Below are 57,671 nucleotides of genomic sequence, written 5' to 3' on the forward strand. Positions count from 1 at the left end.
TTATATAACCAATAATATATAAAAAATATTTTTTCATTTACACCATCCTTATCTTAACTACAATCATCCAAGAGGGGACTCCCTATCAAGTACACATGAGAAAACCTTTCTTCAAATATATTATAAATTTTATAGAATTTTTTTAAAATTAGCTTTTGATGTACTAAGCAATAACAGCTTTGTTAACCTTTTTAAGCTAACTTGAAAGCTTTCTCGAGACAATATATACACATTTTTAGCATTTATCACTGGTTCAACTAGATCTTTAAAAGTATTAATGAAATTGAAAAAGTCTATATAAAATTCATCCTGACAATCACAATTTTCATGATATTTAAGTATCAAAATATACTCACAAAGAGGGACAACTAGTTCATTTTCATGATTGACATTCCACAAAATACATGTATAAATTTGTTTTGTCTGTATATTTTGTATCTTAAAAGGTTCATGAAGACTGTTCATACTAATTATTAATAGTTAAGAAAAAATCAATATACTTCAAAATATTCTTCTAATAATTTTTCAAATTTCGGTCTATCTGCAACTTCAGCTATGTGTTTTACAAAATTACCCCTATCATCAAACTCGGCTACAAAACTATAACCTCTTTCTTTTGTAAGTGTACAAGATATTATTACAAAATTTCCGTTTTTATAATTTAATTTTATTCCTTTTCCAATTGGTGCTTCTGCACTTTTATTAGATTCATGAAAAGTGATTTCCGAAATTCTACGAATGAAACTGTCAATACTTTGACTAGGTAATTCCTCTAAAACCTCCAATTTTTGAAAATCAATATTTGATATACTAGTTTCATTCACATTTATAATTCTTGGATTGCTGTTTTCATAATTAATAAGTTCTATTGAAATAACATTAGATGATAGTTCCTCATAATTAAAGAAATAAGTGTTTGGATCACTAACACAGCCACTTATAAAAATAATAATTAGTAATGATAAAATCAATGAGAATCTTTTCTTCATATATTCACCTTTCCTAAAACCAATATAAAGCAGTTGCTGGAAAAAATACGGTACTAATTGCATAATAGTGCCAAGCATTTGCCATTTCACGTCTACTATGAGTTCGATTTTTTACTCCACCAAGTATATCCGCCATAGTCTCCCACGGTGCACCATAATAATTTCCATTCTTATCCCACGAACCTAATTTTAATGGAGACGGAATTCCAACAGTAAATCCATATGTTCCAATACCCATCATCATTAGTTGTGAGTTATGACCTCTCTCGTGCCTTAATGTATCAGCATCACTTCCTCGTGACAAGAATATAGCACCAAATGATCCTGACCTTCCTCCATTAGTACTAAAAACTGGTGCTCCCTTGTAAAATGATACATTAGATGAGTTTAGTACTTTATCCTCACTTTTATTAAAAGGATTCCAGCCAATCGCATTCACATCAACCCTAACTTCATCATCCCAAATTGATGTAATTGCCATCCAAACATAACTTCCTACAGATGTGGCAACATGTGCAACTGTGCCTCCCACTGGTGTAAATAATAGTATTGCTGCAAGTACAAGCCATGGAAACTCACCATCTGGATCCACCACCATTACTGGATTATTCTTTGCATAAGCATACATATTATGGCCAAGAATATCACCTTGTTCACCCAAAAACCCGTCAGCATTTACAAATCTACCAAGCTCAGGATTATAATATCTACTGTTTAAGTAATAGTAGCCTGTCTCCTCATCATAGCGATAGCCACGATAACGATATGGATTTATTTTTGCTATATCAAGTTCAGTTTTCTCTGTTCCATCAGCATTATATTCTTTAGTACTTATAATATTACCCCAAGCGTCATAACTATATTCTACAACAATATCACCATTTTCATCAACTATTATTGATATATTTCCTTGTAAATCTTTTATGTAGAAATATTCATTTCCATCTTTTTTCACTGTAATGTCATTGTCATAATAAAAACTAATCGATGTCCCGTCAACATCATAAGTGTATATTATTTCATATTCACCATTAGTTTCATATATAACCTTATCACCCGATTTTAATACAGAAGTATTCAGCATCATTTTGATTAAACAGTAGTTTAAGATATCAAAAAAAACGATTAAACTTTCATCTAATCGCTTTTAAATTATTTATCAATCAAAGAACATCGATTTAAACGTTCTTCCTAATACATCAAAATAGGATGCTTTCTTAACATCTTGTTCTACGGTTAATGGAACTGTATAGATTACTTTTCCATCTTTTAAGATTTTAAGTTCTCCAATTTGTTCTCCTGCTTTTACACCATTTTTATCTATTGTAAAGTTGAATTGTTCTTCTAAACCTGTTGGCTTTTCACCTTTTTTTGTCACAATCTTAATCTTTTGTGGTGTAAGTAAGATGTTTTTATATTCATCTACTTTGTAGTTTATACTTTGATATTCCACTGCTTCATATTGACTGAAACCATATTTTAATAGTTTTACTGTATCATAATTTCTTTGCGTTGGAGATGCTTCTCCCATAATAACACTAATTAAACGCATATTGTCTTTTTTCATTGTTGCGGTTAAGTTATAACCAGATTGTGATGTCCACCCTGTTTTTAGGCCATCAATACCAGGAACATGTTTGACAAGTTTATTGGTATATACAAAAGACGCCAAAAATATTATTTAATGTTCTTATTATATAATCTATTAATTAATTATGTATACATATATTATTTTAAAATATAATTAACTATCATTTTTTGAAAATTTCTATTTCAATATTTCTATCTATAAGATTATTATTTATTTTAATAATTTTCAGATTTTTTTAATATTCAATTATTAACCAAGATAACCAAAATACTGGTTCTCCTAGTTCATTTTCATTAGTATAATTCGCTAACATTTCGGATTCTTCTAAAGAACTTATAAATCCATTACTATTTAATTTTAAATTAAATTCTTTATAGTAATCATCTTCTAAACCATTACAAATATAAGAATGAAAGTCACCTAATATTTCATAACCTAATATCTTACCAGTTGAATCAGCAGGTCTTTTTGGTTTTATTACTTCGGCAACCCCATATGAGTGGTTATTTTCTTCTTCAATTATTATATCAAAATACTTTTTATGAATATTCAGTCCTATAATTTTTATTTGATTTAAATTAGTAAAGAACAAATTATAAAATTCTTTAATATCTGATAGATCAATAAATAAACTATTACAAAATATTTTTCCCTCATTAATTTTAACTTGAACCCATTTTTTCATAACTTTAAAAGTCTTATTATCTATATGTAAACTTTCTCGCGCCTTCTTGACCTCAAATGGAAATTGATCGCAAATACAAGCACTTACTGATAATATTTTTTGCGGTAAAACATTATCATTCATACATGATGCTCTATCTGTGATTTTTACTAACATATATCCAGCATTATAATAATCACTTAAATCAATATCTACCAACATAATCCCTCCACATATTTATTTAATTCATTATAACATTAAGATAAATTAATTTAAATATAAATTAAAAAAGTCAATCATATATACAGATTAACTTTTATGTACATTTGTATGAGATCTTATATGTGATTTTTGGATTTTTTACGGTGTTTCGTCCAATAAACTAAACGATTTTTTTAATATTTTATCAGGGGTATACAACATAAAAAACGATTAAACTTTCATCTAATCGCTTTTTATATAATCTATCAATCAAAGAACATCGATTTAAACGTTCTTCCTAATACATCAAAATAGGATGCTTTCTTAACCTCTTGTTCTACGGTTAATGGAACTGTATAGATAACTTTTCCATCTTTTAAGATTTCTAGTTCTCCAATTTGTTCTCCTGCTTTTACACCATTTTTATCTATTGTAAATTTAAATTGTTCTTCTAAACCGGTTGGTTTCTCACCTTTTTTGGTCACAAAATAAATTGGATCGTTTGTTACTATCTTAATCTTTTGTGGTGTAAGTAAGATGTTTTTATACTCATCTACTTTGTAGTTTTTACTTCTATATTCCACTGCTTCATATTGACTGAAACCATATTTTAATAGTTTTACTGTATCATAATTTCTTTGTGTAGGAGATGCTTCTCCCATAATTACACTAATTAAACGCATATTATCTTTTTTCATTGTAGCCGTTAAATTATATCCTGATTGTGATGTCCAACCTGTTTTTAAGCCATCAATACCAGGTACATGCTTAACTAATTTATTGGTATTTACGAGCCAGAAACGCTCATTTGTATCTTCTCTGATATAATCCTCATACATACTGGTGTATTTTACTGTAACCTCTTCATACTTTAGTAATAGATCACGTGCCATTTGTGCCATATCATAAGCAGTAGAAAAGTGACCTTCATCAAAATCTGATAATCCAGTTGGATCAGCAAATTTTGTGTTTTTTAAGCCCAATTCTTTTACTCTTTCATTCATACGTTGTACAAATAACTCTTCACTACCCGCTACTTGTTCAGCAAGAGCAACTGTAGCGTCATTCGCGCTAGAAATTACCATACATTTAAATAAATCTTCAACAGACATTTGTTCCCCTGGTTCTAAGTAAACTTGAGAACCACCATAACTCGCAGCATGTTCAGAAACTGTGACGATTTCATCCCATTTAATCTGTCCCTTATCTAGTGCTTCTAATACTAAATAAATAGCCATTATTTTCGTCATTGAAGCAGGAGATCTTTTTTCATTTTCATTTTTCTGAAACAAAATATCTCCAGTATTTATTTCAATTAATATAGCTGATTTTGCTTCCTTCACAAAAGTATCACTTGTATCTACTGCTTTTACATTAGCTTTCGTATAACCAACTAAAAACGCCATAAAAATTAATGAAATTATTAATAAACTCTTATTTTTCATAAACCACACCTCATAAAATAATATGTGATTTTTCATTTTATATAACTAATAATTGACATATTTTGTGTTTTTAATATAAAAAAATATAGAATTTGACGTTTTTATAGATTAAACTTCATATAATTGTTCAAGATTTTTTTATTTAATTAATAGAAAAACTACACACAAGGTGTAGTTTATTTAATCACATCTAATATTAATTTTCTTTTTTCTATCTTATCATCTGTAAAAGTAAACAAGTTTCTAAACTCATTAAAACTATCATCATTTAATTCTGAATTACTATATATAACACCAATGATTGAATCATTGTCAACTAAATCACCAATTTTTTTCTTGATTTTTAATCCTACTGCTAAATCAATTTCTGATACCTTCGTTTCTCTACCTGCTCCTAATTTCATTGCGAAATTACCTACTGCTAAAGCATTAATTGCTTTTACATATCCTTTATTTTCTGCTTTTACTTCATAAATATATTTCGCTTGTGGCAAACGAGAATAATCATCTACAACTAATTCATCTCCACCTTGTGCTTTAATAAACTGTTTAAACTTGTTTAATGCATGGTGATTGTCAATTTGTGTTTTTAAAATTCCCATTGCTTCATTTATGGACTCTGCTTCACCAGCATTAACCAATATATGAGCACCTAAATTTAAAACCAGTTCTTCGAAATCTTTAGGACCATTTCCTTTTAGTGTCTCAATTGCTTCAATTACTTCTAAACTATTTCCTACTGCTTCGCCTAATGGTTCATCCATATTCGTAATTAACGCAGAAACATTTCGTTCAAATTTTTTACCAATTTGAACCATGGCTTTTGATAATGTTCTTGCATGTTCAATATCTTTCATAAATGCACCAGAACCTACTTTAACATCTAAAACAATGGTTTCAGCACCAGCAGCTATCTTTTTACCCATAATAGATGATGCGATTAAAGGTATCGATTCTATAGTTCCCGTCACATCACGTAAAGCATATAATTTCTTATCTGCAGGGCACATTTCCTTGGTTTGCCCGATAATTGATATACCAATTTCATTTACTTGATTAATGAAATCTTCTTCACTTAATTCTATATTAAAACCTGCAATTGATTCTAATTTATCCAACGTTCCACCCGTATGACCCAAGCCACGACCACTCATCTTTGCTAGTTTTACATTGCAACTAGCAATTAATGGTCCTAAAGCCAATGATGTCTTATCGCCTACGCCTCCTGTTGAATGTTTATCTACTGTTTTACCATTGACATTAGACAAATCTAATACTTCTCCACTATCAACCACAGCTTTTGTTAGAAAATAACGTTCTTCATCGTTCATATCTTGAAAACATATCGCCATTAATAAACTTGACATCTGATAATCTGGTATATCACCTTTTGTATACCCCTCAATTATCCAATTGATTTCCTCTTCAGTTAATGGTTTTTGTTCCCTTTTTTTAATAATCAAGTCAGTCATTCTCATATAAATAACATCTCCTTTAAAATGAATGCGTTATTATTATATCATGTTTTTCACAAAACATAAAAGACTATGTTATAATAATGACAGAAATTCTAAAAGAGGTGAAAAAATTGACAAAAATCACATTAGTAAGACACGGTCAAACCGATTATAATAAAAATCGTATTATCCAAGGACAAATTGATATCCCTTTAAATTCATTAGGGAAAGAACAAGCAGTTAAAACTTCGAATCACTTTAAAAATGAATCAATCGATTTAATCATTTCTTCGCCACTCATAAGAGCATATGAAACCGCACAAATCATCGCAAATGAAATAAATTATACAAATGATATCCTTATAGATAAAGCATTTATTGAAAGAAATTTTGGACAAGCAGATGGTAAAGAAATTTCTTTATGTATAGAGAAGGTCCATCAAGAAGAAATAACTGGTTTAGAACTAAGTAGTCAACTTAAGAAACGAATGATCGATGGCATTTTAAAAGTTGTTAAAGAAAATGAAAATAAAAATATTGTAATTGTTTGTCATTCACATTCAATAAAAGCTGTTCTTTCTGCATTAAATCCCGATCAATATAATTTTAAAACCCCTTTAACTAATTGTGGAATTACCTTATTAGAACATAGGGATAATCAATTAACTATATTAAAAGCAAGTTATAACGATTATATTTAACTCATTGGCAATGTGTAAAAACATTGCTTTTTTTATGTCTTTCTCTAATTATTATCATCATTTAATATTAATAAGTATTAAATATAGGTTCAGTCAAAAAATAAAATTAAAGGTGATTATCATGAAAAAATATTTTTATATTATCTTTCTATGGGGCTTTTTTATCTTCTACTCTATTTCTGTAAGCGCAACTTCTGATTTTCATCATGTTTATTTTCCCGATAACAATTTTAATACTGCGATAAGAGAGTTGATAAAAAAACCACATGGTGAGATTAAAATAGAAGATTTAGACCACATAAGAGAATTAAAGATAAATCAGAATCAAATTAAAAATATCGATGGAATACAGTATCTGACAAATCTAAAAAAATTAGATTTAAGTTTTAATAAAATTGAGGACATCTCTTATCTCAGTGAACTACATCATTTAACCCATTTAAAATTAAATTACAACAAAATTTCAAATATCAAACCTTTAAGTAAACTTAGTCATTTACAATTATTAAGTTTAGATAAAAATAACCTAACTAACATTTCGCCTTTAGAAAATTTAAATAAACTCAAATCATTAAGTTTATCTTCTAATCATATTAAAGAATTATCACCACTTCGCAATTTAACGAATTTAATCAATCTTGATTTACATGGGAATGATATTAATAAAATTACTTCACTAGAAAATTTAACTCATCTTGTTAAATTATCAGTAGGCAGAAATAAAATAAAAAATATAGCTGCGTTAAATCAATTAAGGAATCTATCAACACTTGAACTATCAGAAAATAAAATTAGTGATGTAACCCCTATACAAAGCCTAATAAAATTGAAACATCTTTATTTACACAATAATGAGGTCAGAAATTTTGATTTTACATCTCTAAAGAAATTAATCTACTTAAATTTATCAAATAATAAAATTGAAAGTTTACATGGTTTATCAAAACTAAAGTCTTTAAAACACTTAACTTTGAGTCATAATAAAATACAAGTTATTACACCTCTTCAAAAGTTAAATCAGTTAGTAATTTTGAGTATAAGTAATAATGACATAAAAGAGATTACACCACTTAAAGATTTAATGAAATTAGAAAAACTATGGTTAAACCATAATAAAATACAAGATGTATCGGCACTAAAAACACTTAGAAGATTACGCTATATCGATATATCCTATAATGATATTAAAGATTTAGGTTCTTTAAGATATATAAAAAATTTAACTTTAACTTCTATAATGATTCATAATAATCCACTACCAGATTATATTTTTACCGATTATAATACACATTTATATGTCTTAAAACAATTACGAGTTGCAATTCTAAAAGCAATCCGTGATTATTATGGGGAAAGTAGACTATATACGAATGAAGGAATATTAAGCCTTAAAAAGATAAAATCTGGGTATCAAATTGTGGTTAAAATAGAAACATTTAATGGACCACATAATCCACCTTATGGTATAGACACAATTACTTTCATTCAAAAAGATAAAGATATTAGGTTAAAAAATTATAATCATCAAGATATCAAACCTATTATTAATTAACAAGGAGGAAGAAAATGCATCATTCATTATGGTTAGATCAATCTAAATTAAAAAGGTTCCCTACATTAAAAAATGATTTGGAAACAGATGTGTTAGTTATTGGTGGAGGTATTACTGGAATTACAACAGCCCTATTATTAGTTGAAGAGGGTTATAATGTATCGGTTGTCGATAAAAATAAACTACTGTATGGGACTACTGGCCATACAACGGCTAAAGTAACCATTCAACATGGGCTTATTTATCATAATTTAATAAAAAAATTAGGAATTGATAAATCACAACTTTATGTTGATTCAAATCAAAAAGCACTTGAACTTATTAAATACAACATTAAATCATTAGATATATTTTGTGATTTTGAAGATGTCCCAAGTTATGTGTATACTCAACGAGAAGATAAGATTAAATTAATTGAAAAAGAATTTGAAGCTGTACAGCGATTAAAAATAGATAGTTTCATAACAGATGAATTAACATTACCATTTGAAATTAAAGGCGCAATAGGCTTTAAAAACCAAGGGCATTTTAATATCACTAAATATTTACAGGATTTAGTAGAAGCATTTACTCAAAACGATGATAGTTACATATTTGAACAGTCAAAAGTCATTAAGGTTAAAGAAGACAATAATATGTGTCACACCTATTTAGATAGTGGCATTAAAATAAAATCAAGACATGTCGTATTAGCCTCTCATTATCCTTGTAATGATACTTATAATCTATATTTTACTAAACTAGAACCCACAACCTCTTATGTGATTGCGGCTAAATATCATGCCAAGTTTGATAATGCAGATTATATTAATATTGAAAAACCAATACGATCTATAAGAACGCAACAAGTAGATAATGACAATTTAATATTAATTGGTGGTGAGAGTCATCAAACAGGTAATTTAGAAAATAAAAGATCACATTTTGATAATTTAGAAACATTTGGTAAAGAATACTTTAATATTGAAGAACCGCTTTACAAATGGTCAAATCAAGACTATAAGACTTTTGATAACCTACCATATATTGGTCGATTAAATAAAAAATCTCCTCATATTATTGTCGCTACTGGTTTTAAAAAATGGGGGATGACAACAAGTCATGTAGCAGCAATGTTAGCTAGAGATTTAATTACCAATAAAAAAACTGATTATGAAGACTTATATGATCCAAGACGTTTCAGTGATAAATTAAATTGTCAGTACTTCAGATACAACCTAAAAAGCGCTAAAAACTTTATTAAAGATAGACTAAAGAAAACTCCAAAAGACTTCAATGTTGAGGTAGGAAAAGGTAAAATCGTCTCTTATAAAGGTAAAAAATATGGTGTCTATAAAAATGAAAATGAAGAATTATTTATTGTTGATGCAACTTGTCCACATTTAAAATGCATTCTAACATTTAACAATGATCAAAAAACTTACGATTGCCCTTGTCATGGTTCACGTTTTACTTTTAAAGGAAAATATATTGATGGACCCTCTATTAAAGACTTAAAGAGAATTAATTTTAAAGACATTAAGTAAACTTTTATTTTGATTTATTTAATCTTTCTTCCCTTTATAAAACACGCTATACAAAACGTATAGCGTGTTTTTTATTAATATTTAATTTCTTTTATGACAGCAGGAATTCCTACAGCTGTTGCGTGAGGGGGAACATCACGTAATACAACAGCATTAGCACCTACTTTACTATTTTCTCCTATAACGATTGGTCCTAATATTTTGGAACCTGCCCCTAATGTTACCATATCTTTTATCGTTGGATGTCTCTTCCCTTGATGTTTACCTGTTCCACCTAATGTAACACCATGATAAATAAGAACATCATTCCCTATTTCTACTGTTTCACCAATCACTACCCCTGTACCATGATCAATAAATAAACGTTTACCAATTTTAGCTGCTGGATGTATTTCAATATTTAAAATATTTCTTACACAATACATTAAGAAAAAGGAAATATACTTTAGTTTATGATTATATAAAAAATGGGCAATTCGATACCAAAAGACAGCTTGAACACCAGGATAAAAAAGAATAATTTGTAAGAAATATCTAGCAGCAGGATCACGTTCTTTTATCGATTTAATGAATGACTTCTCCTTTTTAGACATCTTTATCTTACTCTCCTACTTCATACAAAGTTGTACTTAAATATCTTTCACCATTATCAGGTGCTATGACAACGACTTTTTTTCCATTACCTAGTTTTTTAGCAATTTCTAAAGCAGCATATATACTAGCACCAGATGAAACACCGATTAAAATACCATAATCTTTAGCTAACTGTCTAGCAGTTTGAAAGGCATTTTCTGATGAAACTTGGATAACTTCATCATAAATCGATACATTTAATATTTTAGGAATAAACCCTGCCCCAATCCCTTGAATTTTATGTGGCCCTGGTTTACCACCTGATAAAACAGGTGAATTTAATGGTTCTACTGCAACCAAATGGACATTTGGTATTTGATTTTTAATAATATTACCAATCCCTGTAATCGTACCGCCTGTCCCAACTCCAGCAACGAGTGCATCAAATCCTTCTTTAAAATCTTTTAATAATTCCTTTGCGGTTGTTTCTTCATGGGCTTTAATGTTATTTTCGTTTTCAAATTGTTTTAACATATAATAACCTTTTTCTTTAACCAATTGTTCTGCTTTTTCAATTGCCCCATTCATTCCTTTAGCACCTTCAGTTAAAACAATGGTTGCTCCATAAGCTCCCATAATTTTACGACGCTCTATACTCATTGTTTCTGGCATCACAACAACAATTTTATAACCTCTAGCTGCAGCAACCATTGAAGCCCCAATCCCTGTATTTCCACTGGTTGGTTCAATAATTGTATCCCCTGGCTTTAATTCACCATTTTTTTCAGCAGCATCAATCATTTTGTAGGCGATTCTATCTTTTATAGAACCCCCTGGGTTAAAGAATTCGAGTTTTATATATACATCAGCATAATTTTCTGGTAATTTATTCAATTTTACAATGGGAGTATTCCCAATTAATTCATCAATTCTATTAACAATCATTTTAATCATCACTCCTTTTATTATTATATAGAAATCTTAATTTTTTTCAAATAAAACGACTCGTCGTTTTTAAAATGATGTATTTTATTATATGTCAATTTTTAAAGCTTGATTAGAGCATTTATTTATTAATATCACATTTATACCTTTGAATAGAATTTGTCCAACTCTTCTAGCAACAATTGTCAAAGGGTAAAATTATTGTGTTATATCTATAAAAAATTATATTGGATAATCTTAACTGTATTATGAATGAATAGAATATGTTATGCTTTTTATGTATAAATAAGTATTTATGGATTAGGGAGGAATTCATATGGGAAAAAAGTACCAATTTACATTTACCATTTTATTTATTATATTAACAATTTTAACAATTCAAATAACTCTAAAAACAAATTCAACACTTGTTGAAAAAGCCAGTTCATCAAATATTTCTCAAGAAACTACTGAAAATACAATCACAGAAGCTGTTTGGATTGATAATATAACCTTTGATGCTGGTATTAAGATTAATGAAATTATGCCCTATAAAAGTGACTATATCGCGATTGGACAAGAGGATAACACGCCTTTTATGCAGTTAATTCATGTTGAGAATGATGAAGTTATTAATAAAGGTTTCCCTTATTTATTCACTGAAGGGACTGGAGAAGTAGTTGATATTACGATTCATGATTATTTTATTACAACTACAATTGATAATAATGATTCCATAATTACGCAAGACTTTATCGAATATAATGATCATTTTATTCCTTTTTATAAAAAACAAATTCAATATAATTATGATAAAGATTTAACTATTAATCCTAAATATCTTGTGATTCATGAAACTGCGAATACAGGTATTGGTGCTGATGCTGATGCACATTATCGCTATTGGAATAGTAATCCAACGGCGAATGCATCAACTCACTTTGTTGTTGATAGCACGCAAATTTATCAGATGCTAGAACTAAATCAAGCTGCTTGGCATGTTGGTGATAATCACAATCATTCTGATATAACCAATTTAAATTCAATTGGTATTGAAGTAGCAGTAAATGAGGATGGAGATTTTTCAGAAGCACGTCAAAATGCGATAGAATTAACGATTCACTTAATGAAAACACTCAATATGGATATATCTCAATTGAAACGGCATTATGATGCCAGTGGAAAAAATTGTCCAACTAATATGCTTCAACAACCAGAATTATGGAATGATTTTGTTCAACAAGTAGAACAAGCTCTAAATTAATATAATAAAGAAGACTTACTAGTTTAAGGTAAGTCTTCTTTTTATTATATAAACACTAATAAGAATGCATATAAATTTATATTTTTTCTTCAATTATTTCCAATTTAATGAAGAAAAAGCAATACCCTATACGGTATCTAAATTATGTGATATAATGAAAATGTTGGTGTTATACTATAATACAAAACATTCATCCTAACATGTGAATATATTATTTTTCACAAGTGTATTTGGTAAATCATCATTTTGATAAAAATAGGTTAACTGTAAAAAATAAAATATATATAAATGCTAAGGAGGATATCATGAAAAAAATTCTCATTGTTGGTGGTGTTGCTGGTGGAGCGACTGCTGCCGCAAGATTACGTCGCTTATCTGAAGAGGATCAAATTATTTTATTCGAAAGGGATGAGTACATTTCTTTCGCCAATTGTGGTTTACCTTATTATATCGGTAACGTTATAAAAGAACGAGGTAAATTGCTTGTTCAAACGATTCCAGGAATGAAAAAAAGGTTTAACTTAGATATTAGAAATTTTTCTGAAGTAATTAAAATAGATAAAGAAAATAAATCAGTTATGGTTAAAAATGTAAAAACAAATGAAACCTATGAAGAAAGCTATGATCGATTAATCTTATCTCCTGGAGCTAATGCGATTAATCTACCAATACCTGGAATTGAAGAAGCAGAAAATGTTTTTACACTACGTAATATTCCTGATACTGATAAAATTAAATCATTCGTTGATGATTTAGCACCAAAACATACTGTTGTTGTTGGTGGCGGTTTTATCGGTATTGAAATGGCAGAAAACTTAGTTGAAAGAGGTGTTTCTGTTACCCTTATTGATTTAGCGAATCAAGTTATGGCACCACTTGATTTTGAAATGGCGCAAATTGTTCATGAAAGATTAGTAAACCATGGCGTAAATCTAATATTAGAAGATGCTATTGATGAAATCAAAGATAAAGGTAGAACCCTTATCTTAAAAAGTGGTAAAACATTACATACCGATTTAGTGGTGATGGGAATTGGTGTTAAGCCTGAAAATGAGCTCGCTAAAAGTTCTGGTTTAAAAATAGGAAAAAGAGGACATATTGTTACAACTAAACAACTTCAAGTAATGGTTGAAAAAACAGATGAAGTCATTTCTGATATCTATGCTATAGGTGATGCAATTGAGGTATATGATTATATAGACCAAAGTAAAACAGCGATTGCTCTTGCGTGGCCTGCTAATAGACAAGGTCGATTAGTAGCAGACCACATCAATGGATTTGATATAGAATATACAGGTTCATTAGGAACTGCAGTTGCTAAAATATTTGATTTAACTGTAGCAACAACAGGAAATAATGAAAAACAATTAAAAAGAAAACAATTAGATTATAAAACAGTTATTGTTCATCGTGGTAATCATGCAGGATATTACCCTGGAGCTGAAAATATAGCGATTAAACTACTCTTTGATCCAAAAAATGGTAAAATACTTGGTGCTCAAGCCGTAGGTGGCGAAGGAACTGAAAAAAGAATCGATGTTATCGCAACAGCGATTAAAGGTAAGTTATCAGTAAATGATTTACCTGATTTAGAATTAAGTTATGCACCACCTTTCTCTTCAGCGAAAGACCCTGTCAATATTGCTGGTTATGTTGCTAGTAATGTATATAGTCATGTTTATGATATGGTTACTTACGATGAAATAGATGAAATTGTTAAAAATGGTGGTTATTTACTTGATGTTAGAACTGAAGTTGAATTTAACTTAGGCCATATTGAAGGAGCAGTCAATATCCCAGTCGATGACCTTAGAAATCAATTAGATAAAATTACTGTTTCAAAAGAAACACCAATTTATGTAAATTGTCAAGTAGGATTAAGAGCCTATATTGGTGTCCGTATTTTACAGGAAAATGGCTTTAAAAATGTTTATAATTTATCTGGTGGTTATAAAACATATTCTACCGCAACACGTGTACATAAACTAAACAATCAAAAACCACATGTTGATAAAGATATCGACACACAAAATTTAGAAAATCAAAAAAATAATCAAATTGATGTAAATACTATCAATCCAAAACTATCAATAGATGCTTGTGGTTTACAATGTCCTGGTCCGATTATGCAGACTTATAAGGCAATGGAACAGGTTAATGCAGGCGATGTTATCCGTATTCAATCAACTGATAGCGGCTATGCTAGAGATATTGAAAAGTGGTGTGAAAAGACAGGTAATACATTAATAAAAGTTGATAAAGAAAACAAAACTTATCAAGCATATATTCAAAAAGGATGTTCTACTTGTGCAACCCCACAATCACAAACATCAAATGAAAACACGACAATCGTTTTATTCAGTGGTGAAATGGATAAAGCAATGGCATCTATGATTATTGCTCAGGGTTCAGCAGCAATGGGAAAAAATGTTACCGTATTCTGTACTTTCTGGGGATTAAATTTACTTAGAAAAGATCAAAAAATAAAACTTAAGAAACCATTTATTGAAAAAATGTTTTCTAAAATGATGCCACGAGGACCAAAAGCCATGGGAATTTCTAAAATGAACTTCGGTGGTCTTGGTGCTAAAATGATGAAACGTGTTATGCGTAAGAAAAATGTTGATAGTTTAGAAGATCTTATTAAAAGTGCTCAAGAAGCAGGTGTTAATTTCATTGCTTGTAACATGAGTATGGATGTTATGGGAATAAGAAAAGAAGAATTAATCGATGGTATTGATTATGCAGGTGTTGCTACTTATTTAGCTGAAAGTGATACAGCTGGTGTAACTTTATTTATCTAAAACAAAAAGCCTTAATCTTAATTAGATTAGGGCTTTTTTTCATGTTTTTAATTTCATTTATTATTTGTTTTTTTTAATAACTTTCTTTCTTGATAAACTTTATATTGATTAAATAATAAAATAGCTAAGAAACTACAAATGAATCCCATTAAACAACCAACAATTACATCACTTGGAAAATGGACATAAAGGTAAAGTCTTGAAAAAGCAATAAGTGATGCTAATATATAAGTGATAATTGAATAAGGTTTTTTAAAATATTTTCCAAAAACAAATGCTGCCGCAAATGATGAACAGGTATGTCCTGATGGAAATGAATATGAACTAGGTGCTTTTATTAATAACTGAATATCTTCAAGACCAACAAATGGACGATCTCTTTGAATAATATTTTTTAAAATTTGATCATTAAAAATCAAACTAAAGAGTAATGCTACTAATGCGACTAAACTAATATATCTGGTCTTAGGACTTATTAATAAGATTGCACAAATAATCACCCAAACCATCCCATGATCCCCAAGGATTGTAAAAAATTCCATCACTTTATCCATAAATGGTGATGCTAATATTTTTTGAATAAAATCTAATATTGAATAATCTAAGTTTGTTATCAAAATTATCCCTCCAATTATTACTATTGCTATTATAATATAAAATGAAATCATTTTCTAGATAAATCAGTGAAGATACTGATATTATTAGGATTTTTAGATTGTTTTGAATACTTACAATATTTTAGAAGTACACTAAAAGAGGTGATAAAATGAAAAAAAGAGAGCTCTATGAAAAGCCAATACATATCAATGATTCTTATTGGATACAAATTTCAAAAGAAAACGAAGAAATTGTTAATATTTATAAAGATAACTGTTTACTAGAATCATTCAAATTAAATCGAAAGATTTACACTTTATTTAAAGTTTTACAAGATTATATTCAAGATGATGATTATATCACCATAGAAGATAATCAAGTGAACATTTATGGAAAAGAAATAAAATTATACGAAGATATTTATATGAAAATCAATGCTGATAGAGCTTGTTTGACACTAGATATATATCAAAAAATTAGTCAAACAGAGATAAAATTGATATATCTAACAAAATTAATCTATACTTGTCAAAAATTATTTCATATGTTACTTATTCCAAAAAAACTAGAAAATAAACCCAATTATTATGTTACGAATATTTTTAAATTTCTAGACATGATCGAAATATTAGGTTATGAAAATAGTTAATCTAACATTGAATAATAATTTAAAAGCGAAAAACAATAAGAATGGTGATTAAAATGAAAAAAAGAGAATTATTTTTAGATAGAATTCAAATTGATGACACCTATTCTATACAAGTAGATTCAGATACAGAAGAATTCGTTAATATTTATAAAAATGATGTAATCGTCGAACAATTTTCTTTAAAAAGAAGAATCTACACCTTTTTTAAAGTTTTACAGACCTACACAAATAGTGATGAAGCAATCATTGATCCTAATAAGAATATTAAACTCTATGGTAAAGAAATTCACATAAAAGATCAAATTTATATGCAAGCGATTGATGAGCATAAAGATTTAGTAATTGAATTTTATAAAAAGGAAGAAGATACTGAAGATAATTTATTGTATTTAACTAAAATGAATTACATGACACAAAAATTATTTAATATGATGTTTATTCCTAAAAAAGTTATAGATATTCCTAACTATCAAATTATGAATCCAAAAGAATTTAAAGATTTAATGGACATCCTTAGCGTCATTAAATTTTAAATAAAAAAAGCACATTCTAACAAGATTGTGCTTTTAATTATTAATTATTGGATGCTTCAGTTAAGATTTCATAAGCTTTTTTTGAATGCATATAATATTTAGCTGTAAACGATAAATCTTCTTTATCTAAATCCACCTGTAAATTGTCAATATTTATTTTACGAACCCTTAATAACTCTAGACATGTATCTTGTTCTGTTTGGTAATTATTTAATATCCAATAAAATCGTTTGTGTAAATAATAACCATATAAAAACTCTGATAAAAATAAGAGAATCATCAAAACATTAAATATTATTAAACCAAAATAATTCTTCTGTACTTCAAAAAGTAAAAATATAACAAATAATAGGATAAAGAAAATAGTTAAATATAGTCCATAACGATATAATTTTTTAGTTAATTTTAGTAATTCTTTAATATGTGATTCAAAAATTTCGTTCATTCTTGTCCTCCTAAGCATTTTCCTTTAAGTAGATATCTAAATCAGAAATTAATTGATTAACTATGTAAAAGTCTTTGACTATAATCCCACTTGCGTTTTTATGACCACCACCACCATATTTTTCGGCAAATTGATTGATTGGTAGTGATTTTGAACGTAAACTAATGCGAATATAATTCGTTTTTGCATCAAATATAGCGACAAACCAAATTTTTACAAGGGCTGTATTTGCTAGTGTATTAACTAAAACATTGGAGATATTAGCATCTACTAAATATTGATTACAGATTTTCTTATCAATATTAATATACCCCAATCCATTTCTTGTACAAATAAAGTTTGAGGCTACAAATCCTCTTAATCTAGTTATATTTAGTGCTTCATCATAAATCCATTGATAAATTTCACTAATATTTAAGTTATATTCAAGTAATCCTGAAGCTAGGCGCATTGTTCGACTATTTACTGCTGGTGTTGAAAACCGGTTTGTATCTGTAATAATCCCAAAATACAAAGCTTTGGCTCCATCGATTGATAATTTTAATTCTGACTTGTTTTGTTCATAGAAATCAACAATCATCTCACAACAAGAGGCGTAACTAGGATCAATCCATTCTAATTCACAAATGGTCTCCCTTTTAGGATGATGATCAATTTTTATACACTCTTTTCCTTTTCGATAACGATTGTCTGATATTCTTTCAATATTCGCTACATCAAGTATAAATACTAATGCATTTTGATATAGTTCATCACGAATATGATCCATTTTACCTAAATGGATAAATCCTAAAGATTCTTCACCTACTGCGTATACTTTTTTTTCAGGAAAAGTTTGTTCAATTATATTCTTTAAGCCCAATTGACTACCAATACAATCACCATCGGGTCGAATATGTCGATGAATAATGATTGTATCATATGACTTTATCTTATCAAAAATGAAATCCATCTGATCCTCCAATAATCTTATTATTTTATATTAGATGTATTATCATATAACTAACTTATTTTTAGAGTTATAATTATAATTATGAAAAAAGCACTTATCAAAAAGTGCTTTTTAATTATTTAAATCGACGTCTAAAGAATGCTGGCACTTCAATATCATCGTCATTATCATCTTGCGAGTCATCCTCTTCTTTATCAAGATTAATTTCAATTGGTTTTGTATCTTTAAGGCTTGTATTTGCTTTTAAAGATTTTAAATCAGTAGTTTTTGTGCTACTGTAATCAAAACCTGTTGCAATTACTGTCACGATAATTTCATCATCTAAATCAGTATTTATCGCTGCTCCATGAATAACGTTAATATCCGAATTAGCCGCATTTTGTATAGCGTTAACAGCATCATTTATTTCATATAGGGTTAGAGACGTTCCACCAGTAATATTAATAATTGCATCAGATGCCCCATCAATATCTGTTTCTAATAATGGACTATTAATCGCTCTCATTGCAGCTTCAACAGCTCGGTTTTCACCACTAGCAATACCAATTCCCATTAACGCTGTTCCTTTGTTAGCCATTACAGTTTTAATATCAGCGAAGTCAAGATTGATTAATCCTGGTATTGCCACAATTTCAGCAATTCCTTGTACCCCTTGACGTAACACATTATCTGCTTCTCTAAAAGCTTCTAACATAGGGGTATTTCTTTCAACAATTTGTAGTAACCGATCATTCGGTATAACAATCATTGTATCAACATTTTTTCGTAATTCTTCTAATCCTGTATTGGCGTGAGATAAACGCTTTTTCCCTTCAAATGTGAATGGTTTAGTGACAATTCCGACAGTCAATGCCCCAGAATCTTTCGCAATTTTAGCTATGATTGGTCCTGCACCTGTACCTGTCCCACCGCCTAATCCAGCGGTAATAAAAACCATATCTGCTCCTTTTATCATTTCTTGAAGTTCTTCATAACTTTCCTCAGCAGCCTTTTTTCCAATTTCAGGATTAGCCCCTGCTCCAAGTCCTCTTGTTAATTCTTTCCCCAATTGAATTCTCAATTCTGCTTTTGATAAGCGTAAAACTTGTGCATCTGTATTACAAACAATAAATTCTACACCTTGAACTTCATTTTCTATCATACGATCAACAGCGTTTGAACCACCGCCACCAACACCGATTACTTTTATTTTAGGCATTTGATCAAATTCATTATCAAAACCAAACATCGTACCTTCCTCCTTCAACAACAGTACTAAATATAATTATAAAATAAAAACAAATTTTTTTCATCTATTATTTATAAATAGTTGTTAAATTTTACTATTATCAAAAACAAACATGTTGTATTGTTCTTCAAAAAGTTGTTCTAAATGTAATATGTTGTATTGTCCACTAATGATAGAAGAATACTTAGGATGTCTTGTACCGACTAAATTTGGTGATCTAACGGTAACCTTCTCTCCAAAGTTATTTTTAAAGAGCTTTTCAAAATTCTCTATTGCTACTCCTCCACCAATTAGGATGAATTGATTAATTTTATTTTTTAATCCCATTTCTAGTAAATATCTTCTTATCACACGGATTATTTCTAAATATTTCTCTTCAACTATTTTTGCGATAAACTCATTGGTTACATAAGTAATTGATCCATCTGAAAACCGTTTCTCAAAAATGATTTCTTCGGTCGATTCTTTTACTAAACAATTTCCATGGGTGATTTTAAAATCTTCTGCATCTTCAATAGATAATCCAAGTTCATCTTTTATCGCTTCTGTAACAATATGTGAGCCAATCTTAAACGTTTCACTGCGGTTAATTAATTGATTGGCAAATATTGTAATCGTTGTTGTATGAGCTCCTATATCAATCACACAAGTGAAATTTTGTGACTCTTCTTTTGTTAATAAGGATTTTTTATATCCAACAACATTTGGCATTATTTCAATAACTTCAATTCCTAACTGTTCAACAATTGAAATATAATCAATAATCATTTGTTGATTTTCATATACAATTTCTAAACTCGCAAAAAGTTCTCTTGTAATTTCTCCCACTGGATTATCAATCGTTCGTTTCATTTTTAATGAGGTAAAACTATTAGGATAAATATAAGCAATTTCTCCCTTCTTCTCTGGTGATTTCATTTCTTCTGTATATACTTTATTGAATAAATTTTTAATATGTTTTCCTTTTACTTTATTATCTGGAATAGTTATATCATAACTGACTTCTTTGGTAAATAAATTAACGCTTGGAAACATTAAAACAACGGATTTAATTTTAGCAGAAAGAAAGTCTTCACATTTTGAAATTAATTTCTTCACATCATTATAAACCGTTGATTTATCGATAATATTACCAATTTTAATTCCAGATGTCAGTTGTTCATCAATAAATAATATATTTTGCTTTTCTTCATAAAATTCTGAAACTAATAATTTAATCGAATGTGTTCCAAATTCAATTGATGCATAAATATTTCGTTTCATTTTTTCACCATCTTTCAATAAGCACATTTTAAATTAATTTTACACTATTTTTGATTATAAAAAAAGTGGTTTTTAGATAATATTGTAAATTATATATTTATTATATCATAGATTATTTATACATAAAAATAATTCTCATATTTTTTAGAATAAATTCTTTATAATTTATTCTTTAATCATATGAGAATTATTAAAGAAACTTATTTTACCAATTGAAAAATTCAATTTCTGGTTTTAACCTTTTTCCGGTTGTTTGATAGACATTATTAATGACATAGTCAACTAAATCTTTCACATCTTTGCTTTTAGCTTTATCATAATTAATAATAAAGTTACAATGTTTTTCACTGACCTTAGCTCCACCAATTACATAACCTCGTAGACCTGCACGATCTATTAATAAATAGGCATTGATTCCATTTGGATTTCTAAATGTCGATCCACCACTTGGATATTCGAGTGGTTGAGTCTGTTGTCTCCTTACTTTTCGTTGTTTCAATATATCTGTAATATTGTCTTTGTTCCCTTTTTTTAGTTTTAGTTTTGCTTCTATTATTAACAATGGTTGTTCCTTTTGTAAAATTGATTTTCGGTAAGAATATTTCAAATCCTTATTAGTATAAATGACTAACTCTCCTTGATTATTGATTAATAATACCTCTAAAACAACATCCTTTGTTTCTTTATTATAAGCACCTGCATTCATATAAATGGCACCACCCATTGTCCCAGGAATACCGCCAAAAAATTCTAATCCTTCTAATTCATATTCAATGATATCATGAGCTAATTTTACCAAAGAATATCCAGCACCAACAACCACTTCTTCATCTTTTACTTTCATATATTTCAAAGCTTGGTTTGTTTTTATCACAACCCCTTCATAATCTTTATCTGATGGTAATATATTAGACCCATTACCGAATACTTTAAATGGAATTTCTTTCTTTTTTAAAAATAAAATAAGGTTAATAATCTTTCTTTTTGATCTTGGTGTAACTACAATTCTTGCTTTTCCTCCTACTCTAAAAGTGGTATGTTTTGATAGTGGTTCATCATATTTAACATTTTTATAATTATTTTCACTAAGAAACTTCTCCACTTCAATCATATAATCACCTATACTTAAGTTAAATGTTCAATCAACTCAATGAACTTGTCACAAGCATTAGGTATTCCCAATTTCTTATTATTAATTCTCAACACCTGTAATTGATAGGGATCATCTATTATTTTTAAAATTTGATTCGTTAAAATTTCTTCACTTAAATCTTTTTCTTTTATCATAACTGCTCCACCTATTTGAACTAAGTCTAAGGCATTTTTTTCTTGATGATTGTTTGTCACATAAGGTGAAGGAATTAAAATTGATGGAATTCCAATCGCACTAATTTCGGCTAAAGTGGTCGCTCCTGCCCGACAAATCACTAAGTCTGCATGTTGATATAACTGTGGCATATTCTCAACATAATCTTTAATAAACACATTTTGCTTTAATTTAAAATCTTTTACTTCACTAATTATAGTATCGTAATGACTCTTTCCTGTGACAAAAATAACTTCAATATCCTCTCTTTTTGATAAGATGGGTAATGATTTTACAATTGACTGATTGACATATTTTGCTCCTAAAGACCCCATAAATATAAGGATTAGTTTTTTATTCTCTTGTAATTTTAATTGGTTTTTAGGTATTTTCTTTGACATGACTACTTCTTGAGCACGTGGATTTCCTGTCAACACGGTCTTTTGATGATTAAAATATTGTTCACTAGAACTAAAACTAATAGCGATTTTATCAGCATAATGAGATAAGAATTTATTTGTTAAACCAGGTATACTATTTTGTTCATGAATTATCGTCTTAATCTTTTTTCTAGCACCTGCATAAACAACTGGTGCACAGACATAACCACCTGTACCAATTATTATGTCTGGTTTAAATTGTTTGATTATTTTTTTTACCTCACAGTAAGATTTAATAAATTCAATAATCGTCAATATATTTTTAAACGTTAACTTGCGATAAAAGTATCTTACTTTAATTCCAATAAAAGAAATTGACTCATTCTTACATATTTTTTCTTCTTGAGCTAATTTTTTGCCGATATATAAGATTTCTGTAGTTGGTTCTTTCTTCTTCAGGGCTTTAATTAACGCTATAGCTGGATAAATATGGCCACCTGTACCGCCACCACTAAAAATTATTTTCATATTATCACCTCTTCATATATTGGACTTTTTTTAGAATATGATACTTAATTATCTATTTGATGTTTACTGATATTTAAGATAATTCCAACCCCTAATAAGGTAACGGTTAAACTCGACCCACCATAACTTAAAAAAGGTAATGTCACACCAGTAACTGGTAGTAATCCTATGACAACCCCTATATTTATAAAAAATTGAATAAAGATGATTAAAGTGATTCCTAAAGCGAGAAATTTACCAAAAAGGTCTTTGGCATGATAACTAATTTTTAAACTTGTAATTAAAAAAGTAGCATATAGTAATAAAATAGTAACCCCACCAATAAATCCTAGTTCTTCAATAATAATCGCAAAGATAAAGTCTGTTTGTGGTTCTGGTAAATAAAAGTACTTTTGAATACTATTTCCATACCCTACCCCAAATAATCCACCAGGTGCAATTGCATAAAGCGATTGAATAATCTGAAAACCAGCTCCTAAAGGATCACTCCAAGGGTCTAAATAAGCAAAAATACGTTTTAGTCTATATGGTGCTGAAATAATTAGTAAGGTAACCCCACCAAGTCCCGCTAATATTAAATACAAAAAGTAGGACAAATTAACACCTGATACAAACAGCATAATAACAACTGTCGCAATAATTACCATTCCAGTACCGAAATCAGGTTGAAGCATAATTAAACCAAAAACAAGAATAATAACCCCTAATAACAATAATACATATTTAGGCTTTTTCATATCAGCATAATAATCAGATAGATATTTGCTGATGATTATAATACAACCAATTTTCATAAATTCAGAAGGTTGTATTGAAAAAGTTCCAATACCAATCCAACTTCTTGCCCCACCTCGTACGATTCCAACACCAGGTAATAAAACAATAATTAATAAAATTAAAACAAATAGAAAAATCTTAGTTGAATTCATTTTATAAATTTGATAATTTATTTTCGATATCACATACATTCCAAGGATTCCAATTGACGCAAAAATTAATTGTCTCCATAAATAATAAGCTTTGTCATTAAATTTATATTCTGCCCATATTTGACTTGCACTATAAACCATGACTACACCAATTAAAGTTAAAAGTAATGTTGTGACAAATAATAAGATATTCATTTGATTTTCTTGTTTCATATAAAACACCTCAATATAAATATATTGAGGATTTTGTTTAATTATTATTAATCTTTTCATATAAATAAATTAAATATACCTTTAATGAAAGATTATTCCTTGTCAATGCGATTAACGTGTTCAATAAACTTATCTCCACGTTCTTCATAATCTTGAAATTGATCCCAACTAGCACTTGCAGGAGAAAATAAAACGATCATTTCATCATTCTTAATCTTTTGTGTTAAGTTAATTATGTCTAATAAATCATCACTTACATAACAAGTTTTATTTAAAGCGGTTGAACTTTTAACTATCTTATCTTTTGTTTGTCCATAGGTAATGATTGTTTGTGTATTTTTGTGATTTATTATTTCTGAAAAATCTTGACCACGGTCTAAACCACCTAAAATTAATATAACAGGTTGATTAAAAGAATTTAAAGCACATAGGGTTGAATTAACATTGGTGGACTTAGAATCATTATAGTAAGTTACACCATTTATCTTTTTTACGAATTGAATACGATGTGGTAAACTCTCAAATGTTTTAATAGTGTTTTTAATAATATCGTTCTCAATATAAAACACTTTGGCGGTTGTAATCGCAGCTAATACATTATATAGATTATGTTTTCCTAGTAATTTAACTTCATCTTTACATACAATACTTCTTCCATTATATTTAATCACATCATTTTCTATATAAGTTTCTACATCAATTTCACTTAATGAAAAAGCATATTTACTACATTTAATCTTTTTAACTTTTTTTCTCACAATTTTATCATCAGCATTATAAATGAGATAACAATCTTCCTTCATTTGTTTGACTAAATTCATTTTCGCATCAACATAATGATCAAATGTATGGTGATAATCTAAGTGCGCTTCTGCTAGGTTTAATATGACGCCAATATGGGGTTTGAAATGGATAATATCTAATAATTGAAAAGAAGATAACTCTAATATAAACACATCACAAGAAACCTCATCTACAATCGCATCTGATAAAGTGTAACCGATGTTACCAACACTTACAGCCTCTATATTAGAATCTAATAATATTTGTGTGATTAACGCAGTGGTTGTTGTTTTTCCATTGGTACCAGTAATAGCAACAATCACTTTTGATTTATCAATAAAGTGATAAGCTAATTCAATCTCAGATATTATTAAGACCTTTTTATGTTTTGCTTTCTTTAAAATATCAATATCATGAGGAATTCCTGGACTTTTTATGATGATATCGATTGATGGTAAATGATGAATGACTTCATCATAGGGAATAAATTGTGTTCCCTCCAAAAATTCTTCTTCTACCTGAGTTTTTTCATCTGATACGAAAATTTCAACATTTAAAGTTTTTAGTAATCTGATGGCTCCTTTGCCACTTTTTTTTAACCCTAAAACTAAAATCTTTTTATTATTGAACTCAATCATAGCACTCCCCTTTGTCATATGACATCAGTCATTTAAAAAGAACTTAAATGATTAGGTTGTTACTATCACAATAGCAACACTAATTAAACTAAAAATTAAACCAAAAATATAAAATATTAAAACAACTGTTGACTCTTTATAACCACACAATTCAAAGTGGTGATGAAGTGGAGCCATTTTAAATATACGTTTCCCCTTTGTTTTCTTAAAATATGCTACTTGTAGAATATCAGATAGTGTTTCAATCACAAAAACACCACCAACTAATATAAGTAATAGTTCATATTTGGTTAAGATAGCCATAGTAGCAATTGCTGCCCCTAGTGTTAAGGAGCCTGTATCTCCCATAAATATCTTGGCAGGATGAGAATTGAAAATGAGAAATCCTAAAACGGTACCTAAAATAACAGCACCAAATAGCATTACATCATATTGACCATTACGACATGCGATAAAAGTAAAAGTTGAGAGAGCAAAACTTGAAAGACCCGCCGCTAATCCATCTAATCCATCGGTTAAATTAACAGCATTTGTTCCACCAACTAGCATTAAGAAGGTTAAAATTCCATAAAACCATTTTAAATCAAAAGAGATCTTGCTTGTAAGATGAATTTCAGTTGAATAGCCTTGTATTAAGTAAATATAAAAGAATACAGCCGCAATTGTGATTTGTAGGAAAAATTTCACAATAGGTCTTAATCCAATATTATTTTTACGAACGACTATCAGGTAATCATCTATAAATCCAATGATTCCATAACCAAATAAAGGTACAAAGATTAATATCCAGGTTTTCATATTTACGCCTATTAAACCTTTATTATATATGCTATAAAATATGATAACTGTTATGAGTGTGACAATACTAAAAACAATCCCACCCATCGTTGGTGTTCCTGATTTAATATGATGTGAAACAGGTCCTTCAATACGAATCGATTGTCCAAATTTTAATCGTTTCATATAAGGTATAATGATGGGGATGATGAGTACCGTTAACAATAACGATACAAACATACCAAAATAAATGATTTTAAGTATCATATTATATCTCCTTTACTCATCTTTGTTAAGTCGTAATTTTATAAACTTTATTACTTCATCGTAATCATTAAAGTATTCTTTTTTATCTTTAATGATTTGATAATGTTCATGTCCTTTCCCTAAAATGACAACAACATCATTTTCACTAATTATCTCTAGTGCATACTTGATCGCGTTTCTTCTATTTTCAATCACAATATAATTGGTATCACATACCCCTTGAACCATATCGTTAATAATACTAGATGGTTCTTCAAATCTTGGATTATCTGTTGTAAAAATGACATAATCCGCTAAATTAGTCGTTATTTTACCAATTAATGGCCTTTTTAAAGCATCTCTATCCCCACCACACCCTATGACGCAGATAATGTTTTTCCTTGAAATCATTTTAATTTCATTTAAGACACGAAATACACTGTCAGGCGTATGAGCATAATCGATAAATACATTTAAATGATAGGGATTTAGAACCTTTTGCATTCTACCAGTTACGCTTTTTAAAAGTGGCAATTTATCTAATATTTCATCCATATTATAATGATTGATATAAAAATATGAGATAATAGCGAGTAAATTATACACGTTAAAAAAACCAAAGATATTATTAGTATTTACAGTCCCAATAAATTCATTAAAACAATAGTACTTAAAAGAAATTTTATCGACATCGCAACTAATATCTCGCGCTTGAAAATCATTTTCTTCACCCAACCCATATGTATAGGCTTCTACATTTGTTAAGCGTATAAATTTTTTAAAATATTTATCGTCTCCATTAAATAATACTTTTTTTTCATTGAAAAAATTACCTAAATATGCAAAAAGTAACCCTTTAGAATAAAAATAATCATCAAATGTCTTATGATAGTCTAAATGATCATGAGAAAAATTAGTATAAATTACTGTATTAAAATCAATTTGTGATACTCTTTCTTGCTTAATTGCATGACTAGATACTTCCATTACAATATCTTTGATACCCTCATCAATAGAATTCGCAATTGTTTTTTGTATTATTAAATTAGAAGGGGTTGTATTAGGACTTTCAATGGCTTCATTTCCTAGTTTAATGCCATTTGTCCCAATCAATGTACAATTTCTTTTTAAGAATGAAAATATTTGATAAATCATGGTAGATACAGTTGTTTTACCATTCGTTCCTGTAACTCCAATAATATTGACTTTACGTGAAGGCTTATCAAAAAAAACATGGGATAATATCGCTAAAGCTTTTTTTGAATCATGGACTTTAATCATATTAGTATTTTCGAACTGAATATAATCATAATACTTATCCTCATAAATAATTGTTTTTATATTTTGATTGGCTACATCAATAATATAATCATGCCCATCATTTTCTTCACCTTTTATAGCGATAAACACACTATTTATTTCTGCTTTTTGTGAATTTTCTACTATCTTTCTAACTTCATGATTAAATATCTTATCTTTATCAAAATGTATCTTACATTTAGTTAATAAGGTATATAAATCCATACGATCACTCCCTTGATAAATAGATAAGTACTGTTCCACCCTCTGCTACTTTCTCACCTGGACTAGGAGATTGAAATTGCACAATGTCTCCATCCCCCCAAAATTCATAATTATAATAATAGATTGGTGGGATTTCACTTCGCTTCATTCCAATTAGGTTGGGTACTGTATAATATTTTTTATCCCACCCCCAACGTAATTCTTTTTCGATTTGATCTGGTTGTTTTGGAATTCCTAAAATTGGTAAAGCTTCTTGTAAGATTTCTTTAACAATAGGCGCTGCGACAACCCCACCATATTGAATGGTATTCTTAGGATTATCGATTGCAACATAGACAACAAGTTGAGGATCATTCATTGGTGCAGCACCAACAAACGAAACAATATAATTATTGTCTAAATAGACACCATCAACCGCTTTTTGCGCTGTCCCAGTTTTTCCGCCCACACGATAGCCATCAATAAAGGCATTTCTTCCTGTTCCTTTAGCGACAACACTTTCAAGTGCGAAACGCACTTTACTTGAGGTTTCTTCACTGATAACACGTCTTACTTCCTTTGGTTTGACTTCATATAGTAACTCATTTGAAAGGGGCATTCTAACTTCTTGTAATACATGGGGTTGATATAAAACACCACCATTTATTGCCGCACTCACTGCCGTTACTAATTGAATTGGGGTCACTGAATTTCCTTGACCAAAAGATGATGTTGCAAGTTCCACAGGTCCAACATTATCAACATTAAAAACAATTCCTGAGGATTCACCTAACAAGTCAACTCCTGTCTTTTTACCAAATCCATAGGCATCAATATATTCAAATAATTTTTCTTTCCCTAAACGTCTTCCAATTTCCATAAACCCTGGGTTACATGAATTTTGAATCACTTCAAGAAAAGTCTGGTCCCCATGCCCCCCTGCTTTCCAATCTTTAATCCGTGTTCCATCAACAATGGTATAACCCGGATCATAAAAATGGTCTGTCATTTTAAATACCCCTTCTTCTAATCCAGCTGAATAAGTCACTACCTTAAATGTTGATCCTGGTTCATAACTCATCCAAATAGGTAAATTACGATTGTATATTTCTTGGTCATAGTTTTGATAATTAGTAGGATTATATGAAGGATAGCTTGCCATGGCATATATCTCACCATTATTTGGGTTCATTGCTAGACCTAAAATTTGGTCCGGTTGATACCTTGCATTGGTATTTTCTAATACTCGCTCTAATAGAATTTGAATGTCCATATCAATCGTTAAATAAATATCCATTCCTTTTGATGGTGCTTCATATAACCCATATAATTGCTTAAGAGATTGTCCTTTGGCATCTGTATAATATTTACTACTCCCACTATTTCCCATTAAATAATCATCATAAATATACTCAATTCCTGTTATTCCTTGATTGTCAATACCTACAAAACCTAATACATGTGCTAAATACTCATTGTATAAATAATTTCTCTCAGTATCCCCTACTAAATAAACACCCTTATAATTTTTATCAATAATTTTTTTGGCTTGGTCTAATGATATTTTTCTTCCTTCTGGTTTAATAAGTTCAATTGATACATTCTTTGAAACATGTCGATAAGCTTCATCGTAACTCACTTCAAGCACTTTACTTAAAAAAGATGCTACTTCTTCTTGGTTCTCGATTTGTCTTGGTATTAAAGCAACACTTGGCGCTAACTTATTATTAACAATGGGTTTACCATTTCTATCATAAATTATTCCTCTTTGTCCCTCAACGGGGATATTACGACTCCACAAATCATAAGCCATATCTGTTATTTTATTACCATTTACAAATTGAACAAACGCTAGTCTAAATATTAATACTAAAACTAATAAAGAAAATAAGACCATTAAAAACTTAAGTCTTTTTTGCATAACTAATATAAAATCATTCATCTTTAAAAATCACCAAATTTCTCTTCTATCTCTTCTATAAATATTCAAATCAAACATAAATTATTATTGTTTAACATAAGATAAGTAAAAAGTTACAAAAATTTCATTATTCAGCAAAAATTGCTAGTAAATGGAATTCGATTGGTTTATAATATAATTATGATTTTATTTACTAGTCGTAAGTATATTCAAATAAAATAAATTAGATAATATAGATAAAGTAGGGATTATAATGAAACGAGCAAGAATTATATACAATCCAACATCTGGAAGAGAATTAATTAGAAAACAACTGCCTTATATTTTAGAAAGACTTGAAAAAGCAGGTTATGAAGCAAGTGCACATGCAACAACTGGAGAAGGGTGTGCAAAAAAAGCAGCTAAAGTAGCGATTGAGCGAAAATATGACCTTGTAATAGCTGCTGGGGGTGATGGGACAGTATTTGAGGTAATCAATGGTTTAGCCGATCAAGATTATCGTCCCACTTTTGGAATTATTCCTTGTGGTACCACAAATGACTTTGCCACAGCGCTAGGTATACCACGAGATATTATATCTGTATGTAATATTTTGTGCAGTAATGAAACTAGACCTATCGATATAGGAAAAGCTGGAGATAAATACTTTATTAATGTAGCTGCAGGTGGTACTTTAACTGAAATAACATATGAGGTACCAAGCAAATTAAAGACTTTTTTCGGTCGCTTAGCCTATTATATTAAAGGAATAGAAAAACTTCCCTTTATGACCACTAAAAAAGTACGTATAGAATATGATGATAATGTATTTGAAGGAGATATCTTATTCTTCTTAGTATGTAACACAAATTCAGTTGGTGGATTTGAAAACTTGGCAGTTAAATCTAGAATAGATGATGGATTATTTGATTTAATCATAGTTGAAAAAATGAATTTTCCAAAACTCGTTGGTGCTGGTATTCAAACATTAAGTGGTAAACAATTAAAACATGCTAAAATTAAGTATTTCCGTGCTAAAAGAATTAAAATTGATATTGAAAAAGATACACCTTTAAATTTAGATGGAGAATATGGTGGAATGCTTCCTTGTGAATTTATTAACTTGACTCATCACTTTAATTTATTAGCACCTAAACCAATAGAAAAAAGATAAATCCTAAACTATAGTAATAAACGTAAGAGACCTTACGTTTTTTTATTTTATAACATGTAAATATAGTCTAAATACAAAATAAGGAGAGAATGAAGTGAAAAAAGATACAATTAATTTATATGTAGATGATTTGAGGGATTGTCCAGAAGGATTTATTTGTGTAAGGAATTTTGAACAAGCAGTTGAATATTTAAAGAACTATAAAATTCACATTCTATCCTTAGACCATGATTTAGGCGAAGATGAGAATGGTATAATACGTAAATCAGGTTATGATTTTGTTAAATACTTTTGTGAACATGGTTTTAGGGCAGACAAAATATATATACACACTGATAATCCCGTAGGACGAGACAATATGTATTTTACTTTGTTGGCTTCACAAAAAAGAGGATTCATAGACAAAGATATTGAAATATATTATTATCCAATAGTTAAGAATAAATATCAATCTGAATAAAAAAATAGGATATCCATCAATGATATCCTATTTTATTTATGATATTATGTTAAATTTATTAGAATCGAGAATTATTCTGCGATTTATGCCACGATTTAGGGTTAAATTATTAATAGAACACTTAAACTGAACATAATGTACAAAATATTTATTTCATTATTCTTTAAAACGAATCTCTAATAATTTTTTTTGCGTGTTCATCAATCATAAATGTTTGAGCACGTACTTTTCTAGCTTCACAACCACGAACAAATGATAAGTGGTCATAATACTCTAAGTATTTAAATGATTTACTATTTGTCACAAACCAATGGGTCCGTAATGCTTTTAACCACAATTCATATCCTAATTCAATATCGACATAAACATAAGGTTTATAATCTTCTACATCTTCCCAATTTTCTGCATAGTATACTGGGCTAAAATGTGGTTTATCTTTCCGAACAAACCCAGGGACTCCAGCATAAAACTGAGCATCTTTAACAATATAATGGGTATTGATATGATCTTTATGCATTGAGTTTTTCCAATGGGTTAATATCACATCAGGTTTATATTGACGAATTAAATCACACACTTTAAACTTAACTTCATCATTATTTGGTAGAGAACCATCTTGATAAGGAAAAATAATGGCTTCACCATTTAACATATTCGCAAAAGTATGTGCTTCTTGTTCTTTTTGTTTTCTGTATGCATCTATCGTTAGATGAGGAGGATTACCTTTTTCTCCTCCTGTTAAGGCAACTGTGATGATTTTATCTCCTTTTAATGCATGAGTAGCTAGTACCCCACCTACCGTTAATTCCATATCTCCTATATGAGCACCGATTGCCATAATTACTTTATTAGCCATTTTATTTTTCCTTTCTCATTACGTAAAAAGATTTTACAATTTTAAAATCAGCCTTTTCATACATTTTTCTTGCTGGATTTTCTTCTCCTGTGAAAAGACTCATATAGCTTGCCCCTAGTTCTTTTAAGTTAAGACACAATAAGAAAAACAAAGCTTTTCCAATTCCATATGATCTAAAGTCAGGATGAACACCAATCCCTGCAAAATAACCACGACCATTATCTTCTACATAAAGTGGTCCTGTAAAACCAATCGCTTGATTTTGATAAATAGGTGTAAGGACTGGTAGGTTTTTTTCATTACTTGCTTTTGTGATTTCTTCCCTCCAACCTTCATTGCCTAATTTATCAAATAAATCGCTAAAATGATGTTTGTTCTTATCAAAATATTCAAAAGTAATCCCTTTACTTTTCAAACTTTCAATTCTATCTTCTATTGAACTAGGAAGATTAAATTCTGATAAATTTAAATAGTAGGCATTTTCTTTTGCGACTGCTTTATATCCATGTGTTAAGAAGAAATCATAGCTATCACTTGGATAAATAACGCCTGGAGCATTAGGGTGTTCATGTTTATTTTTATTTGGAATATACCAATTTAGATGAATTGGATTAAAGAAGCTACAATCTATTCTTTTTCTACCTTTTTCAAATAAGATTGCTTCAATATTATTTAATAACCTAGTACCTATTCCTTTTCTACGATAATCTTCTTTTACCACAATCATCGTAATAAAACCTGGTGATTTAGCTTTGTCCTCATTTTTTAAAAACTTTTTCTTGTACAAACCAAATCCAAATCCAATAATATTTCCATCCTCAGTCGCAACAAACATACAATCTTCACAATAATTTGGATTATTTAAAAACTTTTGTGTGAAATAATCCTTATCCCATGGATGATATGGAAGTTTTTGTTCATTAAAAAGTCGACATACCTCAGTTAGGTCTTCTAGTGTAAATAGTCTTGTATTAATCATACGTATACCTCTCCTCCTTATTCACCTTAATTTTACCACAAAATTTGGATCATTAAGGTAATTATTAATTTTTTTATTATTTTAGCTATGTTTATGATAAATAGCCTAGATTTATTTAATCGGCATATTATATAAAAATTAGTCATCTAACTTTATAAATTTTATGATAATAAATTCTGAAGTTTTTTCACTATTGCTTTTTCTACATTTTTATTCTAAAGTTTAAAGTATAATTATATAATTAAGATAAAGGAGGTTATGTATGAAATATTTGAAAGTAATTTTGAACTTCTTACTAATAGTCTTATTTTCTATCTCATTAATATTAGGTTTCTTAACTATTAATGGTTGTGGTTTCTTATTAGTAGGGATAATAGGATTAGGCACACAATTAACAGTGTATGTACTAAATAACAAAAAAATAACAATGTAGCATTATAATTAATCAAGTGATCTTTGGGAATATATACTTTAAATTAAATGCTCTGTGAAACTAATTAGTTCATGAAGCATTTTATGTTTATTAATGTCTACAATTTTATATCAATATTAACATAGCCATTATTTTTAATAGAGACAAAAAAAAAACCATAAAAAGATCTCTTCTTATGGTTTTATTAGATATTGTAAATAAACAATGATAATTACACTTAATACAAATAAAATAATCCAGAGTCTCATTAAAAACAAGACTAAATTAAAGGATTGTTTTTTTTGTGTTTTCATTTTATAGGGGATAATAATTTTTTTCATATAATCACTATTTCTCTTTGTTTTTACAAGCGATTCTAAGTTTTGCTGAGCGAGAACGATTATTTTCTTCTAATTCCGATGGCGTTGCTATGATAACTTTCCGATTAATCAGTTTTAGAACCGTTTCTTCTTCATCTTGAGGGAGGATAGGTAGCCCTCTTGGAATTTCTGGTTGCGTTGAATATTTTTTAAAAATATCTTTTGTTAGTTTATCTTCTAAGGAATGAAAAGTAATGACACAGATACGTCCACCAATTTTAAGTATATCAATGGCATCTTCTAAAGTTTGGGGTAGTATTTCTAATTCTTTGTTCGTTTCAATTCGTAAAGCTTGAAAGGTTCTTTTTGCCGGATGTTTTTCACGTTGACTTTTATATGGTACTGACCTTTTTATCACATCAACTAATTCTAACGTTGTTTCAATAGGTTTTTTCATTCGTGTCTTTTCAATTTCTCGGGCTATATTTTTGGCATATTTTTCTTCACCATAACGATTAATAATACGAAATAAATCTTGAAATGAATAGTCATTAACAATTTCATAAGCAGATAATGTTTGACTGACATCCATTCTCATATCAAGTCTAGCATCGTGTTTATAACTAAAACCACGTTCACCATGGTCAAATTGTGGAGACGAAACACCTAAATCAAAAATAATTCCATCTACTTGCTTTACATCCCGCTTTTCTAATTCAGTTTTTATATGTTTAAAATTACTTTTAATAATCTCATATCGGTTACTAATTGTTTCTAAACGAGTATTTGCCGCCTCTATGGCATCAATATCTTGATCAAAGGCATATAAAAAACCTTTATCTAATTGCTTGAGGATTTCACTACTATGCCCTCCTCCGCCTAATGTACAATCAACATATATACCATTAGGGTGGATATTTAATCCTTCTATTGATTCTTTTAGTAATACACTATAATGATGAAATGTCTGCATAATATCCTCCAACCAAATTAAGTAGTTATCCTAATTAAAATTATATCACATTTATAAGATATTCGTTACATATTTGTTGCGTAATCCTATAAGTATCTTTTTTAGTTTAAATTCACGCCCAGTGATTACATCAAGTAATCCTGTTATATAACTTATTAATAAATATATTATTGTATAAACAACTGAATTAATTAGTAGAAAAGTAAAACAATTGAGACGACTATCAAAATTTAAATCAAACTGAAAAACTATAAAATTCATAAGATAAAATAAACTACCTAATATTATATTCAGTCCAAAGATACTCACTAGCCTTCTAGTAATATATAAGTGATGAAACTTTATAGAATATTTCATTACAAATATATTGATTAAAATTGTAGTTAATAAACCAATGGTTGTTGATAGGATAGCACCATTATAACCTAATGCTTGAATTAATGATTCATTATAAAGATATTTTATACACACACCGATTATCATTGATATAATTAAATAACGTTGTTTATTAATCCCTTGCATCGTAGCGTTTGTGATATGATTAAAGCATAATAGGATCGCAACTGGCGCAAATGACAACAATATTCTAGATCCATATGGATTACTTGCTTGATAAAACAAACTATATACTGCTTTAGGAAAAATCATCATGATAATAATAATTGGAACAATAATGTAGGTACAAGTTTGAAGAACTTTGTTAATCTGTTTATTAACCATTTGATAATGCTTTTTGGTGTAAGATTCAGAAATATAAATTAACATAGAAACCCCGAGCCCCATTCCTAGACTCACAGGAATCATGATTAACTTGTTTATTTCAAATGCATACGTTCCATAAATAATCTCTGAATTGTTAACTCCTTTTAATAAATACGCCTTATTAAAAGTTAAGGTATCGATGAAAAGATAAAGACTTGAGACAATTCCAAAGATTGCGATTGGTAGAGCATATTTAAATAATTCCTTGAACAATTGATAGGTACTTTTTTGATGACTAACAACACTTGTTTTAAGTAGAGGATTCAATGTACTAAAAAATTTATGGAGTTGCACCCTTAATACAACATAAGCAGATAAAGCGGCAATTGTCGCACTACTAACCGCAAAATAAATCGCTAATGTATACTTTTGATTTAATAATTTCACAATAATAAAAGCGGATAGGATAATAAACACAACACGAGTAAGTTGTTCGATAATTTGACTCATCGCAGTTGGTCTGGCTAATTTAAATCCTTGGAAAAAACCTCTTAACAAAGCAATAGATGGCACAACAATTAATGCAGTGGATATAACTCGAATGACTAATGTGACATCATGAATATTATTGATTAATTCCGTTTTTCCACCTAACACTTGATAAGCAATTGGTTTAGAAAGGAGAAACATCATTAAAAACATAAAAACACCGATGATAAGCATTAGGATGGTTGATTTTTTGAATATTTTATAACTTGTTAAGTAATCATTTTGTGCATTATAAATCGAAATAAACTTAGAAACCCCTAGTGGTACACCTAAGGTAGCCAAATCGATAAAAATAACATAAGGAACATAAGCATAGGAAAATAAGGCTTGTCCCTCTTGCCCGACTAACCAAGCAAAAGGAAATACATAAATAAGACCCAAAAAGCGGGAAATAATATTACCAGCAGTTAGAATAAATGCTTGTTTTAACATTGATTTTTGACCCATGATATCACCTTCCTAAGATTATTTTTGGTATTTTTGCAATTTCTATGAAAATATTTTGTTAATTTTTAACAATTTCGTTATAATATAATTAAATATAAATAGAAAGTGTGATTTGAATGCTTAAACCTGAAATTGATAAGACTTGTTATATAGCTGAAGGTGCCATTGTAATAGGTAATGTGCTATTAGAAAAGAAAGTATCTGTTTGGTTTAATAGTGTTATTCGGGCTGATTTAGATATTGTTAAAATTGGTGAAAACACAAATATTCAAGATTTAGTTATGATTCATACAGATAAAAACTTTCCAACGATAATAGGTAATAATTGTTCTATTGGTCATCATGTTGTTTTACATGGATGTCAAATTGGAAATAATGTTCTTGTTGGAATGAATGCGACTATTTTAAATGGAGCCCAAATTGGAAATAACTGTATTATTGGTGCCAATAGTTTAGTAACGAGTCATACAGTAATTCCTGATAATCATCTTGCTTTTGGTAATCCAGCGAAAGTTATACGAGCCTTAAAGAAAGAAGAAATCGCAAAAATCAGTGAAAATGCCAATCACTATTGTAAGTTAAGTAGAAATTATAAATTATAAATAAAAAAAAGACTACATAGGGCAAATAACCCAATGTAGTCTTTATGTTATATGTTGCTTATATTAATCTCTAAAATAACTTGAGATAATAATTAATAAACGTAATACTTCAATATATAACCATACTAATGATACTAATAATCCAAGTGATAAATACCATTCAGATCTTTTTGGAACACCATCTTTAACAGCTAGTTTACAATTATCAAAATCAATTAATAAACTAAACGATGCTAAAATAACCATTCCCAGTGTTAAAGCGATTAAAATACCAGGGTTTTGAACTTGTAGTAATGGTATATTAAAAAAACTTAAAATAAAGTAGAAGAAATAAAAGATACAAACACCAAATAATGCGGTATAGAATATTTTTCTAAATCTAAAGCCTACTTTAAATAGACCTGTTGAATAAGCAATTAATAAGAAAGCGAAAATCGCAAATGTGATTAAGACAGCATCAGCAACAATTCCTGGTAAAGCAGTATTAACAATTGCTGATACAGTTCCTAAAACTAATCCTTCGCTAATCGCATATAAAATTGTAAAGAATGGTGAAGCATTTCTTGAAACACCAGCAGCTATGACAGAAATAAATCCAACAATCATACCACCAATCATCATTCCTGGTAAATAATCTGCGAATGTTGAAAGGTTAGTCCAAATGATGAGTGAGATTCCAAAAATAATTGAAAGTAAGATTCCAGTTTTTGTCGCGATTCCAGAAAAAGTCGCTGTCTCACCTGTTACATATGAATAATTATTAGTTTCAACTGTAGATTCTATTTTATTTAATACTGGATTTTTTGATTTAAATTCCATTTTAACAACCTCCTGTTTTTATATTATTATTATAGCACTAACTATATTATACCTCAAGAACTTAATTTCTACATCTTTTATAATTCAAACAAACTAATTTGATTAGAATCATTTAACCCATCTAAACAACCTAAATCAGTCAATCGTTCAATTAAAGTTTTAGATAAACTAGTTCGATTTGATAAGTCCTCTTTAGACATAAATGGCTTCTCTTTTCTAGCTTCAACAATCGATTTAGCAACATTTCCTCCTAAACTATCTACTGCTTGAAATGGGATAATGAGTCCTAATTTGTCTTCAGTAATCACAAATTCAGAAGCTTCTGATTTTTCTAAGTCAACTTGTTTAAAGTAAAATCCACGTTCTGTCATCTCTAAACCTATTTCTAATATGGTGATCAATGATTTTTCTTTATCAGTTGCATCATATCCTTTATCATTAATTTCTTTAATTTTATGTCTAATCGCATCATTGCCCCTTACTAAAACATTCACATCAAATGTATCTGCACGTTTTGAAAAATACGCTGCATAATAATAGATAGGCATATTAACCTTAAACCAAGCGATACGAATTGCCATTAAAACATACGCAGTTGCATGTGCTTTAGGGAACATGTATTTGATTTGCCCACATGACCAAACAAACCATTCTGGGACCTTTTTCTCACGCATAATTTGACTGTATTTTTCCCATTTTTCTTTATTTTTACTTGCTTTTCCTTTTCGGACAAATTCCATAATATCAAATGCTTGTTTTGGTTCTAACCCATAGTACATTAAATAAACCATGATGTCATCACGACAACCAATTAAAGATTTGAAGTCAATATGTCCAAATTCAGAGTATTTATGATTGACTAAGTCTTGCGCATTATTCGCCCAAACATCAGTCCCATGAGATAATCCTGATATTTTAACCAGTTCCGCAAATGTCTTTGGTCTTGTTTCTTCTAACATTTTTCTGACAAAGAAGGTTCCAAACTCAGGAACACCATAACTACCTGTGTTAGATAATATTCTTTCTGGTTTTACACCAAGTGATTCTGTTGAACAGAATAACTGATACACTTTCTTATCATCTATTGGAATATTTTGTGGTGCAATCCCTGTTAAATCTTCTAAATAACGTAACATCGTTGGGTCATCATGACCTAAAATATCTAATTTCAACAAATTGTCATGAATTGAATGGAAATCAAAATGCGTGGTTCTAAATGCATTTTCGGTATTATCAGCAGGATATTGAATTGGTGTGATATCATAAATATCCATATAATTAGGAACAACAATAATCCCACCAGGATGTTGACCGGTTGTTCTTTTAACTCCTTGACAAAATTGTGCAATTCGTCTTATTTCAGGTTCACGTTTTAATTGGTTTCGTTTTTCAAAATAACCACGAACAAAACCAAAAGCTGTTTTTTCTGCGACTGTACCGATGGTTCCTGCTCTAAAGGCATAATCCATACCAAACACCTCTTGACAGTATTGATGAGCAATTGGCTGATATTCACCAGAAAAGTTCAAATCAATATCTGGTACTTTATCCCCTTCAAACCCTAAGAACGTTTCAAACGGAATATCATGTCCATCTTTTTTTAGTGGTGTCTGACAATTTGGACATATGGCATCAGGTAAATCAAATCCTGAATCAACTTTATCAAGTATCTGTTGTAATTCTGTTTCATTTTCACGAATTGGATATATCTTTTTTTCTTCTTCATTCATTTTAAAACTACTAAATTGGCATTTAGGACATCGATAATGTGGTGATAAAGGATTAACTTCAGTGATATCAAGTAAGGTAGCAACAAAACTTGATCCAACAGAACCCCGAGAACCAACTACATATCCATCATCTAATGATTTTTTAACCAACATATGAGAAATATAATAAATAACCCCAAACCCATGTTTAATGATACTATTTAATTCTTTCTCCAAACGTATCTTGACATATTGTGGTAAGTTTTCTCCATATAAATCCTTGGCTTTATCAAAGCACTGTTTTTTTAATTCTTCATCAATACTTAAAATACCTTTATCTTTTAAGAAATCATCATTTGGGGTAAACAATTTATCTTTAATAACCTGAATCTCTTCTATTTGACTGGCAATTTTTCGAGGATTATCAATAATTATTTCTTTCGCTAAGTCGGTAGGTAAAAAATTGAAATCGTTCATCATTTCTTCTGTTGTTCGAAAATGCATCGATGGTGTATCTTTTATAGCTGGATCTTTTAAGGGGTGTAATCCTCCCCCAGTTTGTGGAGTATCGATATATATTTCTCGATATAATTTATCCTCTCTTGTTAAATGATGCACATCACCTGATGCGACAACTGGAATTTTTAGTTCATTACCACAACGAATGATAGTTTTAAGTGTTTCTATAATGTAATTCATCGTTTTTTCATTTCCACTTTTATCTTCTAGATACGAATAAACTTCAGGTGGTTGTATTTCTAGATAATCATAATATTGCGCTACTTTCTTTAATTCTTCATAACTTTTTTCAAATGCTATCTTAAAAACCTCACCATTACTACAAGAACTACCAATAAAAAGATTATCTCTATGTTCATTCAAAAAAGAACGAGTGACACGTGGTTCCCTATAGAAATGAACCGTATGTGCATCTGAAATAATTTTAAACATGTTTTTTAATCCCTCATCGTTTTTCGCAAGGAGTGTTACATGTATAGGAATTTGATACTTATAAGCCTCATAATGTCCTACTATAGAATTAATTTCATTATGCATTTTAATTCCTTGCTTATCCATATCACGTAATAAATGGATAAATATTTCTGCGGTTGCTTTAGCATCATAAATAGCTCTATGATGTTGTGTTAAATCAACCCTAAAGAATTTACTAAGTGCCTTTAAATTAAAGCGTTTGAGTTGATCACCAAAACGATTCCGTGCATATTCTAATGTATCAATGACAGGATTAGGACAACTTCCTAAACCATATTTATCATAAGCATTCTCAATATGGGACATATCGAAATTGGCATTATGTGCTACTAAAATCGCATCTTCACAAAATGTTTTAAAATCTTGTAAAACATCAGGAATTTCTCTAGCGATAACAAGATCTGCATCGGTAATATTGGTTAACTCAATGGTGATTGAACTTAATTTTCGGTGTGGATTACAAAATTCACTAAATTTATCAATTTCTTGTCCGTTTTTAATTTTAACCGCGGATACTTCTATAATATCATCAAAATTAACTGAAAAACCAGTTGTCTCAATATCAAAGACAACATAGGTTGCATCTTGTAATGAAACTTGTTTTTCATTCCAAGCAATTCTAGCCATATCTTCGACTAAATTTACTTCAACCCCATAAATCGGTTTAATATTTTTATTTTTAGTTGCTGAATATAACTCAGGTAAAGCATAAACACCATTATGGTCAGTTATGGCGATTGCTTCATGTTGATAGTGTAATGCTCTTTCAACATATTGACTAATGGAGGTCACACTATCCATATTGGACATATTCGTATGAACGTGTAATTCAACACGTCGTTCATTATTATAACCTGGGTCTACAAGTTGTGTTTCTTGGAATTTATTATCAAGTACTTCTCCTGAATTACTAAATAAAATGACTTCTTTACGATATTCATCATATTTTGGATTTCCTTTTAATTTTACATAATTCCCTTTTTTAAATACTGAATCATAAAATTCAATATGTTCCTCATTTTTCACAAAAGCTTTAACTGTGATCGAATCATTATAATCTGTAATCGCAAAATCAATCATATGAGTCCCTTTAGCGGTTTTTCTAGAATCACATTCAAATATATATCCTTCAATAATATATTCTACTTTAGCCACTTGTAAATCTTCTTGTGTTAAAGGAATATTAAGAATTGATTCACTTTCCCCCTTAATTGGGTAACCCACCACTTTATCATTATAAACCGTACTTCTTTTTTTACGATAAGGATACGGTTTATCAACAACTTTTTGGGTTTGAGTTTCTTCTTGATGTTCTTTTTTAATATCATTTAATTGTTGTTGAAACAAATAATCCTGTTCCTGTTTTCTTTTATTTATTTCTTCAATTGTACAATGTCCATTTTCATTTAATCGAACATCAAAGTTTACCTTTAATCCAATGGAAGCATACATTTTCTCAATCGGACCTTTAAATTGAGATTCAAGTAATTGTTGTTCTGATTTGGTTTTAATATCTATATATAAATTTTTATCAACACATTTCACTTCATAATTATCAATTGCTTTAAAAGAGGTATCATAAATGCATAATAACCCTTGAACAACCGTAAAATAATCATAAATATCAACCTCTTCGGTATTTTCTAATTGAGCTGTGAAATAAACTTTATTTACCCCTTTTATTTGTGTGAATCTTGTTATTAGTTGACGATAAAAGTGAAAACAAAGTTCTTTTTCTAATAAATGGGGCATAGAAAAATAAAAGTGATAAGTACCCTCTTTTTTAGAAATTTCTAATTGTTTTAATTGACACCCATGAAATGCTTCTTCTTCAGTAAGATTTAGTTGTTCTAACAAAATACTTAATTTGTCTTTCACATGTTTCACATCCTTAAAATATCCTACTTGTTCTTTTGTACTCAAATCAAAATTAATTATATCATAAATTCATCTTTTTTTTTCAACATTTTACAATAATGTAACTTGTGATATAATATAAATGTGAGGTGAAACTATGTTTCTTAGTCTATTTTTTAAAATTATCGCAATACTATTTTTTATCCTTTTTCTAATAAAACTGTTTAGTCCAAGATTTTTTCCATTTATTATTAAAGGATATGAAACAGTTATTAAATTTTGTAATTATACTTTTAAACTACTAATTAGAAGTTCTATATATACCGTTAATTTATTATTCACTCGTACCGTATATATCATTGGTTTAGATCTTCTATTTGCCTTATTATTTAATATCTTATTAACCATTTATGTTTATCCACATTATAATCTTAAAATTTGGTTCTCTTTATTTAAAACTAATTTAATTAATAGTTATGTCTTATCCTTTTTTGTATGTACCTATTTAATTGGATTATATGAATATTTAAAGGTAAAGAAAAACATAAACATAAATATTTATAACTTTATTCAAAAGAAATTAAATAAAGCCTCTACTAAACAAGGCTCTTATACCTACGATGATCAAACAAATAAGTATACTTACCATGATTAAGAAATTAACCAAAAATCAATACTCGAAAAAGAAAGGAATAAATTTATGAGTCAATTTTTATACGTATTATTTGCGATTATCCCACTAGCAGTAATACTCCTTATAATTTATGTAATTATTCAAACATTACGTAAAAAAAATAAAGGAGATATTGACTATGGAAATTCTTCTTTAAATATTTTAGACAATGATACAACAGTAGATGATGAGCAAGAAGAAAAATAAGACTGTAGGTTCATTTGGACCTACAGTCTTTTACGTGTGCCAGGCATGTCTATTAACTAGGTGGTGAAAGTCCACTACACGGGAAGATGACTAAAGTGTTAGCCAAGTACAAGGGCGCCTATTGCGAAGTAGGGTCTGAAGGAAGTAGGAGGCAAAATTTTGGCTCGAGGAACACGAATCACATCAGGCGGGTATTATGGATGAGTTTGCTTAACAAAACAAAGTCCGTAGTCATCAAAGCAATAATACACGTAAATGTGGCGAGTATATGAAATGAAAGTGAATAGACTTACCCTGGGAGATCTCATGGACACGTCACGAGCGTGGTTGAAAAAGATTTATCGTGAGAAGTCAGCAGAGCCATAGTAGGGTCCAAACCGAAGGGCGAAACAGTATGTTTAATTGTAAATGTAAATTATAAGACTATATGAACAGTAGAAAATCAGGATTACCTACCTAACTTCGATGGTATCGTAAGGAACCTAGGAGCCTTTAGGACAAACAGTATGGTCTTAACAATGAAAGGAGCAATTACTAATGGAAAATCTTCTAGAATTAATCTTAAGTAACTGCAATTTAAATGAAGCCATCGCTAGAGTAGTGAAGAATAAAGGTGCTGCTGGAATTGATGGGATGAATGTTGAACAAGGAAGATTACATTTTATGAAACATGGTGATGAAATTAAAAGAGCCATAAGAAATAGAAAGTATAAACCTAACCCCGTTAGGAGAGTAGAAATACCAAAACCTGATGGTGGGGTAAGACTACTAGGAATACCAACGGTTATAGATAGAATCATTCAACAAGCCATTAATCAAGTGCTATCACCAATTTTTGAGAAACAATTTAGTGACTCTAGTTTTGGATTTAGACCAAATCGAGGTTGTCATATGGCAATTGAGAGAAGTTTAATGTATTTAAATGATGGTTACAAAGTAATAGTTGATACGGATTTAGAGAAATTCTTTGATAAGGTTAACCATGATAAACTCATGCAAATATTATCTTTAACAATTAAAGATAGTGATTTAATGAGTTTGATAAGGAAATATCTAGTTAGTGGTATCATGATAAATGGAGTCGTAATAGATAGTGAGGAAGGAACACCACAAGGAGGACCATTAAGTCCATTATTATCAAATATCATGCTTAATGAACTAGATAAAGAGTTAACTAAAAGAGGATTAAGATTTGTACGATATGCCGATGACTGTAATATATATGTAAAAAGTATACGTGCAGGACAAAGAGTAATGGAGAGTATAACTAACTTTATTGAAAAGAAGTTAAAACTCAAAGTTAATCAGAGTAAAAGCAAAGTAGATTACTGTAATAAAGGAATCAAATTTTTAGGCTTTGGCTTTTACTACAATCCCAGGCACAGACAAGTTAGAATCAAAGTACATCCAAAATCAATTAAAAGAATAAAAGAAAAGATTAAGAAATTAACATCTAGAAGATGGAGTATCAGTTTAGATTATCGGTTACTCAAAATAAAACAACTTATAACAGGTTGGGTTAATTATTATAAAGTAGCCGATATGAAATGGTTATTGATGAAATTAGATGAACAAATAAGATTTCGTGTAAGAATGTGTATCTGGAAAGCATGGAAAAAGATTGGGAAACGATTTAAATCCCTAAGGAAACTAGGCGCAAGTCGTCAAAAGGCTTGGGAATACGCAAACAGTAGAAAAAGCTATGCGCGAATCGCACATAGCTTTATCTTAACAACTACGATTACAAATAAAAGATTAGAACGTCGTGGTCTAATATCAATGACCGAATATTATTTATCTGTTAGATAACATATTGAACCGCCGTATACCGAACGGTACGTACGGTGGTGTGAGAGGTCTGAAATGAATAGAAAACTATTTATTTCTTCCTACTCGATTCAGCAGTTTGAAAACTTAAAAGTCATGTTATACACATGACTTTTACATTTAAGATAACAAATATTTTTCAAATTTATCTATTGATTGATTACTACCAACAATAATAATCGTATCATTTGAATTTATCACTTCATCAGCATCAGGTATAATAATGTTATCTTCTCTCTTTAATGCAACGATATTAATTCCAATTTTATTTCTTAAATCTAACTCTAATAAAGTTTTATTTACTATTTTCCCGGTTGCTTTTAATTCTACTAAACTATATTTTTTTGATAGTTCTAATGTTTCAGAAATAATGCGAGATGAAATTCTACGTGCAATTCTTTTTCCCATATCCTGTTCTGGATGAATAATATCGGTTATACCGATTTTCTTCAAAACACGTTCATGATAATCATTTTGTGCCTTTACTGTAATTTCTGAGACATTTAATTCTTTTAATATTAAGGAAGTTAAGATACTTGCTTGTACATTATCTCCAATTGCGATGACGACATGATCAATATTCTTAACACCAATATTAATTAATGCTTCTTCATCCGTTGTATCACAAATAATCGCATGACTAGCAATATTAGATACTTCATTAACTCTTTCTTCATTTATATCGATGGCTAGAACTTCATTATCTAATCCAATTAATTCTTGTAATACACTTTTTCCAAATCGTCCTAGACCGATTACCGCAAATGTTTTTTTTCTTGCCATAATATCCATCCTTTCTGCTTATTATTAATATCATATTACTTATTACTTGTTTTAGTCAAGCATTAATTTGTTTTTGAAACAAAATAGATGAATTAATCGCCTTAAAATCCACAATATAATTATGAATTAAGTCACAGGAGGTTTTTAAATGAATTTTGGTAAAGGTTTTTTTAAGACATTTTCACAAGGGTTAGAAAGAGAATGGATGATATCTAATGGTTTAGGAGGGTATGCTGGTAATTCAATTATCAATGCAAATTTTAGAAGTCATCATGGATATTTAATCGCATCATTAAAACCACCTGTATCTAGGGTGAATGTTTTAGCTAAAACAGATGAGGAATTAATTTTAAACAAAAACCATTACTCACTAGCGACAAATCAAATGGTTGGTTGGACAGATGAGGGGCAAAAGAGGTTACAACGTTTTTCATTTGAAGACTATCCAATCTTTCATTATCAAGTGAATGATTGTTTAATAGAAAAATCCATCGCACTAAAATATGGAGAGAACACCGTCGCAATTACATATAAAATCAAAAATGGAAAAGATGCAGGCCAATTGGTTATAACACCTTTTTTCAACAATCGCGATTGTGGAGATACTACTCATCCATCACAAATCAATTTTAAAACTAAAATGCTAGAGAAGGAAGTTCAATTAACCTCACTGAAACATAAAGACCTTACAATTAAGTTTAATACTTCCGATGGACAGTTTAGACAATCAAATCAAAAATATAAAGAAAATCTGGTATACGGTTTTGACATAAAAACAGGATCAACCTCAGTCGATAATCATTTCACACCATATCAAATCGTAGTTTCTATAGATCCTTATGAAGAGAAAAATTTCTATTGTATATGTACAATAGAAAATAAAACAATTAATGAAAATGGTTTTCAAATTGTAAATGACTACAAAAAACGGATGAATCGATTAGTTAATATAGCTAATATAAATAACAACTATGCTAATCGATTAGTTAAAGCAAGTGATCATTTTATATGTTCTAGGGAGTCGACTGAATTAAAAACAATTCTAGCTGGGTTCCCATGGTTTACTGATTGGGGACGAGATACCATGATTGCGATGCAAGGATTAACCTTAGTAACCAAAAGATTTCAAGATGCTAAAGAAATACTTCTCTCATTTTCAAAATATATTAAAAATGGTTTAGTTCCCAATATGTTTCCCGAGGAAAATCAAGAACCGCTTTATAATACAGTTGATGCTTCTCTCTGGTATTTCCATTCAATTGACCAATATTTAAAATATACAAAGGATATTGATTTTGTAAAATCACTTTATCCAAAATTAAAAGAAATTATTCATGCTTACGAACATGGCACTTCCTTTTCTATATACATGGATGATGATTATTTAATCCATGCAGGAAGTGGTTTAGATCAAGTGACTTGGATGGATGTTCGTGTTAATGGATATGTTGTCACTCCAAGACATGGAAAACCCGTTGAAATTAATGCTTTATGGTACAATGCACTAAGCTTTATGAGTGAATTAGCTAATCAATTTGGTGAAGATAATCCCTATGGTGATTTAGCTGAAAAAGTTAAACAATCCTTTAATAGTAAATTTTGGAATGAGAAAGACCATTGTCTATATGATGTCATTGATGAAAAAGATGATAGTATTAGACCAAATCAGATTTATGCAGTTAGTTTACCACGAACCATGCTAAATAAAGAAAAAGAAAAACAAATTGTAGATTGCGTCTATCAAAATTTATATAATACCTATGGACTACGTTCTTTATCTCCACAAGATCCAAAATTCATTCCAAATTATGAAGGAAAACTAATTAATAGAGATATGGCCTATCATATGGGGACAACCTGGGGCTTTTTAATCGGCGGTTTTATAACGGCTTATTGTAAGGTAAATGACTACAATAAAGAAGCCCTACTAAAAGCAAAATATATGCTAGAGTTATTTGAAGATCATATGAATGATGGTTGTATAAATGGCATCGCAGAAATTTTTGATGGTTTGAATCCTTCAGAACAACGCGGTTGTTATTCACAAGCATGGAGTGTTGGTGAAGTATTACGTGCCTATGTGGAAGATGTTTTAACTCATTTAAAAGAAAAATAGCCATATATTAAGAATATTATCGATTATTGACTTTACATTTAATTAATTCATTGATAAAGTAATCTTGGAGGGGATGGTATGATAACAATTACGCAGACAAATTCTTTGCAAGAGGAAGATAAAAAGACAATTATTGATGGATTAGTAAAATATAATGAAACATTTACTGGTCATTATGAGGTTAGTTATATAAAACTCATTTTAAAAGAGAAAGAGGTCATCGTTGGTGGGTTATATGGTGTTTTTATTTGGGACTGTTTATTTGTGGATGATTATTGGGTTGATGATGCTTATCGTAATCAAGGTTTAGGAAAGTACTTAATCAATCAGGCTGAAAAAATCACTTTAGAACATCAAATTGATTATATAACATTTGATGCATTTGATGAAAAATTAAAAGATTATTTCATTGATAGAGGATATCAGGTGTATGGTTATTTAAATAACCGTCCAATGGGACATCAATATTATCTTCTAGATAAACGTTTAAGTGATGATTCAATAGAAACGATTGACTGTCCTAAAAACATCATTTTAAATAAAAATCCTAATAAGGGTGAAACTGCTCAATTTCAAGAAAAACTAAAACAAACTAAAGAGGCATTAATAGGACAACATTCAGTTGAAAAGGTTTATGTTACTGCTAGAAATGAAAACGAAGAAATAATTGGTGGCTTAATTGGTAATATAGAGTATGATTGTTTATACATTGGAACTTTATGGGTACACGATGATTATAGAAAGAATAATTTAGGGAAAAAATTAATGACTAAGGCTGAAAAACATGCTTTAGAAAAAGGGATTAAGCAAATCTATCTAGGTACTACTGATTTTCAAGCAAGACCATTTTATGAAAAATTGGGTTATAAAGTCTTTGCTGTTAGCGAAGATTTACCAAAAGGATTTAACGACTACTGTATGAATAAAGTTCTATAACTTTTTAAAAAATCTGTATTTTAATTTAATCTAAATACAGATTTTTTTATTTATGATAAACTTGACTTAATATATGAATGATGATTGTATGCATGGAGTGTTGATGAAGTATTAGTACCAATGTTTTCATCCAAAAGATTAAGACCTAATTGGATAATTTTATTGAATATTAACTTTACATTTTATTAATTAATTGATAAAGTAATCTTTGGAGGGGATAGTATGATTACAATTACACATACAAATGATTTGAATGAAGAAGATAAAAAAACGATCATTGATGGATTGGTAAAACACAATGAAAAGTTTACAGGTCATTATGATGTTAGTTATGTAAAACTCATTTTGAAAGATAAAGAAGTCGTAGTTGGTGGATTATTTGGTGCATTAACTTGGGATTGTTTATTTGTAAATGATTATTGGGTTGATGAGGCTTACCGTAATCAAGGTTTAGGAAAATATTTACTTAATCAAGCTGAAAAAATCACCTTAGAACACGATATTAATTATATGACAATTCATGCAATTGATGAAAAACTGAAAGATTTCCTTATTAATAGAGGGTATCAGGTTTATGGATATTTAGATGACCGTCCAATTGGGCACCGATATAACTTTTTAGAAAAACATTTAAGGAATAATATCCTAAAAGAAATAAACATTCCGAATGAAATTAGTTTAGTTAAAACTCCAAGTAAAATTGAAACAGATCAATTTCAAGAACAACTAGCCCATGAAAAAGAGGCATTAGTAGGAAAACATTTTTTTGAATTTGTTTACATTATTGCGAAAAATGAAAACAGAAAATTAATCGGTGGTTTAGTTGGTTATATTGGTTATGATTATTTATATATAAGTACTTTATGGGTACATGAGGATTATAGAAAGAAAAAATTAGGGAAACAATTAGTAACTAAGGCTGAAAATTATGCCTTAGATATGAAAATAAACCAAGCCTTTTTAGGGACAACTGATTTTCAGGCAAAACCATTTTATGAAAAATTAGGTTATGAAGTCTTTGGTGTTAATAAAAATTTACCAAAAGGATTTAACAACTACAGTATGAAAAAAATATTATAATTTTACAAAAAAATCTGTGTTCAATTTGATCTAAATACAGATTATTTTTGTTTTATAATAAACTTGACTTAATAAATAATAGTGCTAAAATAATATAAATCAGTAAATAATAAATGCAGTTGTATTGAGGAGTTGTGTTATGAAGAATTATTTTAAAATACTGAGATACTTAAAACCATACTGGTACATTGCGATCCTTGCTCCAATATTTTTAATTGGAGAAGTCACTTTTTTACTATTAATCCCTAAAACATCTGGACAAATAATTGATGTAGGGATTACAGAAAAAAACCTTACAAAAGTTGGTTATATGAGCCTAATGATGCTTTTATATACCGTCTTAAGTGTTCTTTTTGCTTTTTTAAGTAATTTCTTTGCCAATTGGGCTAGTAATGAAATGGCAAATGATTTACGAATTGAAACATTTAAAAAATCTTTAAATATGTCATTTACTAATTTAGATGAATTTAAAATTGGTAAAGTAATCACACGTGTAACTTCAGATACCAATATGTTGCGCTGGATGACAAGAAATTTTCTAAGAACGATTTTCAGGGCCCCTTACTTAATCTTTGGTTCCATATTTATGATAATTACTTTGAGTCCTAAATTAGCTATTACGTTAATTTTCGCAATACCAATTATTTTTCTTTCAAACTATTTTATTGTTAAAAAGTCTTATCCTAAATATCGTGAAGTACAAGAAAAATTAGAAAATATCAATACTTATACACAAGAAAATTTAGAAAATATCCGTGTTGTAAAAGCATTTAATCGTTCAAAGTTTGTCAATGATAATTTCGATCAATATATTGATGAATTACAAAACTCAACCATCAAGGCAAATGTGATTACTTCATTTAATTCACCAATTTTCATGTTTGTCATGAATATGTGTATCGTCGCTGTCTTATATATTGGTGGTTTAGATGTAATCAACCAAAAATATGATGCTGGAAATATCATTGCTTTTCTCGGTTATCTAGGTCAAATCAATATGGCATTAAGCATGATTAATGGTCTTATTCGAATGATTCCTCGAGCTGGTGCCTCATCCTCGCGACTCGTCGAACTATTCGAAGTCAATTCTGAACTAAATGAAATAGAAACACCAATTAAAGATGTTGATATTAAAGGAGAAATAGAATTTAGAAATGTCACTTTTGCTTATAAAGGACAAAAACCTATCTTAAATAATGTTTCGTTTAAGCTTGAAGCAGGTGAAAAACTGGGAATTCTTGGTACAACAGGATCTGGTAAGACTTCTCTGATTAGTTTAATCCCACGCTTTTATGATGTTATAGAGGGTGAAGTACTAGTTGATGGTATTAATGTGAAAGAATATGACCTTCATACATTACGGAGTCAAATTAGTACTGTAATGCAAAAAGCGCTCCTTTTTGCTGGTTCAATAGAAGATAATATCAAATTCGGTGCGATGGAAAAAGATGAAGAAGAAGTATATTTTGCTTCTAAAAACGCAGAGGCTTATGAGTTTATTACCTCATTTTCAGATGGCTACAATACCATTTTAGGGGAGCGTGGTATTAATTTATCTGGTGGACAAAAACAACGACTAAGTATGTCTAGGTCTATCATCACTGATCCTAAAATTTTGATTTTTGATGATAGTACAAGTGCTGTTGATATGACAACAGAACGAAAAATATTAAAGTCATTAAATAATAACTTAAATAAATCTACAACAATCATAATTGCCCAAAGAATCCGTTCAGTGATGAATGCGGATAAAATATTAGTTTTAGAAAATGGTAGTGTAACTGGTATGGGAACACATAATGAACTACTTCATAATAATAAACTTTATCAGTCCATCTATAAAACTCAAATGGGGGGTATGAAGGTTGAGTAAACAAAATAAAAAAGAAGAACTTATCAATCATAAATCAAGAATCGATCTATATAAGCGGTCTACCTACAGAAAACGCAATAGCAAACCAGAAAATGGATTGGCAACTACATTACGGGTTGTTAAATATTTATATAATGAAAAAAAATGGCTTTCTATTGTCATCTCTCTAATTTTTATTTCAATTATTGTCTCTTTAAGTGGAGAACAAGTTAAACGAGTCCTTATTGATGACTTTATAAAAAAAGGTTTATCAGATGGTTTTTCATTTTATATCCTCATACTTGCTTTATTATTTGTATTTGAGATAATCACTACTTTCTTAAGTTCATATCTAATGATTGGGATTACACAAAGAACATTAAAACGGATGCGTAAAAATATTTTTACGAAATTACAATCTCTAGCCATCAGTTTCTTTGATAGGAATCGAGATGGTGACTTAATGATTCGTATCACAAATGATGTAGATAATATTAGTAATACAATGACACAAACTTTTATCTCATTTATATCAAGTATGATGACTTTAATACTAACCATCTCATTAATGTTATGGATGAGTTGGAAATTAACAATTGTTGCTTTAATAACCATTCCCCTTATCTATTTCGCAGCAAAAAATGTTTCAAAGGCATCTAGAAAAAGATTTAGACGTATGCGCTATGAAAATGGTGCTTTAAATGGATTTGTGGCAGAACAAATTAATGGGGCAAAAGTTATTCAATCATTTTGTCAAGAAGATGAAATCATCAAAGAATTTTCGACTGAAAGTAGACGTGTAAAAAAAATAACCATTAGTGCTCTGACTTTTGCGAGTTTAATGAATCCTGTCATTGGCTTTTTAAATCGTCTACGTTATATCATTATTATTACAGCAGGAGCAATCCTAGCAATTAACGGAGATGAAACGGTAACTATTGGGACAATCGCAGTTTTCCTTACCCTAGCAAATCGTTTTGGTGCTCAAATTAATAATTTAGCCAATATGTACACTGATATTCAAAATGCTTTATCAGGAGCAGAACGTATTTTTGATATTTTAGATGACCAAACCCTTATTCAAGATGCAGAAAATGGAATTGTACTAGATGAAACGAAAGGTCATGTTGTATTAGATCATGTTTCCTTTGGTTATTTAGAAGATACACCTGTTTTAAAAGATGTCTCAATTGACGCTAAACCTGGCATGAAAATTGCATTAGTAGGTCATACTGGTGCTGGAAAGACAACGATTATAAATCTTGTTACCCGTTTTTATGACATTAATGAGGGAGAAATCTTAATTGATGGAATCAATATAAAAAAGATTACTCAAGAAAGCTTATTAAATCATGTTGGTATTGTTTTACAAGATACCAACCTCTTCTCAGATACCATCTATAACAATATTCGTTTTGGAAAACTAGATGCAACTGATGAAGAGATTATAGAAGCTTGTAAATTAGCTAATTGTCATGAATTTATTATGGAGTTACCAAATCAATATAATACCGTTCTTTCAAGAAATGGTTCTAATATCAGTTATGGTCAACGTCAACTTCTATCTATTGCACGTACAATTCTTAAAAATTCTGATATTTTAATCCTTGATGAAGCGACAAGTAGCGTTGATACGATTACTGAAATGAACATCCAAAAAGCGATTGATAATTTAACCACAGATAAAACAAGTTTTGTGATTGCACATCGTTTATCAACGATAAGACATAGTGATTTAATTATTGTCATGAATCACGGTAAGATAATTGAACAAGGAACACATGATCAATTATTAGAACAACATGGGATTTATTATCAACTTCATAACGCGAAAGATGATGAAGAATTAAAAGAATTTAATTTAGTTAATGGATAATATATAGATTGTCAAAAGGAGGGAAATTCCCTCCTTTTTAAAATGAAAATTATTTATCTTTTGGTTGATCATCATCGATGATATTAGATAATATTTCAACCTTTTCCTGTAATGTTTTACTTTCTTTTAACTTCTTTTGCATTTCTATTGCTTCTTTAAAATGATCAATTGATTCTATACCTCTTCCCTTAATCGCAAATCCTACGATAATAAAAATTAATGATGCGATTCCATAATACGCTTCTTGTGAAATATCCATACTTCCAGAAAAATCAAATATCTCATCTAGGACATAAAAAATAAGTGCCAAAAAACCAGTTAAGGTTATTTTATTGGCATAAAGCCATTTAAATAACTTAATCACAACACATCACCTCCAAATTTACTTAGTATATCATACTATTTTATCTAATATTTATTCCTAAATTATCAAAAAAAGGAATTCAATTAATAAATTCCTTCATTTATATTATTAATGACCACTCTTTTTCCATTCTTCTACTTCTTCTACTGTACCAAGAACAAAATGATTAGGTTCAACTTCAATCCACTGCCCTTTATTATAATCGACTTTATTTTTATCATAATGAATCCGAGTTCTACTTTGTTCATAATCAGGGTCTGGAAGTGGAATCGCTGATAATAATGATTTAGTATAAGGATGAAATGGGTTATCATTAATATGATCTGAAGTACCTAATTCAACTAATTTTCCTAGGTGCATTACGCCAATTCTATCTGATATATATTTTACCATCGATAAATCATGGGCAATAAATAAATAAGTTAAGCCAAATTCTTCTTTTAAATCATTTAATAAGTTAACGACTTGAGCTTGAATTGAAACATCTAATGCTGAAATCGGTTCATCAGCGATAATAAAGTCAGGATTAGTAATTAAAGCTCTCGCTATCCCAATTCGTTGACGTTGTCCACCAGAAAACTCATGCGGATAACGACCAGCATGGTCTCTACTTAACCCTACTTTTTCAAGTAATTTAAATACTTTTTCTTCCCGCTTATCTAATCTTGCTTTATTAGATAAACCCTTTGTATCGATTAAATGATGAACATCTATTCCTTCTGCAACAATGTCTACCACTCTTAATCTTGGGTTCAAGCTAGCCATTGGGTCCTGAAAAATCATCTGCATAGATTTTCTCAGATCAGATTTTACAATATTATCATGTTTAGCGGTTTTTATTAATTCTTTTAAATCAGTCATTTGATCACTTTCTTCTGATTGCCCTTTTTTCATTTTTAATATATCTTTTTTCCATCCATCAATAGACATATGACCAACGGCAATCCGTTCCCCTTTATAAAAGATTTCTCCACCTGTTGGCTCATATAACCTAATAATACTTCTACCTGTTGTTGATTTACCACTTCCTGATTCACCAACTAATCCAAAGGTTTCTCCTTTATAGATTTCAAATGATACATCATCTACTGCTTTTACAACTGATCCACCACCGATATGAAAATACTGTTTTAAATTCTTAACTTCTAATAAAACTTCTCTATTTTCATTCACGAATCGCCACTCCTTTTTTCGCATAGCGTTTTTTAATTACATTTGGCATTTCAACTTTTGGAGCATATTCATGGAGTAACCAAGTTGCTGCATAATGTGTATCGCTTATTTTAAACAAAGGTGGTTGTTCTTCAAAATCTATTTCCATCGCATAATCACTACGAAGGGCAAATGCATCACCTTTAGGTGGATATAATAAATTAGGTGGTGTTCCAGGGATTGAATATAATCGTTCTTTTAAATCATCTTTATCAGGTTTTGAGGCAAGTAATCCCCAAGTATAAGGATGGGCTGGTTCATAAAAAACATCCCTTGATGTACCAATCTCGCATATTTTCCCAGCGTACATAACAGCGATACGATTCGCTATATTAGCGACGACTCCTAAATCATGGGTGATAAATATGACTGCACAACCTGTTTTTTGTTGTAGATCTTTTATTAATTCAATTATTTGTGCCTGAATGGTTACATCTAAGGCAGTGGTTGGTTCATCACATATTAAAATATTTGGATTACAAGCAAGTGCTATCGCAATAACAATTCGTTGTCGCATTCCACCAGAGAATTGATGTGGATATTGTTTCATCCTTTTTTCAGGTCGATCAATTCCAACCAAACGAATTAACTCAATTGCCTTTTTGTACACTTCATCATAAGTTAATTCTTTTAATTTATGTTTAATAATACTAAGACGTTTCCGTAACTCTTTTCTCTTCTCTTGATTTTTACTATATCCTTTTATCTCTTGAATAAGGGATGCTTTCTCTTTTTGAAGTGCTTCTTTTTGTATGATTTTTTCTTTCTCTATTTTTTGATATTTTTCTAAATCTGCTTTTTCTTTTTCTAATGCGTTTTTAATTAATTTATTGTTTTTATCAATCAAGCCTTTTAATTTTTTTATCATATCTTCGTCTTTTGTATTTTCTAGATCATTTTCTAATCGTTTAATATTTGAATTTAATTCTTTAATCGTTCTTTCTTTTTCTGTTTTAATACTCTTTGGTGTATAAAACATTTGATGCTTAATGAGTGGTTCCATAATTTGTTTTCCTATTGTCATCGTTGGGTTAAGTGAAGTCATAGGGTCTTGAAAAACCATCGCTATTTCTCGTCCACGAATATGATGCATTTGTGAATCTTTTAATTGTGCGATATCAATGACTTCTCCACTTAATTTTTTATATAGGATTTCACCACTAATAATCTCTCCATTTTCAGCTAATAACTGCATAATTGCTTTTGATGTGACTGATTTGCCAGACCCGGACTCACCAACAATCGCAAGTGTTTCTCCTCGATACAAATCAAAACTAATATCTCTTATGGCATGAACTCTACCTGCATGCGTTTCAAAAATAACATTTAAAT

General features: G+C 29.4%; 50 protein-coding genes (2 of these 50 running past the window's edge). 19 read left to right on the plus strand and 31 right to left on the minus strand.

Annotated features, from left to right (window positions below; genetic code table 11):
• The 7 genes from KHQ81_09065 to KHQ81_09095 form a co-directional block, all read right to left on the minus strand.
• Nucleotides 1-37: the start of a hypothetical protein gene (locus KHQ81_09065; GenBank protein QVK17037.1), read on the minus strand. 746 nt of this gene lie to the left of the window's left edge; the window shows 37 of its 783 coding nt (coding positions 1-37); it begins with the start codon at nucleotides 35-37; its stop codon lies off the left edge, out of view.
• Between the two features lie 454 nt (nucleotides 38-491).
• Nucleotides 492-989 carry a hypothetical protein gene (locus KHQ81_09070; GenBank protein QVK17038.1) on the minus strand — a complete coding sequence of 166 codons (498 nt, stop codon included), beginning with the start codon at nucleotides 987-989 and terminating at the stop codon, nucleotides 492-494.
• 13 nt (nucleotides 990-1,002) lie between these two features.
• A complete protein-coding gene (locus KHQ81_09075) occupies nucleotides 1,003-2,076 on the minus strand; it encodes an RHS repeat-associated core domain-containing protein (GenBank protein QVK17039.1) in 1,074 nt (357 codons plus the stop codon).
• A gap of 72 nt (nucleotides 2,077-2,148) precedes the next feature.
• On the minus strand, nucleotides 2,149-2,661 hold the full coding sequence (locus tag KHQ81_09080; protein QVK17040.1) for a D-alanyl-D-alanine carboxypeptidase: 513 nt from the start codon (nucleotides 2,659-2,661) through the stop codon (nucleotides 2,149-2,151).
• Between the two features lie 154 nt (nucleotides 2,662-2,815).
• The gene (locus KHQ81_09085) at nucleotides 2,816-3,466 is read right to left on the minus strand and encodes a hypothetical protein (GenBank protein QVK17041.1); all 651 of its coding nucleotides are present in this window, start codon (nucleotides 3,464-3,466) and stop codon (nucleotides 2,816-2,818) included.
• A 245-nt stretch (nucleotides 3,467-3,711) separates the two neighbouring features.
• Nucleotides 3,712-4,890 (minus strand): D-alanyl-D-alanine carboxypeptidase, encoded by a 1,179-nt coding sequence (locus KHQ81_09090; GenBank protein QVK17042.1) that lies wholly within the window; start codon nucleotides 4,888-4,890, stop codon nucleotides 3,712-3,714.
• Between the two features lie 176 nt (nucleotides 4,891-5,066).
• On the minus strand, nucleotides 5,067-6,368 hold the full coding sequence (locus tag KHQ81_09095; GenBank protein QVK17043.1) for a pyrimidine-nucleoside phosphorylase: 1,302 nt from the start codon (nucleotides 6,366-6,368) through the stop codon (nucleotides 5,067-5,069).
• Nucleotides 6,369-6,478: 110 nt separating this feature from the next.
• Here KHQ81_09095 and KHQ81_09100 point away from each other — a divergent pair, with 110 nt between their 5' ends.
• From KHQ81_09100 to KHQ81_09110, 3 genes are all read left to right on the plus strand, one after another.
• Nucleotides 6,479-7,048, plus strand: a complete 570-nt coding sequence (locus KHQ81_09100; GenBank protein QVK17044.1) for a histidine phosphatase family protein — start codon at nucleotides 6,479-6,481, stop codon at nucleotides 7,046-7,048.
• Between the two features lie 121 nt (nucleotides 7,049-7,169).
• Nucleotides 7,170-8,600, plus strand: coding sequence for a leucine-rich repeat domain-containing protein (locus tag KHQ81_09105; protein QVK17045.1), 1,431 nt, complete (start codon nucleotides 7,170-7,172; stop codon nucleotides 8,598-8,600).
• A gap of 14 nt (nucleotides 8,601-8,614) precedes the next feature.
• On the plus strand, nucleotides 8,615-10,126 hold the full coding sequence (locus tag KHQ81_09110; protein QVK17046.1) for an FAD-dependent oxidoreductase: 1,512 nt from the start codon (nucleotides 8,615-8,617) through the stop codon (nucleotides 10,124-10,126).
• Nucleotides 10,127-10,200: 74 nt separating this feature from the next.
• On the opposite strand, the gene cysE is transcribed toward KHQ81_09110, so the two are convergent.
• Nucleotides 10,201-10,719 (minus strand): serine O-acetyltransferase, encoded by a 519-nt coding sequence (gene cysE, locus KHQ81_09115; protein ID QVK17047.1) that lies wholly within the window; start codon nucleotides 10,717-10,719, stop codon nucleotides 10,201-10,203.
• Nucleotides 10,720-10,726: 7 nt separating this feature from the next.
• Nucleotides 10,727-11,644: a cysteine synthase A gene (gene cysK, locus KHQ81_09120; GenBank protein ID QVK17048.1), complete on the minus strand. Its 918-nt coding sequence runs from the start codon at nucleotides 11,642-11,644 to the stop codon at nucleotides 10,727-10,729.
• A 316-nt stretch (nucleotides 11,645-11,960) separates the two neighbouring features.
• Here cysK and KHQ81_09125 point away from each other — a divergent pair, with 316 nt between their 5' ends.
• The gene (locus tag KHQ81_09125) at nucleotides 11,961-12,887 is read left to right on the plus strand and encodes an N-acetylmuramoyl-L-alanine amidase (GenBank protein QVK17049.1); all 927 of its coding nucleotides are present in this window, start codon (nucleotides 11,961-11,963) and stop codon (nucleotides 12,885-12,887) included.
• Between the two features lie 305 nt (nucleotides 12,888-13,192).
• The gene (locus KHQ81_09130) at nucleotides 13,193-15,691 is read left to right on the plus strand and encodes a CoA-disulfide reductase (protein ID QVK17050.1); all 2,499 of its coding nucleotides are present in this window, start codon (nucleotides 13,193-13,195) and stop codon (nucleotides 15,689-15,691) included.
• A 53-nt stretch (nucleotides 15,692-15,744) separates the two neighbouring features.
• Here the strand turns inward: KHQ81_09130 and KHQ81_09135 are convergent, their stop codons facing one another.
• Nucleotides 15,745-16,359 (minus strand): phosphatase PAP2 family protein, encoded by a 615-nt coding sequence (locus tag KHQ81_09135; protein ID QVK17051.1) that lies wholly within the window; start codon nucleotides 16,357-16,359, stop codon nucleotides 15,745-15,747.
• Nucleotides 16,360-16,457: 98 nt separating this feature from the next.
• Here KHQ81_09135 and KHQ81_09140 point away from each other — a divergent pair, with 98 nt between their 5' ends.
• Together KHQ81_09140 and KHQ81_09145 are read left to right on the plus strand one after the other, a co-directional pair.
• Entirely contained in the window at nucleotides 16,458-16,937 is a 480-nt protein-coding gene (locus KHQ81_09140; protein QVK17052.1) for a hypothetical protein, read from the plus strand.
• Nucleotides 16,938-16,990: 53 nt separating this feature from the next.
• Nucleotides 16,991-17,470, plus strand: coding sequence for a hypothetical protein (locus KHQ81_09145; GenBank protein ID QVK17053.1), 480 nt, complete (start codon nucleotides 16,991-16,993; stop codon nucleotides 17,468-17,470).
• Between the two features lie 40 nt (nucleotides 17,471-17,510).
• Here the strand turns inward: KHQ81_09145 and KHQ81_09150 are convergent, their stop codons facing one another.
• The 11 genes from KHQ81_09150 to KHQ81_09200 form a co-directional block, all read right to left on the minus strand.
• Nucleotides 17,511-17,915 carry a hypothetical protein gene (locus KHQ81_09150; protein QVK17054.1) on the minus strand — a complete coding sequence of 135 codons (405 nt, stop codon included), beginning with the start codon at nucleotides 17,913-17,915 and terminating at the stop codon, nucleotides 17,511-17,513.
• Between the two features lie 10 nt (nucleotides 17,916-17,925).
• Entirely contained in the window at nucleotides 17,926-18,867 is a 942-nt protein-coding gene (locus KHQ81_09155) for a bifunctional oligoribonuclease/PAP phosphatase NrnA (protein ID QVK17055.1), read from the minus strand.
• Between the two features lie 115 nt (nucleotides 18,868-18,982).
• Nucleotides 18,983-20,095, minus strand: coding sequence for a cell division protein FtsZ (gene ftsZ / locus KHQ81_09160; GenBank protein QVK17056.1), 1,113 nt, complete (start codon nucleotides 20,093-20,095; stop codon nucleotides 18,983-18,985).
• 84 nt (nucleotides 20,096-20,179) lie between these two features.
• Nucleotides 20,180-21,358, minus strand: a complete 1,179-nt coding sequence (locus KHQ81_09165) for a rod shape-determining protein (protein QVK17057.1) — start codon at nucleotides 21,356-21,358, stop codon at nucleotides 20,180-20,182.
• Nucleotides 21,359-21,563: 205 nt separating this feature from the next.
• Nucleotides 21,564-22,469, minus strand: a complete 906-nt coding sequence (murB, locus tag KHQ81_09170) for a UDP-N-acetylmuramate dehydrogenase (protein QVK17058.1) — start codon at nucleotides 22,467-22,469, stop codon at nucleotides 21,564-21,566.
• A gap of 14 nt (nucleotides 22,470-22,483) precedes the next feature.
• The gene (murG, locus tag KHQ81_09175; GenBank protein QVK17059.1) at nucleotides 22,484-23,572 is read right to left on the minus strand and encodes an undecaprenyldiphospho-muramoylpentapeptide beta-N-acetylglucosaminyltransferase; all 1,089 of its coding nucleotides are present in this window, start codon (nucleotides 23,570-23,572) and stop codon (nucleotides 22,484-22,486) included.
• Between the two features lie 44 nt (nucleotides 23,573-23,616).
• The gene (gene ftsW, locus KHQ81_09180; protein ID QVK17060.1) at nucleotides 23,617-24,714 is read right to left on the minus strand and encodes a putative lipid II flippase FtsW; all 1,098 of its coding nucleotides are present in this window, start codon (nucleotides 24,712-24,714) and stop codon (nucleotides 23,617-23,619) included.
• 92 nt (nucleotides 24,715-24,806) lie between these two features.
• Nucleotides 24,807-26,135 (minus strand): UDP-N-acetylmuramoyl-L-alanine--D-glutamate ligase, encoded by a 1,329-nt coding sequence (murD, locus tag KHQ81_09185; protein QVK17061.1) that lies wholly within the window; start codon nucleotides 26,133-26,135, stop codon nucleotides 24,807-24,809.
• 51 nt (nucleotides 26,136-26,186) lie between these two features.
• Nucleotides 26,187-27,179 (minus strand): phospho-N-acetylmuramoyl-pentapeptide-transferase, encoded by a 993-nt coding sequence (gene mraY / locus KHQ81_09190; protein QVK17062.1) that lies wholly within the window; start codon nucleotides 27,177-27,179, stop codon nucleotides 26,187-26,189.
• 12 nt (nucleotides 27,180-27,191) lie between these two features.
• Nucleotides 27,192-28,682 (minus strand): UDP-N-acetylmuramoyl-L-alanyl-D-glutamate--2,6-diaminopimelate ligase, encoded by a 1,491-nt coding sequence (locus KHQ81_09195; GenBank protein ID QVK17063.1) that lies wholly within the window; start codon nucleotides 28,680-28,682, stop codon nucleotides 27,192-27,194.
• A 4-nt stretch (nucleotides 28,683-28,686) separates the two neighbouring features.
• Nucleotides 28,687-30,603, minus strand: a complete 1,917-nt coding sequence (locus tag KHQ81_09200) for a stage V sporulation protein D (protein ID QVK17064.1) — start codon at nucleotides 30,601-30,603, stop codon at nucleotides 28,687-28,689.
• 232 nt (nucleotides 30,604-30,835) lie between these two features.
• Here KHQ81_09200 and KHQ81_09205 point away from each other — a divergent pair, with 232 nt between their 5' ends.
• Entirely contained in the window at nucleotides 30,836-31,735 is a 900-nt protein-coding gene (locus KHQ81_09205; protein ID QVK17065.1) for a diacylglycerol kinase, read from the plus strand.
• A gap of 94 nt (nucleotides 31,736-31,829) precedes the next feature.
• Nucleotides 31,830-32,195, plus strand: coding sequence for a hypothetical protein (locus KHQ81_09210; protein ID QVK17066.1), 366 nt, complete (start codon nucleotides 31,830-31,832; stop codon nucleotides 32,193-32,195).
• 163 nt (nucleotides 32,196-32,358) lie between these two features.
• Here the strand turns inward: KHQ81_09210 and KHQ81_09215 are convergent, their stop codons facing one another.
• Together KHQ81_09215 and KHQ81_09220 are read right to left on the minus strand one after the other, a co-directional pair.
• Nucleotides 32,359-33,051, minus strand: coding sequence for a PIG-L family deacetylase (locus KHQ81_09215; GenBank protein QVK17067.1), 693 nt, complete (start codon nucleotides 33,049-33,051; stop codon nucleotides 32,359-32,361).
• A 1-nt stretch (nucleotide 33,052) separates the two neighbouring features.
• Entirely contained in the window at nucleotides 33,053-34,030 is a 978-nt protein-coding gene (locus KHQ81_09220; protein ID QVK17068.1) for a GNAT family N-acetyltransferase, read from the minus strand.
• A 262-nt stretch (nucleotides 34,031-34,292) separates the two neighbouring features.
• On the opposite strand from KHQ81_09220, the gene KHQ81_09225 reads away from it, so the two are divergent.
• Nucleotides 34,293-34,463 carry a hypothetical protein gene (locus tag KHQ81_09225; protein ID QVK17069.1) on the plus strand — a complete coding sequence of 57 codons (171 nt, stop codon included), beginning with the start codon at nucleotides 34,293-34,295 and terminating at the stop codon, nucleotides 34,461-34,463.
• A gap of 327 nt (nucleotides 34,464-34,790) precedes the next feature.
• Here KHQ81_09225 and rsmH read toward each other — a convergent pair whose 3' ends face one another.
• Nucleotides 34,791-35,735 (minus strand): 16S rRNA (cytosine(1402)-N(4))-methyltransferase RsmH, encoded by a 945-nt coding sequence (rsmH, locus tag KHQ81_09230; protein ID QVK17070.1) that lies wholly within the window; start codon nucleotides 35,733-35,735, stop codon nucleotides 34,791-34,793.
• Between the two features lie 51 nt (nucleotides 35,736-35,786).
• Entirely contained in the window at nucleotides 35,787-37,433 is a 1,647-nt protein-coding gene (locus KHQ81_09235; protein QVK17071.1) for a polysaccharide biosynthesis protein, read from the minus strand.
• A 116-nt stretch (nucleotides 37,434-37,549) separates the two neighbouring features.
• On the opposite strand from KHQ81_09235, the gene KHQ81_09240 reads away from it, so the two are divergent.
• Nucleotides 37,550-38,035: a gamma carbonic anhydrase family protein gene (locus KHQ81_09240; protein ID QVK17072.1), complete on the plus strand. Its 486-nt coding sequence runs from the start codon at nucleotides 37,550-37,552 to the stop codon at nucleotides 38,033-38,035.
• A gap of 63 nt (nucleotides 38,036-38,098) precedes the next feature.
• Here the strand turns inward: KHQ81_09240 and KHQ81_09245 are convergent, their stop codons facing one another.
• On the minus strand, nucleotides 38,099-38,854 hold the full coding sequence (locus KHQ81_09245; protein QVK17073.1) for a Bax inhibitor-1/YccA family protein: 756 nt from the start codon (nucleotides 38,852-38,854) through the stop codon (nucleotides 38,099-38,101).
• A gap of 77 nt (nucleotides 38,855-38,931) precedes the next feature.
• On the minus strand, nucleotides 38,932-43,416 hold the full coding sequence (locus KHQ81_09250) for a PolC-type DNA polymerase III (GenBank protein ID QVK19609.1): 4,485 nt from the start codon (nucleotides 43,414-43,416) through the stop codon (nucleotides 38,932-38,934).
• A gap of 154 nt (nucleotides 43,417-43,570) precedes the next feature.
• Between KHQ81_09250 and KHQ81_09255 the strand changes: the two genes are divergently transcribed.
• The 3 genes from KHQ81_09255 to ltrA all read left to right on the plus strand — a co-directional run bounded on the left by KHQ81_09255 (nucleotide 43,571) and on the right by ltrA (nucleotide 46,102).
• Complete coding sequence (locus KHQ81_09255; protein ID QVK17074.1) at nucleotides 43,571-44,068, plus strand: hypothetical protein; 498 nt, start codon at nucleotides 43,571-43,573, stop codon at nucleotides 44,066-44,068.
• 45 nt (nucleotides 44,069-44,113) lie between these two features.
• Nucleotides 44,114-44,293 carry a hypothetical protein gene (locus tag KHQ81_09260; protein QVK17075.1) on the plus strand — a complete coding sequence of 60 codons (180 nt, stop codon included), beginning with the start codon at nucleotides 44,114-44,116 and terminating at the stop codon, nucleotides 44,291-44,293.
• A gap of 537 nt (nucleotides 44,294-44,830) precedes the next feature.
• Nucleotides 44,831-46,102 carry a group II intron reverse transcriptase/maturase gene (gene ltrA, locus KHQ81_09265; protein ID QVK17076.1) on the plus strand — a complete coding sequence of 424 codons (1,272 nt, stop codon included), beginning with the start codon at nucleotides 44,831-44,833 and terminating at the stop codon, nucleotides 46,100-46,102.
• 138 nt (nucleotides 46,103-46,240) lie between these two features.
• Here the strand turns inward: ltrA and KHQ81_09270 are convergent, their stop codons facing one another.
• On the minus strand, nucleotides 46,241-46,903 hold the full coding sequence (locus KHQ81_09270) for a TrkA family potassium uptake protein (protein QVK17077.1): 663 nt from the start codon (nucleotides 46,901-46,903) through the stop codon (nucleotides 46,241-46,243).
• A gap of 148 nt (nucleotides 46,904-47,051) precedes the next feature.
• Here KHQ81_09270 and KHQ81_09275 point away from each other — a divergent pair, with 148 nt between their 5' ends.
• From KHQ81_09275 to KHQ81_09295, 5 genes are all read left to right on the plus strand, one after another.
• Nucleotides 47,052-49,019 (plus strand): amylo-alpha-1,6-glucosidase, encoded by a 1,968-nt coding sequence (locus KHQ81_09275; GenBank protein QVK17078.1) that lies wholly within the window; start codon nucleotides 47,052-47,054, stop codon nucleotides 49,017-49,019.
• A 78-nt stretch (nucleotides 49,020-49,097) separates the two neighbouring features.
• On the plus strand, nucleotides 49,098-49,955 hold the full coding sequence (locus KHQ81_09280; protein ID QVK17079.1) for a GNAT family N-acetyltransferase: 858 nt from the start codon (nucleotides 49,098-49,100) through the stop codon (nucleotides 49,953-49,955).
• Between the two features lie 222 nt (nucleotides 49,956-50,177).
• Nucleotides 50,178-51,035, plus strand: a complete 858-nt coding sequence (locus tag KHQ81_09285; protein QVK17080.1) for a GNAT family N-acetyltransferase — start codon at nucleotides 50,178-50,180, stop codon at nucleotides 51,033-51,035.
• Between the two features lie 139 nt (nucleotides 51,036-51,174).
• Nucleotides 51,175-52,908, plus strand: coding sequence for an ABC transporter ATP-binding protein (locus KHQ81_09290; GenBank protein QVK17081.1), 1,734 nt, complete (start codon nucleotides 51,175-51,177; stop codon nucleotides 52,906-52,908).
• Entirely contained in the window at nucleotides 52,901-54,763 is a 1,863-nt protein-coding gene (locus KHQ81_09295; protein QVK17082.1) for an ABC transporter ATP-binding protein, read from the plus strand. The genes KHQ81_09290 and KHQ81_09295 overlap by 8 nt, the downstream gene beginning before the upstream one ends.
• A 49-nt stretch (nucleotides 54,764-54,812) precedes the next feature.
• Here KHQ81_09295 and KHQ81_09300 read toward each other — a convergent pair whose 3' ends face one another.
• The 3 genes from KHQ81_09300 to KHQ81_09310 all read right to left on the minus strand — a co-directional run.
• Complete coding sequence (locus tag KHQ81_09300; GenBank protein QVK17083.1) at nucleotides 54,813-55,127, minus strand: hypothetical protein; 315 nt, start codon at nucleotides 55,125-55,127, stop codon at nucleotides 54,813-54,815.
• Nucleotides 55,128-55,235: 108 nt separating this feature from the next.
• Nucleotides 55,236-56,324, minus strand: coding sequence for an ATP-binding cassette domain-containing protein (locus tag KHQ81_09305; GenBank protein QVK17084.1), 1,089 nt, complete (start codon nucleotides 56,322-56,324; stop codon nucleotides 55,236-55,238).
• On the minus strand, nucleotides 56,293-57,671 hold the 3' portion of the coding sequence (locus KHQ81_09310) for an ATP-binding cassette domain-containing protein (protein QVK17085.1). Its footprint extends 25 nt past the window's final position; only the last 1,379 of its 1,404 coding nucleotides appear in the window; its start codon lies beyond the right edge, outside the window; its stop codon occupies nucleotides 56,293-56,295. Before KHQ81_09310 ends, KHQ81_09305 begins: the two co-directional genes overlap by 32 nt.

The organism is Mycoplasmatota bacterium (assembly GCA_018394295.1).
Classification (GTDB): domain Bacteria; phylum Bacillota_I; class Bacilli_A; order Haloplasmatales; family Haloplasmataceae; genus JAENYC01.

What these genes read in the sequence shown, in the direction of transcription:
- KHQ81_09130 (QVK17050.1), top strand. Translation starts at nt 13,193, where the DNA reads ATGAAAAAAATTCTCATTGTTGGTGGTGTTGCTGGTGGAGCGACTGCT.
- KHQ81_09140 (QVK17052.1), top strand. Translation starts at nt 16,458, where the DNA reads ATGAAAAAAAGAGAGCTCTATGAAAAGCCAATACATATCAATGATTCT.
- KHQ81_09255 (QVK17074.1), top strand. Translation starts at nt 43,571, where the DNA reads ATGTTTCTTAGTCTATTTTTTAAAATTATCGCAATACTATTTTTTATC.
- mraY (QVK17062.1), bottom strand. Translation starts at nt 27,179, where the DNA reads ATGATACTTAAAATCATTTATTTTGGTATGTTTGTATCGTTATTGTTA.
- murB (QVK17058.1), bottom strand. Translation starts at nt 22,469, where the DNA reads ATGATTGAAGTGGAGAAGTTTCTTAGTGAAAATAATTATAAAAATGTT.
- KHQ81_09245 (QVK17073.1), bottom strand. Translation starts at nt 38,854, where the DNA reads ATGGAATTTAAATCAAAAAATCCAGTATTAAATAAAATAGAATCTACA.
- KHQ81_09225 (QVK17069.1), top strand. Translation starts at nt 34,293, where the DNA reads ATGAAATATTTGAAAGTAATTTTGAACTTCTTACTAATAGTCTTATTT.
- KHQ81_09270 (QVK17077.1), bottom strand. Translation starts at nt 46,903, where the DNA reads ATGGCAAGAAAAAAAACATTTGCGGTAATCGGTCTAGGACGATTTGGA.
- KHQ81_09165 (QVK17057.1), bottom strand. Translation starts at nt 21,358, where the DNA reads ATGAAACGAAATATTTATGCATCAATTGAATTTGGAACACATTCGATT.
- ltrA (QVK17076.1), top strand. Translation starts at nt 44,831, where the DNA reads ATGGAAAATCTTCTAGAATTAATCTTAAGTAACTGCAATTTAAATGAA.
- KHQ81_09155 (QVK17055.1), bottom strand. Translation starts at nt 18,867, where the DNA reads ATGGATTTCATTTTTGATAAGATAAAGTCATATGATACAATCATTATT.
- KHQ81_09095 (QVK17043.1), bottom strand. Translation starts at nt 6,368, where the DNA reads ATGAGAATGACTGACTTGATTATTAAAAAAAGGGAACAAAAACCATTA.
- KHQ81_09275 (QVK17078.1), top strand. Translation starts at nt 47,052, where the DNA reads ATGAATTTTGGTAAAGGTTTTTTTAAGACATTTTCACAAGGGTTAGAA.
- KHQ81_09105 (QVK17045.1), top strand. Translation starts at nt 7,170, where the DNA reads ATGAAAAAATATTTTTATATTATCTTTCTATGGGGCTTTTTTATCTTC.
- KHQ81_09150 (QVK17054.1), bottom strand. Translation starts at nt 17,915, where the DNA reads ATGAACGAAATTTTTGAATCACATATTAAAGAATTACTAAAATTAACT.
- KHQ81_09290 (QVK17081.1), top strand. Translation starts at nt 51,175, where the DNA reads ATGAAGAATTATTTTAAAATACTGAGATACTTAAAACCATACTGGTAC.
- KHQ81_09235 (QVK17071.1), bottom strand. Translation starts at nt 37,433, where the DNA reads ATGGGTCAAAAATCAATGTTAAAACAAGCATTTATTCTAACTGCTGGT.
- cysK (QVK17048.1), bottom strand. Translation starts at nt 11,644, where the DNA reads ATGATTGTTAATAGAATTGATGAATTAATTGGGAATACTCCCATTGTA.
- ftsZ (QVK17056.1), bottom strand. Translation starts at nt 20,095, where the DNA reads ATGTTTGGTTTTGATAATGAATTTGATCAAATGCCTAAAATAAAAGTA.
- KHQ81_09200 (QVK17064.1), bottom strand. Translation starts at nt 30,603, where the DNA reads ATGAATGATTTTATATTAGTTATGCAAAAAAGACTTAAGTTTTTAATG.
- murG (QVK17059.1), bottom strand. Translation starts at nt 23,572, where the DNA reads ATGAAAATAATTTTTAGTGGTGGCGGTACAGGTGGCCATATTTATCCA.
- KHQ81_09240 (QVK17072.1), top strand. Translation starts at nt 37,550, where the DNA reads ATGCTTAAACCTGAAATTGATAAGACTTGTTATATAGCTGAAGGTGCC.
- KHQ81_09135 (QVK17051.1), bottom strand. Translation starts at nt 16,359, where the DNA reads ATGATTTCATTTTATATTATAATAGCAATAGTAATAATTGGAGGGATA.
- KHQ81_09220 (QVK17068.1), bottom strand. Translation starts at nt 34,030, where the DNA reads ATGATTAATACAAGACTATTTACACTAGAAGACCTAACTGAGGTATGT.
- KHQ81_09145 (QVK17053.1), top strand. Translation starts at nt 16,991, where the DNA reads ATGAAAAAAAGAGAATTATTTTTAGATAGAATTCAAATTGATGACACC.
- KHQ81_09205 (QVK17065.1), top strand. Translation starts at nt 30,836, where the DNA reads ATGAAACGAGCAAGAATTATATACAATCCAACATCTGGAAGAGAATTA.
- KHQ81_09305 (QVK17084.1), bottom strand. Translation starts at nt 56,324, where the DNA reads ATGCGAAAAAAGGAGTGGCGATTCGTGAATGAAAATAGAGAAGTTTTA.
- KHQ81_09075 (QVK17039.1), bottom strand. Translation starts at nt 2,076, where the DNA reads ATGATGCTGAATACTTCTGTATTAAAATCGGGTGATAAGGTTATATAT.
- KHQ81_09215 (QVK17067.1), bottom strand. Translation starts at nt 33,051, where the DNA reads ATGGCTAATAAAGTAATTATGGCAATCGGTGCTCATATAGGAGATATG.
- KHQ81_09195 (QVK17063.1), bottom strand. Translation starts at nt 28,682, where the DNA reads ATGGATTTATATACCTTATTAACTAAATGTAAGATACATTTTGATAAA.
- KHQ81_09090 (QVK17042.1), bottom strand. Translation starts at nt 4,890, where the DNA reads ATGAAAAATAAGAGTTTATTAATAATTTCATTAATTTTTATGGCGTTT.
- ftsW (QVK17060.1), bottom strand. Translation starts at nt 24,714, where the DNA reads ATGAAACAAGAAAATCAAATGAATATCTTATTATTTGTCACAACATTA.
- KHQ81_09125 (QVK17049.1), top strand. Translation starts at nt 11,961, where the DNA reads ATGGGAAAAAAGTACCAATTTACATTTACCATTTTATTTATTATATTA.
- murD (QVK17061.1), bottom strand. Translation starts at nt 26,135, where the DNA reads ATGATTGAGTTCAATAATAAAAAGATTTTAGTTTTAGGGTTAAAAAAA.
- KHQ81_09285 (QVK17080.1), top strand. Translation starts at nt 50,178, where the DNA reads ATGATTACAATTACACATACAAATGATTTGAATGAAGAAGATAAAAAA.
- KHQ81_09070 (QVK17038.1), bottom strand. Translation starts at nt 989, where the DNA reads ATGAAGAAAAGATTCTCATTGATTTTATCATTACTAATTATTATTTTT.
- KHQ81_09110 (QVK17046.1), top strand. Translation starts at nt 8,615, where the DNA reads ATGCATCATTCATTATGGTTAGATCAATCTAAATTAAAAAGGTTCCCT.
- KHQ81_09085 (QVK17041.1), bottom strand. Translation starts at nt 3,466, where the DNA reads ATGTTGGTAGATATTGATTTAAGTGATTATTATAATGCTGGATATATG.
- KHQ81_09260 (QVK17075.1), top strand. Translation starts at nt 44,114, where the DNA reads ATGAGTCAATTTTTATACGTATTATTTGCGATTATCCCACTAGCAGTA.
- KHQ81_09280 (QVK17079.1), top strand. Translation starts at nt 49,098, where the DNA reads ATGATAACAATTACGCAGACAAATTCTTTGCAAGAGGAAGATAAAAAG.
- rsmH (QVK17070.1), bottom strand. Translation starts at nt 35,735, where the DNA reads ATGCAGACATTTCATCATTATAGTGTATTACTAAAAGAATCAATAGAA.
- cysE (QVK17047.1), bottom strand. Translation starts at nt 10,719, where the DNA reads ATGTCTAAAAAGGAGAAGTCATTCATTAAATCGATAAAAGAACGTGAT.